Here is a 53311-nt window from a genome sequence, read left to right as displayed (position 1 = left end):
TCGTGATGCCGCGCTCCTGCTCCTGCTCCATCCAGTCCATCGTCGCGGTGCCCTCATGGACCTCGCCGATCTTGTAGGACTTGCCGGTGTAATAGAGGATGCGCTCGGTTGTCGTCGTCTTGCCGGCGTCGATATGCGCCATGATGCCGATGTTGCGGTAGAGCTCGAGCGGGTGGCTGCGGGCCATGATCGTGGTCCTTCGTGTGAAGCTGGTTGCGGAGGAGGCCGAAGCCCCGCTCAGGGGAAGAAGAGCTTGGCGATCGCCGCGCCCGCGCCGAGCAGCGCGGCGGTCGCCAGCATGGCCTGAAAAACAGCGGCAAGCGGCAGGATCTTGGTCTCGGCCTGGGCCTTGATCATGTCGGCGACGATCTTCCGCGTTTCCGCGGCGAACTTGTCGACCTCCTCCTGCGTTTTGCGAATTCGCGCAATTTGCTCTTGAAGATCGAGTTCGCCCGGTGGAATCTGCGTCGCCATGCCGGTGCCTCCTGAACCGCTATATAGCGACTACCAGCGGTAATGCGAGAAGGCGCGGTTGGCTTCGGCCATGCGGTGCGTGTCCTCGCGCTTCTTCACCGCGTTGCCGCGGTTGTTCGAAGCGTCGAGCAGCTCGCCCGACAGGCGCGCCGACATGGTGTTCTCCGAACGCGACCGCGCCGCGGAGATCAACCAACGGATCGCCAGCGCCTGCGCACGCTCCGGACGAACCTCGACCGGAACCTGGTAGGTCGCACCGCCAACGCGGCGGCTGCGGACCTCGATGCCCGGCTTGATGTTGTTCAGCGCGTCGTGGAACACGCCGATCGGGTCCTTCTTGGCCCGAGTCTCAACGGTCTCCATCGCGGAATAGACGATGCCCTCGGCGACGGACTTCTTGCCGTCCAGCATCACCGAATTCATGAACTTGGAGAGAACGATATCACCGAACTTCGGGTCCGGCAGGATTTCCCGCTTCTCGGGACGACGACGACGCGCCATGTGGAATACCTTTCAATCAGCTGATGGGTACGGGGATGCGGCTTACTTGGGCCGCTTCGCGCCGTACTTGGACCGCGACTGCTTGCGGTTCTTGACACCCTGGGTGTCGAGCACGCCGCGCAGCACGTGATAGCGCACACCCGGAAGGTCACGCACGCGGCCGCCGCGGATGAGGACCACCGAGTGCTCCTGCAGGTTGTGCCCTTCGCCCGGGATGTAGCTGATGACCTCGCGCTGGTTGGTCAGGCGGACCTTGGCCACCTTGCGCAGCGCCGAGTTCGGCTTCTTCGGGGTCGTGGTGTAGACACGGGTGCAGACGCCGCGCTTCTGCGGGTTCTGCTCCATCGCAGGGACCTTCGACTTGGCCTTCTGCGGTTCGCGGCCCTTGCGGACCAGCTGGTTGATCGTCGGCATGAAGCCCTTCACCTTCCTAGGTTACTTTGCTGGTGCCATGAACTTGGAATACGAAAAGGACCTTGGGCGGCCTTTCGACCTCCCGGGCCCTCATGCAATCCAGCAATGTTCAAGCTGTTCGCCGGGACATCCGGCAGAACGGGCGCGCCTATACGCCCGCACCGTTCGCGGGTCAATGCCGGGCGCTAGCGGCGCTCGCCCTGCCCCGCCAGCGCCTGGAGCAGCACCGGCTCGAACCGATCAGGTGCCTCGACGTGCGGCGAGTGGCCCAGTCCTTCCAGCCGGACGAGGTTGGCGTTGGGCATGCGCCGGACCGCCTCGGGCGCCAGGCTGGGCACCGCCTGGAGGAAGGCACGCAGGTTGGCCGGCGCCTGCTGCCGCCCGAAGGCGGTCTTGTCGAGCGTACCGACGATCATCGTCGTCGGGACCTTGACCCGGTCGAACTCGCGCGCGACCGGCTGCGTGCGGATCATCTCGCTGGTCTTGGCTTGGGCCAGCGCCACCTGCTCACGGCCCTTGCCGGCATACATCCCCGCCAGCATCCACACCCAGCGATCATAGGCAGGACGCCAGGTGCCGTGATAGTAGTTCTCTTGCTGATACGCTTTGATGGAAGCGTAGCTGGTCTTCTTCTCCCCTGCCCATAGGGCCTCGACATCGATATAGGGCACCCCGTCCTCGGACCGGTCGCGCAGCCCGATCGGGTTCACCAGCACCAGCCGGTCGACCACGTCGGGGAACATGATCGCGTACCGGATCGCGAGCATGCCGCCCATCGAATGGCCGACGACGGAGGCCCGGGGAATGCCGCGCGCCGCCAGTAGCTTGCGGGTGCTGGAGGCGAGCAGTTGCAGGCTATATTGCGCGCCTTCCGGTTTGGAGGACTTGCAGAAGCCGAGTTGGTCCGGAACGATCACGCGATATCCCGCCTTGAGCAGCGCCCGTGCGCTGCTTTCCCAAGTGGCCCCGCAGAAGTTCTTGCCGTGCAGCAGGACAACGGTGCGACCGTTGGGTCGCTCGGCTGCAAGATCCATGTACGCCATCTCCGCCGGCTTGCCGACGATCGTGAGCGGCATCGTCTCCACCTTCCACGGGTAGGTGAAGCCTTCCAGTCGCGGGCCGAAGCGCGGCGTGGGATCGTCGGCGGCGACCAGGAACGCGGCAAGCGGCACCGCCGCGAGGGGGGAAAAACGCATCGACACCTCCATCGGCGACGACCCGTTAACCACCCTCCCCGTCCCTGTCCACGCGCCGCCCGGCCGCTCGCAACGCCTCGCTACGCAGCCAGCCTGTCGTCGAACAGGGCAGTCAGCTCGCGCTTCAGGATCTTGCCGTTGGCGTTGCGCGGCAGCGGCTCAGCAAGGAACCGAACCGCCACCGGTACCTTGAATGCGGCAAGGTGCTGGCGGACCCAGGACTGGAGCTCCGCCTCGTTGGCGCTCGACGCCGGCGCGAGATGGACCACCGCGGCCGGCTCCTCGCCGAGGATGCGGTGCGGGAGTCCGATCAGCGCGCAATCCGTGACCGCAGGATGCGCGTAGAGTACGTTCTCCACCTCGGTCGAGTAGATGTTCTCGCCACCGCGGATGATCATGTCCTTGGCGCGATCGACGATGTAGCAGAAGCCTTCCTCGTCCAGCCGCGCGAGATCGCCGGTGCGCACCCAGCCGTCTATGAAGGTGGCGGCGGTCGCCTCCGGCTTGTTCCAATACCCCTTCACGATCATCGGGCCGCGTGCCCAAAGCTCGCCCACATCCCCCACCGGCAGCTCGTGCGTGCCATCCGCAGACATGATGCGCAGGTCAGCCACGGCGACCGGGGGGCCGCAGCTATCCGGTCGGTTGAGATAGTCTTCGCCGCCGTGCGTGGTGACGGTCGCCGTGGTCTCGGTCATGCCCCAGCCGTTCGTCGGTATCGCCTTAAGGTCGCCCGCCACCTTGCGAACAAGTTCAGGCGCGGATGGAGCGCCGCCATAGCCCACCGATTCCAAGCTGGAGAGATCGTATTTGTGACGGTCGGGGTGCTCGAGCATCTGCCAGGCGATCGTCGGCACCCCGCCGGTGGAGTTGACCTTCTCACGCTCGATGATCTCGAACGCGCGGATCGCGTCGAACTTGCGCATGTAGATGCTGGTGTGACCCGCCGCCATAGCGCCCATCAGCCCCGCCGAGAGCGCGGTGGCGTGGAACAGCGGGATCACGGTCAGGCTCACCTTCTGCACCGGTTCGGGCACCGGCTGGCCGGCGCGCAGGAACATGCGAGCCGCGGAATAGCCGCTCGACAGGATGTTGCTCATGAAGTTGCGATGGGTGCCGAGTGCGCCCTTTGGGCGGCCGGTGGTACCGCTGGTATAAAGGATAGTGGCCTCATCGTCAGGCTCGATATCCGCAACGGGCAGCACACGCTCCGGCAACCCTGGCCAGTCATGAGGCGTGCCGATCAGGGTCTCCAACCGCTCGACCTCGGCGGGCAGCGGACGAACGGCGCGCGACACGATCACGCGGGCAAGACCGGGCAGATCGGCACGCCGGGACTCCACCCGCTCCCAGCGCTCGTCATCGCAGATCAGCACCTTGGCTCCCGAATCGGCGAGGCCATAAGCGAGCTCCTCGCCCGTCCACCACGCATTGAGCGGAACCGCGATCGCGCCGATCACCGTCGCGGCGAAGAAGGCGACCGGCCAGTCGGGCAGGTTGCGCATCGCGATGGCGACCCGGTCACCTTTTGCCACGCCGCGGTCGCGCAACGCCTGGGCCAAGGCTGCGATCGCCTTGAACTGGGCAGCGTAACTGACCCGCTCGTCCTCGTGGATGGTTGCCAGGCGGGCACCATGGGCATGGGACAGCATCACCAGGGCCGCCATGTGCCGAGGTGCATTCTTCCATACCCGCGTAGGCACGCCCCGGATTGTGATCGTCTCCATCTCGAATCGCTGGCCCGGCGCGGTCAAAAGCGCCTCCGCTTGCCGTAGCGTCATCGCCGGCCATGCCGTCGCACTCTCTCCCGACACGCGCACCCTCCACCTCAATCGGTATGTCGGCACGGAGGTTAGTGTTGATTTGCGCAGCGCTCAAGGCAATAGACAGGAGGCGTTTCGAAACGAGGGTATGGAGGGGAGATGAAGATCGCAGCGCCCGGCAAGCACGGGTTCGCGCCCGAGCGACTCGCCGCGATCGACGCGTTGCTGAAGGCGCGCTATCTCGACACCGGCGGTTTCGCCAACGCGCAGCTGCTCGTGGCGCGCGCGGGTGAGATCGTGCATTTCTCCTCGCAGGGCCCAGCCCGCGAGGGTGGGATTGCGATCGACGAGGGCTCGCTGTTCCGTATCGCCAGCATGACCAAGCCGGTCACCTCGGTCGCGTTCATGATGCTGGTGGAGGAGGCGAAGGTCGCGCTCGACACGCCGGTCCACCACGTCCTGCCCGAATTCAAGCGCACCGGCGTCTATGCCGGCGGGGGCGCGGGCGTGCCGTTCCAGACGCGCCATACCGATCAGCCGATGCGCATGGTGGACCTGCTGCGCCACACCGCCGGCCTCACTTACGGCTTCCAGAACCGCAGCAACATCGACGCGGCGCATCGCGAGCTGAAGCTGGAGAATTGGCACGGCGGCCATGACTTGGACAGTTTCATCGCCGCTCTGGCTGAGCTGCCGCTGGAATATTCACCGGGAACGAGCTGGAATTATTCCGTCGCCACCGACGTGCTCGGGGCCGTCGTCCAGCGCGTTTCGGGGATGAGGCTGGAGGACTTCTTCCGCGCCCGCATCTTCGAGCCACTGAAGATGCACGACACCTTCTTCACCGTGCCCGCCGACAAGTTGGACCGGCTGACCGACTGCTACACCCTGCCCGATCCGGTCCGTGCACCGACCCACAAGGTGATGTTCGATCGCGGCGCCGAATCGATGTGGTCGGTACCGTTCAAGTTGGTATCGGGTGGCGGCGGGCTCGTTTCCACCGCGCTCGACTATCACCGGTTCTGCTGCATGCTGCTGAACGGGGGCGAGCTGGACGGCGCGCGCATCCTCGGCCGCAAGACGATCGACTTGATGACGCAGAACCACCTGCCCGGCGGTGCCGACCTGACCTCCATGTCCAAGTCGCTGTTCAGCGAGGCGCAGAATGCCGGCACCGGCTTCGGCTTGGGCTTCGCGGTGACGATTGACGTCGCGCGTTCGATGATGCCGGGCAGCGTGGGCGAGTTCTACTGGGGCGGCATGTTCAATACCGCCTTCTTCGTCGACCCGGTCGAGCGCGTGCACATGGTGTTCATGACCCAGCTCTCGCCCAGCATGATCTATCCCATCCGTCGCGAGCTCAAGACCATGATCTACGCGGCGCTCAACTGACCTTGGAGAGAAACATGACTTCCCCCGTCCGCACCGAACGTCACGGCGACATCCTCGTCATCATCTCCGATTCGCCACCGGTGAACGCGCTGGGCGCCGCCGTCCGCGACGGACTGGAGGCGGGCGTCAAGCAAGGCGTCGCCGATGCCGCGATCACCGCCATGGTGATCCGCTGCGACGGCAAGACCTTCTTCGCAGGTGCCGACATCACCGAGTTCGGCAAGCCGCCCAAAGGCGCATCCCTGCACGAAGTCATCAACATGATGGATGCCAGCGACAAGCCGATCGTCGCCGCGATCCACGGCACCGCGCTGGGCGGCGGCTGCGAGGTCGCGCTCGCCTGCCATTATCGCGTAGCGGTGCCATCGGCCGTGATGGGGCTGCCGGAGGTCAAGCTCGGGCTGCTGCCGGGCGCGGGCGGCACGCAGCGGTTGCCGCGCATCGTCGGCGTCAAGGCGGCGCTGGAGATGGTCGCCCATGGCGATCCGATCCCGGCGAAGAAGGCGGCCGAGATCGGGCTGGTCGACAAGGTGGTTGGGGAGGATACGCTTGAGGCCGACGCGATCGCCTTCGCGCGTGAGATCGCCGGCAAGCGCCCGATCCCGCGTGTCCGCGACAAGAGCGTGGCGCCCGATCCCGAGGCGGTGGAGGCGTTCAAGAAGGCCAACGCCAAGAAGTTCCGCGGCTTCGATGCGCCCGCCGCCAATATCGCCTGCGTCGTCGCTGCCAGCGAGAAGTCGTTCGACGAAGGCATGAAGTTCGAGCGCGAGCAGTTCATGAAGCTGATGACCGGCACGCAGTCCGCCGCGCAGCGCCACATCTTCTTCGCCGAGCGCCAGGCCGCCAAGATCGACGACGTCGATCCGAAGACCCCGCTGCGCCCGATCAACCGGGTCGGCGTGATCGGCGCCGGCACGATGGGCGGCGGGATCAGCATGAACTTTCTGTCCGCCGGCGTGCCGGTGACGATCGTCGAGATGCAGCAGGAGGCGCTCGACCGCGGCACCGGCGTGATGCGGAAGAATTACGAGGCGAGCGCCGCCAAGGGCCGGATCAAGCCCGACGCGCCGGACAAGGCGATGGGCCTGCTCACCCCCACCCTCAGCCTCGACGATCTCGCCGATTGTGACCTGATCATCGAGGCGGTGTACGAGAATATGGAGGTGAAGAAGGAGATCTTCACCAAGCTCGACGCCATCGCGAAGCCCGGCGCGATCCTCGCCACCAACACCTCCTACCTCAATGTCGACGAGATCGCCGCGGTGACCAAGCGGCCCGAGGACGTGGTGGGCATGCACTTCTTCTCCCCCGCCAACGTGATGAAACTGCTGGAGGTGGTCCGCGGCGAGAAAACCGCCGGCGACGTGCTTGCGACCGTGATGGCGCTCGCCAAGAAGATCCGCAAGGTCGCGGTGGTCGCGGGCGTGTGCCACGGCTTCATCGGCAACCGCATGCTCGCGCCGCGCCAGATCGAGGCGAACAAGCTGCTGATGGAAGGCGCCACCCCGCAGCAGATCGACAAGGTGCACGTCGATTTCGGCATGCCGATGGGGCCGTTCCAGATGGCCGATCTCGCCGGCGTCGACATCGGCTGGCACCGCGATCCCAGCCGTATCGAGAGCATTCGCGACGCGCTCGCCGCCGAGGGCCGCTGGGGCCAGAAAAAGGGCGCGGGCTATTACGACTATGACGAGAAGCGGAATCCGACACCCTCCCCGCGCGCCGCGGAGATCATCGAGGACTTCCGCTCCAAGTCCAACCTGCCCAAGCGCGAGATCAGCGACCAGGAGATCATCGAGCGCACGCTCTACACCATGGTCAATGAAGGGGCGCTGATCCTGGAGGAAGGCAAGGCGCAGCGCGCGTCCGACGTGGATGTGGTGTGGATCTACGGCTACGGCTGGCCGGTCTATCGCGGCGGCCCGATGTTCTGGGCGCAGACCGAGGGGCTGCCCAAGGTTGTCGAGGGACTGGAGAAGCACGGCTTCAAGGTCGCCGAGAGCCTGAAGAGCGCCGCCGAGAGCGGTGGGCGGTTCAAGTGAGCATCTTCACCCTCTCCCCTCTGGGGAGAGGGCAAGCGAGCGGAGCGAAGCGAGGGAGAGGGGCAGTGCGACTCACCAACGGCATGGCCCTTCGCCTCTCCCTCGGCGCGGCGCGCCTCTCCAGCATCGGGTCGGCCATGCCCCCGGCATGGCCTAAACAGTGCGGGGCACTGTTTACCCGATGCTCCCCGGAGGGGCGAGGGTGACGACCGCCCTCGCCACCGCCGCTTCGGTCCGCGCCGGCGCCACCAGCGCGCTGGCGGAGACCGAAGCCGCGATCGCCCGCATCGAGGCACGGGATGGTGTGCTCAACGCGGTGGTGGTGCGGGACTTCGATCGCGCCCGCGCCGCTGCCCGCGAGCTCGACTCTCGCATCGCCGCCGGCTTCGACGCGCCTCTTCTCGGCGTACCGATGACGGTGAAGGAAAGTTTCGATGTCGCCGGCCTCCCCACCACCTGGGGGTTCGAGGAACACCGCGACTTCATCGCCGAGACCGACGCAGTCGCGGTCACTCGTCTCAAGGCGGCGGGCGCGATCATCCTCGGCAAGACCAACGTGCCGCCGGGGCTGGCGGACCTTCAGTCGACGAACCCGGTTTATGGTCGCACCAACAACCCGCACGATCCCGCCCGCGTCAGCGGCGGCTCGTCGGGCGGCGCGGCGGTAGCGCTGGCGAGCGGCATGGTGCCGCTGGAAATTGGTTCGGACATCGGCGGCTCGATCCGCGTTCCCTCGCACTTCTGCGGCACCTGGGGCCTGAAGCCGACCTATGGCGCGCTCAGCCGCGATGGGCATTACTGGCCGCGCACCCACTGGCACCCCGGCCCGCTCTCCGTCATCGGTCCGATGGCACGCGCACCCGAGGACCTGGCGGCATCGCTGGACGTTCTCGCCGACATTCCACTGCCCCGCTCTAGCGGGTCCGGGGCGAAGCACCTGCGCATACTGCTCGTCACCCAGCACCCGATCTCGCCCGTCGAGCCCGCCGTCGTCGCGGCAGTTGAGGCAGTCGGCGCCGCGCTCGCCCGCGATGGCGCAGAGGTGGAGACGCGAAGCAATCTGCTCCCCGACCAAGCCAAGCAATTCGCTGACTATATGCGGCTGCTCTCGGTCACCCTCGCCCGCGGCGCGCGCTCGCCGGACGGGATCGAGGCCTCCCTCCCCGACTGGTTCGCGATGCTCGACACACAGGCGCAGACCACGCGTGCCTGGGAACGGCTGTTCGAGCGATTCGACGCAGTGATCGCGCCGACACTCGGGGTGCCGGCCTTCGAGCACAGCGACGTCGATATCCGCGAGCGTGAGTTGGCGGTCGCCGACACCAAGGCGCCGTTCGGACTCCAGTTCGGCTGGCCGGGGCTCGCCACCTATCCGAACCTGCCCGCCACCGCGATGCCGGTCACTACGCACGACGGCCTCCCGATCGGCGTCCAGGTGATCGGCGCCCGCTACCGCGACCATGACACGATCGCGATCGCCAAGATCGCGACCGCCGCCCTTCCCTCCATCCAGGAGCCGACATGACCGACCTCGAAACCTTCCGCGCCGAAGCCCGCGCCTGGCTCGACGCCAATTGCCCTCCCGAGATGCGCGAGCCGGTCCGCACCGAGAAGGATGCGGTGTGGGGCGGCCGTGACCAGAGCGCGATGAGCCCTGCCCAGAAGCAATGGATGGACGCCATGGCCTCGCGCGGCTGGACCGTGCCCGATTGGCCCAAGGAATATGGCGGCGGCGGCCTTTCCGCCGCGGAGACCAAGGTGCTGCGCGAGGAACTGGCGCGGATCAAGGGCCGCAACCCGCTCAACAGCTTCGGCATCTCGATGCTCGGGCCGGCGCTGCTCAAATATGGCAACGAGGCGCAGAAGCAGGAGCATCTGCCGAAGATCGCGCGCGGTGAAATCCGCTGGTGCCAGGGCTATTCGGAGCCCAATGCGGGGTCCGACCTCGCCAGCCTTGCCACGTCCGCGGAAGACAAGGGCGATCACTTCCTGGTCAACGGCCAGAAGGTCTGGACCAGCTATGCCGACAAGGCGGACTGGATCTTCTGTTTGGTCCGCACCGACAAGACCAGCAAGCACAAGGGCATCAGCTTCGTATTGTTCGACATGCGCACGCCGGGCGTGTCGACCAAGCCGATCCTGCTGATCAGCGGCTATTCGCCCTTCTGCGAAACCTTCTTCGACAATGTGAAGGTGCCCAAGGAGAACCTCGTCGGCGAGCTCAACCGCGGCTGGGACGTTGCGAAATATTTGCTTGGGCATGAGCGCGAGATGATCTCGGGCATGGGCCTGGGCGGCACCGGCGCCAAGAACCCGCTGGTCGAGGGCGCACTGGCGACGATCGGCGTGGATCACGACGGCCGCCTCGCCGATCCGCTGCTCCGCGCGCAGATCGCGCTGTTCGAGGTGCGTGCCAAGGCGTTCGCGGCGCAGAGCGAGCGGTTCATCGACGAGCTCAAGGCCGGGCGCGCCCACCCCGCCCAGCCTTCGATGATGAAATATTACGGCACCGAGCTCAACAAGGCCCGTCACGAGCTGATGATGGCGGCCGGTGGTTCGGACGAGCTCGAATGGGAGAGCGACCGCTCGAATGGCGGCCGCGAGGCACGCGCCTGGCTGCGCACCAAGGCCAATTCGATCGAGGGCGGCACCAGCGAGGTGCAGCTCAACATCATCGCCAAGCGCATCCTGGAACTTCCGGGGGCGTAGGCCGACGCCACGCATGTGCCCCCGCGCAAGCGGGGGCACAGAGTCACATACACTGCGCTCGGGGCTCTGGGCCCCCGCCTGCGCGGGGACACTAAGGAAAGCACATGCCTCTCTACCTCAACGAAGACCAAACCATGCTCCGCGAGAGCGCGCGCGAGTTCGTCGCCGAGCAGATGCCCGTCTCCCACATGCGCGCGTTGCGCGACGCCGATGATGCGACCGGCTTCGACCCAAAGCTGTGGAAGCAGTTCGCCGAAATGGGCTTCACCGGTATCCTGATCGGCGAAGACCAGGGTGGGCTGGGCCTCGGCCATGTCGAGGCGGGCGTGGTGCTGGAAGAGATCGGCCGCAACCTGTCGCCCTCGCCCTTCCTGTCCACCGCCATCTCCGCGGTCGAAGCGCTCAAGGGCAGCGCGCAGGCCGAGCACTGGTTCCCCGGCATCCTCGCCGGCGAGACCGTCGCCGCGCTGGCGATCGACGAGGGTGCGAAGCATCGCGCCAGCGTCGGCCTCAAGGCCGAACGCTCCGGCAACGGCTTCAAACTAACGGGCAAGAAGCAGTTCGTGGCGCATGGCCATGTCGCCGACCTGCTGATCGTCGCTGCCCGAACGGCCGGGTCGGCGGACGATGAGGAGGGCGTCACCCTGTTCGCCGTGCCGAAGGACGCAGCCGGCCTCTCCGCCACGCCCGAGCGGCTGACCGATGCCAGTCTCGCCGCGCGCATGGAGTTCGACGGCGTCGAGGTCGATGCCGACGCGGTGATCGGCGAGGTGGATGCAGGCCGCGATCCGCTGAACCGCCTGCTCCGCGCCGGCCGCACCGGCGCCGCGGCCGAGATGCTGGGCGTCGGCGGCGGCGCGATGGACATGACGGTGAACTACCTCAAGGAACGCAAGCAGTTCGGCGAGCTGATCGGCAGCTTCCAGGCGCTCCAGCATCGCGCCGCCCACCTCTATTCCGAGATGGAGGTCGCCCGCGCCGCCGTGCTCAAGGCGCAGCAACTGCTCGACGCCGGCGATGAGCGCGCCGATGGCGCGGTCTCGGTCGCCAAGGCGATGACGGGTATGGCGACGATGCTGGCGGTGCAGGAGGGCGTGCAGATGCACGGCGGCATCGGCATGACCGACGAATATGACATCGGCTTCTACATGAAGCGCCAGCGCGTCCTGGCGGAGCTGTTCGGCGATGCGAACTTCCATGCCGACCGGCTGGCAAGGGCGGAGGGGTATTGACCCCCTTACCCTCTCCCCTACGGGGAGTTGCGGGTTGGTTGTGCCCCCGGCACAACCTCAACATCGCGGGGCGATGTTGACCCGCAACTGGAGAGCCGCGAAGCGGCGAGGGAGAGGGGCAGGACGAAACACATCGGTCTCGAACTTCCCCTTCCCCTGCCCTCTCCCCGAAGGGGAGAGGGAGAAGAGGACCGCATGACCGACACCACCCCCGCCGCCCTCACCGCCGACCTCGTCGACCTCCTCGACGTCGAGGAGATCGATACCGACCTGTATCGCGGTCGCCGCTCCCGCGACGGTGTAGGCCGCGTATTTGGCGGGCAGGTGATCGCCCAGGCGCTCCAGGCGGCACAGCGCTCCACCGAGGCGCCCAAGACCACGCACTCGCTGCACGCCTATTTCATGCGGCCGGGCAACGAGAACTTCCCGATCATCTACCGCGTGGTGCGTGACTTCGATGGCAAGAGTTTCTCGACCCGACGCGTCATCGCGATGCAGCGCGGTCAGCCGATCCTCAACATGGCCTGCTCGCTTCAGCTGCCCGAGGAGGGCATGCACCATCAGGACACCATGCCCGAGGTGCCTGCGCCCGAGACGCTACCGACCGAATCGGAGCTCCGCGCGCGCGACGCGGTGAAACTGCCCGAGGCGCTGCGCGCCGTTGTCACCCGTCCGCGCCCCATCGAGATCCGGCCCGTGTTCCCACGCAGGTGGTTTGAGCCGGTCGCCACCGATCCCGTCCAGCACAGCTGGTTCCGCGCCGTCGCCACGCTGCCCGACGATCCGGCGATGCACCGCGCGGTGCTGGCCTATGCGAGCGACATGATGCTGCTCGGCACCTCGATGCTGCCGCACGGCGTCAACTGGACCACGCCGGGGATGCAGACCGCCAGCCTCGACCACGCGCTCTGGCTGCACGAGCCGTTCCGCGCCGACGAATGGCTGCTCTACTCTACCGATAGTCCGTGGACCGGCCATGCGCGCGGCATGAACCGCGGGCAGATCTTCACGCAGGACGGACGCCTCGTCGCCAGCGTCGCCCAGGAAGGCCTCGTCCGGAAGCGCCGGAAGTGATCGACCGTCGTTCCCTGCTCGCCGGCGCCGCCGCCTCTGGTCTGCTCGCCGCCCTTCCCGCCCGCGCCGCTGCGCCCGGCGATGCCGCCGCGCTCAAGTTGCTGGCGGACACCGCCGAGGCACTGCTCGCCGTCTATCCGGAATACAGCGCCTATCTCGGGCTAGACACCGGCGCCCGCGCTGGCCTCAAGACGCGGCTGACCGACCGCTCCGCGGAGGCGGAGCGCCGCCGCGCTGCCGATGCGTCCGTTCGCCTCGCGGCGCTACGCGCGATCGATGCGGACGCGCTGTCGCCGCCCGTGCAGATCCACCTCGCGGTCGCCACCGAGGCGTTCCGGCTCGGCGTCGACGGCTGGCATCGCCTGCACGCGGGCGACATGGCGCTCCTGTCGAGCAACAACTACCGCAGCACGCCCTATGTCGTGTCGCAGGGCAATGGCGCGTTCGTCGACACGCCCGACCTGCTCGAAACCAAGCATGCGGTCGATACCCGTGCCGATGCCGAGGCCTATCTGGCGCGGATTGAGGCTTATGCGGGCCAGCTTGCCGCCGAGACGCAGCGGATCGAGGCGGACGCCGCCGCGGGCACGATGCTGCCCGCCTTCCTCAACGACCTCACCGTCCGCCAGCTCGCCGCCGGTGCCGACACGCCGGAAGGCTGGGGCCTGGTCACCAGTCTGGGCGAGAAGGTGAAGGCGGCGGGCATCGCCGGCGACTGGCAGGCGCAGGCGGCCAAGCTCTGCGTCGAGCGGGTCGCCCCGGCCTTGCGCGCGCAGGCGGCGGCGATCGCCGCGCTGCGCCCGCGTGCGCCCGAGGGCCCCGGCATGTGGGCGCTGCCCGATGCCGCGAACCGCTACGCCTGGCTGGTCGAGGCGGCCACCACCACCAAGGACACGCCCGAGGAGATCCACACCTCCGGCCTGGAGCAATGCCGCGCGCTTTCCGCGCAGATGGACGCGCTGCTCAAGGCGCAGGGCCTGACGCAGGGGGCGGTCGGCGCGCGCATGACCGAGCTCGGCAAGCGACCCGACCTGCTGTTCGCCAACGACGATGCCGGTCGCGCCAGGCTGCTCGCCTATCTCAACGAAGTCGTGGCGGAGCTGCGCCCCCGCCTGCCCCGCGCCTTCGGCAAATTGGTCCGCGGCAACCTCGTCATCAAGCGCGTGCCCCCGGCGATCGAGAATGGCGCGCCCAACGGCTATGCCGGCCCCGGCTCGCTCGACGGCAAGACGCCGGGAATGTACTATATCAACCTCAAGGATACCGGCATCTGGCCGCGCTACGCGCTGCCGACGTTGACCTTCCACGAGGGCATTCCCGGCCACATCTGGCAAGGCGAATACACATTCGACCTCCCCCTGATCCGCACCCTCCTCGCGTTCAACGCCTATAGCGAAGGCTGGGGGCTGTACGCCGAGCAGATCGGCGACGAACTCGGCTTCTACGAGCGCGATCCGCTCGGCCGGCTCGGCTATCTCCAGTCGATGCTGTTCCGCGCGACGCGACTGGTGGTCGACACCGGGCTGCACCACGAACGCTGGACGCTGGAGCAGGCGCGCCGGTTCTTCACCGATACGACCGGGCAGACCGAGTCGCAGGCGCGATCGGAGACCAGCCGCTATTGCGCCTGGCCGGGACAGGCGCTGGGCTACAAGACCGGCCACAATGAGATCAATCGCCTGCGCGATGTCGCCAAGGCGCGCATGGGCGCGCGCTTTGACGTGCGCGCGTTCAACGACACCGTGGTGCAGGCCGGCGGCATGCCGCTCGCCGTGCTGGCGCAGGTGGTGGAGCGCTGGGCCGCCGCCTAGACGGCCGTGCGCCCATATTCCTGCTTAGTGACTGGGTGGCTGGAGGAGAGCCCGCCATCCACCGCAATCGCCTGGCCGTTGACATAGCTGGCATCGTCGCTGGCGAGGAACAGCGCCACTTTGGCGAGTTCCTCGGCCTGGGCGCCGCGGCGGAGCGGGTTCAGCCGGCCGACGCGGTCCATCTTGCCGGCCTCACGCGCATAGTCGAACGTGGGCTTGGTCATCCCGGTCTCGGTCAGGCCGGGGCAGATCGCGTTGACGCGGACGTTCGAGCCCGACAGCTGCTGCGCCGACACCATGGCGAGGTTGATCACCCCCGCCTTGCTTGCCGAATAGGCCGGCGACCCCGCGCCCGAGCGGATGCCCGCGACGCTGGCGGTCATCACGATCGCGCCGCCGCCGCGCTCGGCGATCTTCGGCGCGGCGTGCTTCACCATCAGATAGGGGCCGATCAGGTTCACGCGCAGCACTTCGGTGATCAGCGCCACATCGGTATCGAAGATGTTGGCCATGCCGCCCGAGATGCCGGCATTGGCGAAGGCAATGTCGAGCCCGCCGAAGCGGTCGCAGGCGAGCGCGACTGCCCGTTCGACATCGGGCTCGGTGCCCGCGTCCATGCGCAGCGCAACCGCGGTGCCGCCCGCATCCGTAACCATCCGCGCGGTTTCATTGGCGCCTTCGGTCACGTCGGCGACGACGACTTTCCCGCCCTCAACCGCGAACAGCAGCGCCGCGGCACGGCCGATGCCGGAGCCTGCGCCGGTGACGATGATGGACTTGTTCGTGAAGCGTGCCATCGCTTTTCTCCCGTCATCCCCGCGCAGGCGGGGACCCATCTCCCAAGGTCAGCCCCGAACCGCGCCTCTCGTTCGCCGAACCGGCACGAGATAGGTCACCGTTTGCGCGGGGATGACGCACGAGGCGTCAGATCGTCACGCCGCCGTCGATCACCAGCACCTGGCCGGTCATGAACGCACTCGCAGGGCTGGCGAGATAGACCACCGCACCCGCGATCTCCTCGGGCTCGCCGATCCGGCGCAGCGGCGTTGTGCGGTTGCGCTCGGCGACGGCGGCCTCGTCCTCCCACAGCGCCTTGGCAAAATCCGTGCGAATCAGCCCTGGCGCGATGCAGTTCACGCGGATGCCGTGCCGGCCATATTCGTGCGCCAGGTTGCGGGCGAGCTGCATGTCGGCCGCCTTGCTGATATTGTAGGCGCCGATCACCGTCGAGCCGCGCAAGCCACCGATCGAGGAGACGATCACCACGCTCCCCTCCCCACGCGCCTTCATCTCCGGCGCGACCATGGTGATCAGCCAGTGGTTGGAGAGGATGTTGTTGTCCAGGATCTTGCGGAACTGCTCGTCCGCGATGCCTTCTTGCGGGCCGTAATAGGGGTTGGAGGCCGCGTTGCAGACCAGGCAGTCGATGCGGCCGAACGCTGCGCGCGTTGCATCGACCAGCGCCTGAAGCCCGCGCTTGTCGGAAATGTTGGCGGCGACCGCGATCGCGGTGCCCTCCCCAAAGCGCGTGTTGATCTCCGCCGCGACTGCGTCGCACGCGTCCTGCTTGCGACTGGAGATCACCACCTTGGCGCCCTGCTCGGCACAGGCGAAGGCACTGGCCTTACCGATCCCGCGCGACGAGCCGGTGATGAGCACGACCTTCCCGGTCAGATCGAATAGCGATGCCACAGGTTTCCTCCCCACCATTTTCTTCATCCCCGCGAAAGCGGGGACCCATCTCTTGCCGTTGCCCCGACTCCGTGCGCCGGAGATGGCCCCCCGCCTTCGCCGGGGTGACGGAGTATGTTACGCCCCCGCCTTCTGCGCGAAGCCCCAGGCCGCATCCGCCAGCATCGGCACCCGCGCGCTGGTCTCCTCCGCCTTGGCGTTGCTCGCCGTGCCGATCAGGAAGCGCTTTTTGATACCCTGTACGATCGACGCGAGGCGGAAGAGGTTGAAGGCGAAGTACCAGTCTAGCTCGGGCAACCCGTCGCGCCCGGTGCGCGCGCAGTAGCGTGCCACCATCTCCTCCAGCGGCGGGATTCCCGTCTCCGGGCCGGTCAGCCCCATCACCCCCGAACGGCCCTCGGGCACCGTCACCCAGCTCATCAGGTAATAAGTGAGGTCGGCGGTGGGGTCGCCGAGCGTGCACAGCTCCCAGTCCAGCACCGCCGCGACGCGCGGCTCGGTGCCGGGTGCGAACTTCATGTTGTCGACGCGATAGTCGCCGTGGACGATGGAGGTACGCGTCTGCTCGGGCACGGTGCGACCCAGCCAATCGATCAGCGACTCCATCGCGGGCATGTGCTCGGTCTCGGCGCCGCGATACTGTTTGGCCCAGCGCGACACCTGCCGCTCGAAATAATTTCCCGGCCGCCCAAAATCCCCCAGTCCGATCGCCTCGTGATCGGTGTTGTGCAGATCGGCCAGCGTGTCGATCATCGCATGATAATGGTCGCGGCGCTGGTCAGGGGTCAGGTCGGGCATGCCGCCGTCCCAGATCGTCCGCCCGTCCACCATCTCCATCACGTAGAAGGCGCTGCCGATCACCGAATCGTCCTCGCACAGGCCATATTGCCGCGGCACCGGGAAGCCGGTGGGGTGCAGCGCCGCCATCACCCGATGCTCGCGATCGACCTGGTGCGCACTGGGCAGCAGCTCGCCCATCGGCTTGCGGCGCAGCACGTAGCTCCGCGCCGGGGTGATCAGCTTATAGGTGGGATTGGACTGGCCGCCCGCGAACTTCGCATAGGTCAGCGGGCCCGCGAACCCTTCGACATGGTCGCGCATCCACGCGGAGAGCCGGTCGGTATCGAGCCGGTCGCGCTCGGCGATCTCGGCCTGGAGGCTGGTGTCGGTGGCCGTGTCGGTCATCGCGGGTCCGTCAGTCGAAGGTGATGACGCTGCGGGTGGCGTCACCCTTGCGCAACTCGTCGAACGCATGGTTGATGTTTTCGAGCGGCATGCGCTCGGCGATGATCGTGTCGAGATCGAGCAGGCCGCGCTGGTAAAAATCCACCAGCCGCGGGATGTCGACCGGAAAGCGGTTCGATCCCATCAGCCCGCCCTGGAGGCGCTTGCCCGAGAGCAGGTCGATCGCGGACAGGCTCGCCACCTGATCGGTCGGCAGCATGCCCAGGATGGTGGCGGTGCCGCCGCGGCGGAGCACCTTCACCGTGGTCGCGGCGGATTGCGGCCGCCCCACCGCCTCGATGGCATGGTGCACGCCGCCCTTGGAAATGTCGACCACCTCGGCCACCGCGGTCTCGCTGTTCGAATCCACCGTGTGGGTGGCGCCCAGCTTGGTGGCGATCGCGCGCTTCTCCGCCACTGGATCGACCGCGATGATCTTGCCCGCGCCCGCGATCTTGGCAGCATTCACCGCAGCCAGGCCGATGCCGCCGCAGCCGACCACGCACACCGTCTCACCCGGGGTGACATCGGTGGAGTTGAACACCGCGCCCGCGCCCGTCGTGACCGCGCAGCCGATCAGCGCCGCCCGGTCCAGCGGCATGTCCCGGTCGATCGCGACGCAGGCATGCTCATGGATAAGCATCATCTCGGCATAAGCGGAGAGATTGAGCATCTGGTTGACCGGCTTTCCGGGGCGCCAGCGCGATCCTTTGAACGACAGACGCGGCGGCGCGCTCTTCGCGCGCTTGGTCGACTGGTCGATGCACAGGAACATGCGCCCGGTGACGCAGAATTCGCAATGACCGCAGAACGCAGACAGGCAGGTGACGACATGATCGCCCACCTTCACCGTGCGCACCTCCGAGCCGACCGCCTCGACGACTCCGGCCGCTTCGTGACCCGGAATCGCCGGCAGCGGCGTGGAATAGGTGCCATCGACGAAATGGAGGTCCGACCGGCACACCCCCACAGCCTGGGTGCGGATCAGCACCTCGTGCGCGGCGGGTTTGGCGACGACGACCTCCTCGATCTGGAGCGGCGTCTTCGTTTCGTGGAGTACGGCGGCTTTCACTTCATTCCCTCACGCTTGTCCCGATAGGCGCTCGCGACGTCCGTTCGCTTCGAGCAAAGTCGAGAAGCGCCCGCTGGCGCGTGCCTCGACGCCGCTCAATACGAACGAAGAGGCGGCTACCTGCTCACCCCGATCTCGCCGCTCGACACCTCGGGCCCCCGCCGGTCGTTGGACGCGATCTCCGCCTTCCAGTCGCCGTACTTGCCAAATTCATTGCGCGCGATCGAACGCGCGTGGACCTCGTCCGGCCCGTCGGCCAGGCGCAGGGTGCGCATCGATGCCCAGGCATGCGCCAGCCCGTAATCCTCCGCCACTCCGCCGCCGCCATGCGCCTGAACCGCATCGTCCAGGATGCGCAGCGCCATGTTGGGTGCGAACACCTTGATCATCGCGATTTCCAGCTGCGCGGACTTGTTGCCGGCCTTGTCCATCATGTCGGCGGTTTTGAGGCAGAGCAGGCGCGTCATCTCAATCTCGATCCTCGCCTGGGCGATCCTTTGCTCCCATACCGAGTGATCGGAGATGCGCTTGCCGAAGGCGACACGGCTCAGCAGGCGCTTGGCCATCTTCTCGATCGCCACCTCGGCAACGCCGATGGTGCGCATGCAGTGGTGGATGCGACCCGGTCCGAGGCGGCCCTGCGCGATCTCGAAGCCGCGGCCTTCGCCAAGCAGCAGGTTCTCGACCGGCACGCGGACGTTCTCAAACACCACTTCGCCATGGCCGTGCGGCGCATGGTCATAGCCATAGACCGAGAGCATCCGCTCGATCCGGATCCCCGGCGTGTCCATCGGCACCAGGATCTGGCTTTGCTGCTGGTGGCGCGAACCCTCGAAGCTCGTCTTGCCCATCAGGATACCGATCTTACAGCGTGGATCACCCACGCCAGACGACCACCATTTGCGGCCGTTGATCACATAATGATCGCCGTCGCGCTCGATCCGCGTCTCGATATTGGTCGCGTCGGAGGAGGCGACCGCCGGTTCGGTCATATAGAAGACCGAACGGATCTCGCCGTTCATCAGCGGGCGAAGCCACTGGTCCTTTTGCTCACGCGTGCCATAGCGATGCAGGACTTCCATGTTGCCCGTGTCGGGCGCCGAGCAGTTGAACACCTCACTCGCCCAGCCGATCTTGCCCATCTCCTCCGCGCACAGCGCATATTCGAGATTGGTCAGCTGTGTACCTTCGAACTCGAACGTCTCGTCGACATGATGCTGGCCCGAATGCGGCGGCATGAAGAAGTTCCACAGCCCGGCCGCCCTCGCCTTGGCCTTCACCTCCTCGACGACGGGGATGACCTTCCAGCGCTCGCCCTCATGCGCCTGAGCGTGGTATTCGGCCTCGCGCGGCCGCACCTCCGCATCGATGAACGCGCGTACGCGATCCCGAAAATACGTCTCCCGCTCGCTCAGCGTGAAGTCCATGACGCCCTCTCCCGATCCTTTTCGCCGACCCGCTTAGACCGTACCGACTTTTCGGTAAAGGCAACGAATCGGCCGGCAACCCCATAGCGAGCGAATGACTCGCCCAACTAAAAAAAGGGACTGTCTCTTCAAATGGTAACTGGTACACTCCCCGACATGGGGGATGCTGCGGAAGCCGAGAACGGCACCGAAACGGGCACCAGGCGCTTTCGCGAGAAGCGCGAGGCGATCCTTGCCGCCGCCGCTGCGGCAATCAACGAGCAGAGCGCGAAGGGCATGACCTTCGCGGATGTGGCGCGGCGAGTGGGGCTTAACACCACCAGCGTCACCTACTATTTCAAGCGGAAGGAGGATCTCGCCGCAGCGGCGTTCGAGCACACGCTCGACTATCTCCTGTCCATGCTGGAGGACGCGCATGGCCAACCCACGCCCGATGCCAGGGTTCAGCGCTACCTGTCGCTCAACATGGCACGGCTCGCACGCATCGAACGCGGCGAGGAACGCCCGTTTGCGGTGCTTTCCGACCTGCGCGCCACGGAGGAGCCGGTACGGAGCCGCTTGATGGCGCGCTGGCGCGAGGTCTTCCGGCGCACACGCGCCCTGTGGGGTGAAGGGCTCAATAAGGCCGCGACCGATCTCGCGGGTGCGCGGGCACACGTGCTGCTGGAGAACACGTTCTGGCTGCCGGTCTGGCTGCCCCGCTACGAACCCGATCAGTACCCGCGCGTCGAGACGCGGCTGTTCGACATCTTCGCGCGCGGCATCGCGGTTCCTGGCGCCCAATGGCATCCCGAGCCGGTGGACCTGCCGCACGACGACGCCGTGCCCGGGCGCGAGGCCTTTCTGCTAGCGGCCACGCGGCTGATCAACGAGCTCGGCTATCGCGGCGCGTCCGTCCAGCGGATCGCCTCGGAGCTCAACGTCACCAAGGGCAGCTTTTACCACCATCTCGATGCCAAGGACGAGTTGGTGATCTCCTGCTACAAGCGCAGCTTCGACACGATCGCAGATGCGCAGCGCCTTGCCGACACGCGTGGCGGCAGCCAGTGGGATCGGCTGGCGGCGATGATTGCTACCCTGCTCGACGTACAGTTTTCCGAGCAAGGTCCGCTGCTGCGCACCACCGCGCTCAGCGGCCTGCCGGCCGGCGCGCGGCAGGCCATGGTCGAGCGGTCCAACCGTATCGCCCGACGCTTCGCGGGAACGATGTCGGATGGGATCGCCGAGGGCACGGTGCGCCCGGTGGACACGCTGATCGCCGCACAGGCGCTGATGGCATTCCTCAACGCCGCCTTCGACATGCGCAAATGGGCCTGGTCGATGCCGCGCGACCGGGCACTGGCACTCTATGGCTCGACCTTGCTCTACGGGATGTTCGACGATCGGATGGTCGAACGATAGCCGTACACCTGCAGCGCGCGGCTATTCCCCGGCGAATGCTTCCTTGAGCTTGGCGAAGAAGCCCTTCGATTCGGGGCACTCTTCGCCGGTCTCCGTCTCGCGGAACAGCTCCAGCAGTTCGCGCTGACGGGTGGAGAGTCTGGTCGGTGTCTCCACCTCGACCTGGATGACGAGGTCGCCGAAGCCGCGGCCCTGGAGCACGGGCATGCCGGCGCCGCGCTGGCGCAGTTGCTTGCCCGACTGGATGCCGGCCGGAATGCGGATTTCGTGCGCGCGCCCGTCAAGGCCGGGGATGGAGAGCGTGCCGCCCAGCGCGGCGGTGGTGAAGCTGACCGGCGCGCGCGCGAACAGGGTCGTGCCCTCGCGCTCGAAAATCGGGTGCCGCTTCAGATGGAGGAAGATGTACAGGTCGCCCGCAGGGGCGCCGCGCGGCCCTGCCTCACCCTCACCGGTCATGCGCACGCGGGTGCCCTCGTCGACGCCTGCAGGAATGTCGACCTTGAGGGTTTTGGTCTTCTCAACCCGCCCGTCGCCGCGGCAATCGCGGCAAGGATCGTCGATCACCTGGCCGGAGCCGTTGCACACCGGGCAGGCGCGCTCGACCACGAAGAAGCCCTGCTGCGCGCGCACCTTGCCGTGGCCGCCGCAGGTGTTGCACGCATGTGGGCGGCTGCCCGGCTTGGCGCCCGAGCCGTGGCAGGTCTCGCACGCCGCGGTGACGTCGATGGTGATCTCGGTCGCCTTGCCGTGGAACGCTTCTTCGAGGCTGATCTCCATGTCGTAGCGCAGGTCAGCGCCGCGGCGCGGCTGGCGCTGGCCGGGGCGGCCGCCCATGAACTCGCCGAACACGCTTTCGAAAATGTCGGAAAAGCCGGAGAAATCTGCTTGGCCGGCTTGCCCGCTGCCACCCCCGCCGTTGCGGAAGGCGGCATGGCCGAACCGGTCATAGGCGGCTCGCTTCTGCGGGTCCTTGAGGCAGTCATACGCCTCATTGACCGCCTTGAACTTCGCCTCGGAATCCTTGCACCCGGCGTTCTTGTCCGGATGAAACTTCATCGCGAGCTTGCGATACGACGATTTGATCGTCGCCGCGTCGGCGGTCCGCTCGCATTCGAGCAGCTCGTAATAATCGACTTCAGTCATACTGGGCCCCCGCCCAACGCAGGCACAACAAGGCCGTCACCTCGCGCAGGCGGGGGCCCATCTCCTGTCCGTCCCACCAAGCGGCACGGGTGGAAGATGGGTCCCCGCTTGCGCGGAGATGACGGCCAAGCATCTGCGTTACGCCTTCTGGTTGTCGTCCACTTCCGAGAATTCGGCATCGACGACATCCTCAGCGCCGGCCTGCTGACCACCCGCCTCCGCCTGCGGCGACGCCTCGGCCTGCTGCTGCTTCTCGTAGATCGCCTGGCCGAGCTTCATCGCCACGGTGGCGAGCGCCTGCGCCTTCTCGTTCATCCGGTCGGAGTCGCCGGACTCGACCGCGGCCTTGGCCTCGTCGATCGCGCCCTGGATCTCGCCCTTGAGCGCCTCGTCCACCTTGTCGCCATTGTCGGCAAGCTGACGCTCGGTGGTGTGGATCAGGCTTTCGGCGTTGTTCTTCGCCTCGGCCGCAGCACGGCGCTTCTTGTCCTCCTCGGCGAAGCTCTCGGCGTCGCGGACCATCTGCTCGATGTCGCTATCCGAAAGACCGCCGGAGGCCTGAATACGGATCTGCTGCTCCTTGCCGGTGCCCTTGTCCTTCGCGGAGACGTTGACGATGCCGTTGGCGTCGATGTCGAAGGTGACCTCGATCTGTGGCACGCCGCGCGGCGCCGGCGGAATGCCGACCAGGTCGAACTGGCCGAGCAGCTTGTTGTCCGCCGCCATCTCGCGCTCGCCCTGGAAAACGCGGATCGTCACCGCGCCTTGGTTATCGTCCGCGGTCGAGTAGGTCTGCGACTTCTTGGTCGGGATGGTCGTGTTGCGGTCGATCATTCGAGTGAACACGCCGCCCAGCGTCTCGATGCCCAGCGACAGCGGGGTCACGTCGAGCAGCAGCACATCCTTCACGTCGCCCTGGAGCACGCCCGCCTGGATCGCGGCGCCCATCGCCACGACCTCGTCGGGATTGACACCGGTGTGCGGGTCCTTGCCGAAGAAGCCCTTCACCACCTCACGGACGCGCGGCATGCGGGTCATGCCGCCCACCAGCACCACCTCGCTGATCTCGTCCGCCTTGACGCTGGCATCGGCCAGCGCCTTGCGGCACGGCTCCAGCGTGCGCTTGATCAGGTCCTCGACCAGACGCTCCAGATCGGCGCGGCTGATCGTCTTGACCAGGTGCTTCGGCCCGTTCTGGTCGGCGGTGATGAAGGGCAGGTTGACCTCGGTCGACTGCGCAGACGACAGCTCGATCTTCGCCTTTTCGGCGGCTTCCTTGAGCCGCTGGAGCGCAAGCTTGTCCTTGGTGAGGTCGATCCCCTCATCCTTCTTGAAGCCCTCCGCAAGGAAATCGACGATCTTGTTGTCGAAGTCCTCGCCGCCCAGGAAGGTGTCGCCGTTGGTGGCCTTCACCTCGAACACGCCGTCGCCGATCTCCAGGATCGAGACGTCGAAGGTGCCGCCGCCCAGGTCATAAACGGCGATGGTCTTGCCGTCGTTCTTCTCCAGGCCATAGGCGAGCGCCGCCGCGGTCGGCTCGTTGATGATGCGCAGCACTTCAAGGCCCGCGATCTGGCCGGCGTCCTTGGTCGCCTGCCGCTGCGCGTCGTTGAAGTAGGCCGGTACGGTGATCACCGCCTGCGTGACCGTCTCACCGAGATACGACTCAGCGGTTTCCTTCATCTTCTGCAGCGTGAAGGCGCTGATCTGCGAGGGAGAATAGTCCTTGCCGCCCGCCGACACCCAGGCGTCGCCGTTCGGCCCGCGCGTGATCTTATACGGCACCAATTCGGTGTCCTTCTTGGTCACCGGATCGTCGAAGCGGCGGCCGATCAGGCGCTTCACCGCGAAGATAGTGTTGTCACCGTTGGTGACGGCCTGGCGCTTCGCCGGCTGGCCGACCAGCCGCTCGCCGTCCTTGGCGAAGGCCACGATCGACGGCGTGGTCCGCGCGCCCTCCGCATTCTCGATCACCTTGGGCTTGCCGCCCTCCATCACGGAAACGCAGCTGTTGGTAGTACCAAGATCGATGCCGATAACTTTTGCCATGAGTGCCTGTAGCCCCTGCGTGTCGTAAATCCTTGCAGTCACGCCCCGTTACGGCAGCGAAACCGCATGTTCCGAGCGCGATATAGGGGGGCTTCGCCTTGCCGCAAGGCGGGTCGGGGACTAGTCGGAAGGCTGCTTTTCCCGAAAATGGAGCCTGTCATGCGCCCGTCCCTCGCCATTCTCGCCGCGACGGTCGCGCTCGCCGGCTGCGGGCAGGAGAAGCAGCTGTACGTCAGCGACGCCTGGGTGCGGCTGCCGGCGGTGGCGGGGCGGCCGGCGGCGGGCTATTTCACCCTGCATGGCGGGCCGACCCCGGCGACGCTGATCGCCGTTTCCGCCGACACCGCGATCCGCACCGAACTGCACGAGACAAAGCGCACCGCCAATGGCGCGATGACGATGGCGAAGATCGCCTCGGTGCCGGTGCCCGCGCTCGGCAAGGTACGGTTCGAGCCGGGAGGGCGCCACCTGATGCTGTTCGGGATCAACCCGGTGGTGAAACCCGGCAGCGCGATGACGCTGACTTTCACCTTCGCCGATTCCACGCGCATCCTGCTGGACGCGACGGTGATCGCGGCGGGCGATCCGGAACCCAAGTGAGCGCCGCGCCGGATCGGCCGCTGACCGCGGGCGAGATCGCCCTCGCCCGTTCGATCTATGGCGACGCGATCGACTACACGCCGGTACGGCTGTGCAACCGCAAATGGGCGTTCTTCCAACCGCGTGGCGTGGTGATGGCCCCGCGCGGCAACATCCACTTCCACCCGCACGGCGCCCTGTGGCGGGACGACTTCTCCGATGCGTCGCTCGGCGATCAAGGCCTCTTCATCCACGAGATGTGCCACGTCTGGCAGCACCAGCGCGGCATCTTCCTGCCGCTCAAGCGGCACCCCTTCTGCCGCTATTCCTACAGCTTTGTGCCCGGCCAACCGCTGCTGCGCTACGGTATCGAGCAGCAGGCGGAAATCGTCCGCCACGCCTTCCTGCTACGGCGGGGTGCAGCGGTGGCGGGGGCACCGGCACTGGCGCGGTACGAAAGCGTGCTGCCGTTCGGCAGCGGGTGATGGGGCTCAGGACTTCACCGCAGAGATCGTCAGCCGGAGGTCGATAGGATCGCCCAGCACGATCCCGGCCTTGCGACGCACCGCAACCTTGAGCGGCACAAGATAGCCGCCATCACGCGGGAACAGCGAGGTGGTGAACGCGACCCCCCCGGCATCGCCAGCGACCGGCACGCAGCCCCAACCGTAGCTCGCCTGACGCGCAGCATAGCGGATCTCGCCCACCATTGTCTCCGGCACCGCGACGAAGAAGAACGGCGCCGGTCCTCGCCATTCGATCACCACGCCGGTGAACGACAGCTCGGCAAGGACCTCGCCGGCGCTCACTTCAGCAGCACCAACTCCTCCGCCATCGTCGGGTGCAGCGCCACCGTGGCGTCGAACTGCGTCTTGGTCAGTCCCGCCTTGACCGCCACCGCCGCGGCTTGGATGATCTCGGGCACGTCGGGCCCGATCATGTGAATGCCCAGCACCCGGTCGGTTTCGCCGTCGCACACCATCTTGTAGAGCGCGCGCTCGTCCCGCCCCGCCAACACGTTCTTCATTGGCCGGAAATCCGATGAATAGACGCGTACCGAGCCGAACTTCTGCCGCGCCTGGCTTTCGGTGAGGCCGACGCCGGCGAGCGGCGGATGGCTGAATACCGCGCTCGGGATGCAGGCATAGTCGACCTTGCCACCGCCCTTGCCAAACAGGTTGTCCGCGAACGCCTGCCCCTCGCGGATCGCGATCGGGGTCAGCTGGATGCGATCGGTGACATCACCCACGGCATATATCGACGGGCAGGTCGAGCGGTTGTCGTCGTCCACCTTGATGGCGCCGCGCTCGGTCATTTCAACGCCGGCACTCTCCAGCCCCAGGCCCTTGGTGTTGGGAATGCGGCCGGTGGCGAACATCACCAGATCGACGACCGCCGGATCGTGGCCGCTCATGTGGACCTCCAGGCAGCCATCGTCCAGCTTGACGATCTTCTCAAAGGTCGCGTCGAAACGGAACTCCAGGCCCTTCATCATGCTGATCTGGAGCAGGCGGTCGCGGATCGCGAGATCGTAGCCGCGCAGGATGTCCTTGGTCCGGTTCATCAGGATGACGTGCGCGCCGAATTGGTGGAAGATGCCGGCGAATTCGTTGGCGATATAGCCCGCCCCCGCGATCAGGATGCGCTTGGGGATGCCGTCGAGATTGAACGCCTCGTTGGAGGTGATGCCGTGTTCGTGTCCTTCGCAATGCGGGATCTGCGGGTGCGCGCCGACTGCCACCAAGATCGTCTTCGCCGTCTTCTTCGTGCCATCGGCCAGCGTCACCTCATTCGGACCGCTGACGGTGGTGCGCTGCTCGATGATCTCGGCGCCGTTGGTCTTGAGTGTGTTGGTATAGGCCTGATTGATCCGATCCACCTCGGCCATCACGTTCTCGCGCAGGCACTGCCAGTCGAACTGGAGGTCTTCCGGCACCATCCAGCCGAAGCGGCGCGCATCCTTCAAATCCTCGGCGAAATGCGCACCATAGACGAGCAGCTTCTTGGGCACGCAGCCGCGAATCACGCAGGTGCCGCCGACGCGATACTCCTCCGCCACCGCCACCTTAGCCCCATGCGCCGCGGCGACGCGGGCGGCACGGGTGCCGCCCGAACCGGCACCGATGACGAAGAGGTCGTAGTCGAAGTCAGGCATGATGGTCTCCGGGGTTGTCCAGCGCCGACCGCAGGCCTAGGTGCTGGACGAAGGGGTCAAAGTCACGGTCGCTGTAGAGCAGCGGGATATTGTCGAGGATGCAGCGGGTAGCGATCAGCGTATCGATGGTCTTGCGGACGGTTATGCCAAGTTCGCGAAGATGCTGGTAGTTGCGAGCGGCCTGGGTCGCGACCTTCCCGTCGACGATCGTGAGCGGATCGAACAGCTTCAATCGCGTGAGCTTCCGCTCGAAGTCTTGGCGGTCTCGTGTGCCCTGCAGGACTTCGGTCAGCACGAGATCGCCGACAACGATGCGCTCTGACTGGGTGATCAATCGCCTGCCGACCTCCGTCTGGATCGTGGGACGGTCGGCAAACAGATCGATCCAAACGCTGCTATCGAGCAGGACGGTCACTCGGCTGGAACGTACTTGCTTGTCCGCATGTCGTCGAGATCACCCTCCCAGCCGCTGCCGCGAAGCTCATCCCAAGCGCGAAGCTGCCGCTTCATTCTTACAACCTCTTCCAGCGCCTTCGTCACCGCCTCACGCTTTGTCTTGACGCCAAGCTCTTCCATCGCTTCGGCGATCAAGTTGGGGTCGATCTCGATATTGGTCCGCATGTGTATGGCTCCGCAGAACCATACACATAGCGGCTCCGGTCCCCTCATTCCAGCCCGGCGCGGCGGATCAGGTCGGTGGTGGAGGGGTCGAAATCGCCGCCGCCCTTGGCCGCCGCCTTGGCCATCTCCTTGCCCAGCTCCACCCCGAACTGGTCGAACGAATTGATGCCCAGCAGTACACCGTTCACGAAAGTGCGGTGCTCGTAGAAGGCGATCAGCGCACCCAGGGTGCGGGCGTCCAGCGTGTCGAGCAGGATGGTCGAGGAAGGCCGGTCGCCCGGATAGGCGCGCGCCGGATCGTCGATGTTGGCGCGGCCCTTCATCAGCGCCGCCCCTTGCGCGAAGGCGTTGAGCAGCAGCTGACGATGATGCTCCTCCGGCAGGGTGTCGCCCGGCTCGATCACCGCCAGGAACTCGACCGGGATCAGGTGCGTGCCCTGGTGGAGCAGCTGGAACACCGCATGCTGCGCGTCGGTCCCCACCCCGCCCCAGGTAATCGGCGCGGTGGGGCGGCCGACCGGCTGGCCGTCGACGGTGACGCTCTTGCCGTTCGATTCCATCTCCAGCTGCTGGAGGTAGCTCGGCAGCAGCCGCAGCCGCTCGTCATAAGCGAAAGGCGCCCGCGTCTCGGCATGGCGGACCTGGGTGTAGTAAAGGTCGGCGAAGGCGGCGAGCACGGGAGCGTTCTCGTGCAGCGCCGAGAGGCGGAAGTGGCGATCCATCTCCGCGGCGCCCTCCAGCAGCTCCTCGAACTGGTCCCAGCCTAGCTTGACCGCAGCCGGGAAGCCGATCGACGACCAGAGCGAATAGCGTCCGCCGACCCCCTCGCTGAAGCCGAGGATGCGGGTTTCATCGACGCCCCACTCCACCGCCTTTTCGGGCGCGGCGGTCAGCGCGATGACGCGGCCGTACGGGTCCTCGACGCCATTCTCGGTCATCCAGCCGATCACGCTCTCGGCGTTCATCATCGTCTCGGTGGTGGTGAAGGTCTTGGAGGCCACCACCAGCAGGGTCGCATCGGGATCGAAGGCGGCGAACACGTCATCCAGCGCCATCCCGTCGACATTGGAGACGATCGCCACGTCGTACCGCTCGAAATCGCGGCCGAGCGCATCGACCAGCAGGTCCGGCCCCAGCGCTGAGCCGCCGATGCCGACATGCAGGATGTGCTGGATCGGGCCGAATGCATCCGCCTCAATCGCGTCGATCACCGCGCGCATGCGGGCGTGATAGTCGGCCGCCCGGGCGACGCTTTCCGGCTTGCCCTCCCCGCGCTCGGCCGTGTGCTCGACGGGGCGATCCTCGGTGACGTTGACGTGCGCGCCCGAGAACATCTGCTCGCGCTTGCCGGCAAGGTCCTGTGCCTTGGCAAGCTTTTCGAAGGCCGTGACCGCCTCGCGCGTCAGGTGCGTCTTCGACCAATCGAAGTGGATGCCGGCTACGTCCAGCGACAGCCGCCCGAGCCGCTCCGCATCGTCCGCGAACAGCTGCTCAAGCTTTACCTGAGGCAGCGCCTCGATCTCAGACCAATCCGCCATGATTCCCGCTCCGATCCGTGTCCCGCCCGCCTAGAGAAGCGACCCTCTTCACGGCAAGCGCTGTTGCGAACGGTCGAGGCGGGCTAACGCTCCGCTTGACGTGCGGCATCGCGTGCGCGACGCGCGGGGCATGGCCAAACGCAAGCCCGCCAAACAGTCCGAATTGGTCGAGACGATCCGCTTCCTGCTGAAGCTGGCACTGATCGTGTTCGTGTTTCGCAGCTTCGTGCTGGCGCCCTTCTCCATCCCCTCGGAATCGATGCTGCCGCGCCTGCTGATCGGCGACTATCTGTTCGTGTCGAAGTGGAACTATGGCTATTCGCGTTGGTCGTTGCCGTTCGGCTTCCCACCGATCGACTGGCACCTGGGCTGGGGCACGCCCGCTCGCGGCGACACGGTGGTGTTCCGCGGGCCACCGGGCGAGGACCATGACGTGATCAAGCGGGTGATCGGCCTGCCGGGCGATACGATACAGGTGCGCGCCGGCCAGGTGATCCTCAACGGCCGCGCCATTCCCAAGCAGCGGATCGCCGATTTCGTGGTGCCGATCTCCCCCAATTTCCCCACCGACAAGTGCGCCGCGCCGTTCCAGGCGGTCGCCGATGGCGAGGCGATCTGCCGCTATCCGCGGTTCCGCGAGACGCTGCCCGGCGGCCGCGCCTATGAGGTGCTCGATCAGGCGATGCTGCCCGGCGTCGACGATACGGGCGTCTATCAGGTCCCCGCCGGCCACCTCTTCCTGATGGGCGACAATCGTGACGGCTCGCTGGACAGCCGCTTCCCCGCCCCTGCGGACGCGCTGCCCGGCCAGATGAGCGGGATGGGTTTCGTGCCGCTCGACCATGTCGAGGGGAAGGCGCTGGTCACCTTCTGGTCCACCGACGGTTCGGCGCAGTGGCTGCTGCCCTGGACCTGGTTCACCGCCGCCCGCTTCGACCGGCTGGGACGCGGCTTCGAATGAGCGACCTCGCCGGCTGGATCGAGCGCACCTTCGGCGCGACGCCGAACGACATCAGCTTGTACGAACGCGCACTGAGCCATTCGAGCCTGGCGGGCGAAAGCTACGAGCGGCTCGAATTCCTCGGCGATCGCGTGCTCGGCGTCAGCATTGCCGACTGGCTGTACGAGACCTTTCCGAACGATCCCGAAGGCGCGCTGTCGAAGCGGTTCAACGCGCTGGTCACCGGCCCGGTCTGCGCTAAGATCGCGCGCGAGATCGGCGCGCCCGAGCACCTGCGCCTCGGCAAGCAAGCCCGCGACGATGGTGCCGGCGACAGCGACAACGTGCTGGGCGACATCATCGAGTCGCTGCTTGGCGCCTTGTATCTCGACCATGGGCTGGAGCCGGCGCGCGTCGCGGTGCGCCGCCTGTGGGCGGACCGGATCCACGCCGGCGAGAAGGCCCCGCAGCATCCCAAGTCCGCGCTTCAGGAATGGGCCGCGGCCAACAACCGCAAGACGCCCGCCTATGAAATCGTCGATCGCTCCGGCCCCGGCCACGCCCCGCGTTTCACGGTGAAAGCGGCGATCCCCAAGCTGGCGGAAGCGACCGCCGAGGGCGGCAGCAAGCAGGAGGCGGAGACCGCCGCGGCCAAGGCGCTGCTGGCGGAGGTGACCGCGCTGGTCCCGGCCAAGCGCAAGCGGGGGAAGGCTGCATGACCCATTGCGGCCTGGTCGCCGTGCTCGGCGCACCCAATGCGGGCAAGTCCACCCTCGTGAATGCGCTGGTCGGGCAGAAAGTGGCGATCGTCAGCCCCAAGGCGCAGACCACGCGCGCGCGGCTGCTCGGAGTCGCGATCGAGGGCGAGACGCAGCTGCTGCTGGTCGACACGCCCGGCATCTTCGAACCCAAGCGCCGGCTCGACCGGGCGATGGTCGCTGCGGCCTGGGGCGGCACCGAGGGGGCGGACATCCTCGCTTTGGTGGTGGACGGCAAAGGCGGCGTCGGCCCCAAGGTGACCGAGATCGCCGAAGCGCTCGCCGGGCGACCCGAGCCCAAATTGCTGGTGCTCAACAAGGTCGATGTCGCCGACAAGCCGAAATTGCTCACCCATGCCGAGCGGCTCAATGCCATCGTGCCCTTCGCCGACACCTATTTCGTCAGCGCGCAGACCGGGGACGGCCTGCCCGAGCTCAAGCGCGCGCTCGCCGCGGCGATGCCGGCGGGCCCATGGCATTATCCCGAGGACCAGGTCTCCGACGCGTCCGAGCGCGCGCTGGCGGCGGAGGTGACGCGCGAACAGCTCTATCTCCAGCTTCACGCAGAGCTGCCCTATGCCGCCGCGGTGGAGACCGAGAAGTTCACCGACCGCCCCGACGGTTCGGCGGAGATCCACCAGCAGATCCTGGTCGAGCGCCCTACCCAGCGCGCGATCGTGCTGGGCAAAAGCGGCGTGCGCATCCGGGAGATCGGCGCGCGGGCAAGGGCGGAACTGGCGACGCTGCTGGATCGCCCCGTCCACCTCTACCTCCACGTCAAGGTAAAGCCGGGCTGGGACGAGGACCGCGACGTTTATCGCGACATCGGGCTGGATTGGGTGGAATAATCCCCCCATCACGTGGGGGAGAACTTCGCCTAGCGGAAGTTGTCCGCGTAGGCTTGGAGCTTCAACTTCTTCTCCGGCGCCGGGATCACACTGTACGCAATCCCCTCGCGCTCGGCATAGGCGATCGCCGCCTCGCAGGTCGGGAAGCGCAGATTCACCTGCGCGCGCGTGTCGCCGCTGCCCGCCCAACCGGTGAGCGGGTCGGGGCGTTGCGCTTCCTCGGCAACGAACTCGAGCTGCCACAGGTCGGTGGCGAACTTGCCCGATTGCATGGCGTTCTTCGGGCGCTGAAAGATGCGGGCGGTCTGCATGTGGTGACCTCTACCGCGAACCGGCGCGCCTTGCATCGGCATTTTTCGTGCGCAGCGTCGCGCTGGAAGCGGCGGGATCGTCCGGCCAGGGATGGCGCGGGTAGCGGCCGCGCATCTCCTTGGCCACCGCGGACCAACTGCCCGCCCAGAAGCCGGGCAGGTCACGCGTCGTCTGGATCGGGCGCCCCGCCGGCGAAGTGAGCGACAGGACGAGAGGCGTGGTGCCGACGCGCGGATGCTCGTTCAACCCGAACAGCATCTGCGGGCGCAGCTCGACGGTAGGTCCGGCCTCGGCGGTATAGTCGATCGCGTGGGTGCTGCCCGCCGGGCTGGTGAAGTGTGACGGCGCGACGCGCTCGATCCGCTGGAGCGCGTCCCAGCCGATCAGGCTGCGCAGCGCCTCGGTGAGCGCGCCCGGCGCAATCTGGTCGAGGCGGCGGATGCCGTCGAGCAGCGGCGGCAGCCAATCGTCGAGGCTGGCGAGCAGCGCCGCGTCGTCGAGCGGGACTCCGGCGTAAGCCGCCCGGGTCCGCAAAACCTGCGCGCCGTCACTCCAGGGCAACAGCGCGACACCGTGGCTGCGCACGCCCTCCAGCAGCGCGGTGGCGATCGCGTCCGGATCGGCGTCGCTGTCCGGGCCGCTCGACAGGCGCAGCGCCCCAAGGCGGCGTTCGCGCAGCGCCTTTACGCCGCCGGTCGCCGGATCGAAAGCGACGGTGCGGCGCGCTTCGATACGGTCGGCGAACAGCGCCTCCACCGTCTCGCGATCGATCGCCACCGCAGAGAGGATGCGAGCGCCGGCCGCCGCCCCCTGCGTCTCGGCAACCGCAAGCCATTCCTCGCGCGCGAGGCTGGAGGCGGGATCGAGCCGGAACCCGCGCCCGCCGACCGAGGCCCAGGCCTCGCCGCTGGGGTCACGGCGGCGGGCGATGCGGTCGGGATAGGCGAGGGCGATAGGAACGGAAACTCCCCTCCCTTCGAGGGAGGGGTCGGGGGTGGGTGGCGTGCTCGTGAGACTAGGCCGTCCGGCGATATGCCCGCCGTAGTCTGACGCACCACCCACCCCCAGCCCCTCCCTTCCAGGGAGGGGAGCCATTGCAGCCCACCGTCTCGCCAATCCCCTCGCCGCCTCCGCCTTGCGGCCCCGGTCGCCCCTCCAGCGGCGCAGGCGCAGATCGAGGTCGACATCGCTGCCGCCCAAGCCGCGCTCGCCGAGCAGCACCGCCACCTCCGCCGCCTCGCGCGCCAGGCCCATCTCCCCCGCCCGCACCAGCATGTGCGCGAGCCGCGGCGGCAGCGGCAGCGCCGCGATAGCGCGGCCGTGCGCGGTTGGGCGGCCGTCACCATCGAGCGCTTCCAGCGCAGCAAGCCGCGCCCGCGCCTCCGCGACCGCGGCCTCGGGCGGCGCGTCTAGCCAGCGCAGGTCGCACGGATCGGCGACGCCCCAGATCGCACTCGCCAGCACCAGGGCGGAGAGGTCCGCTTCCAGGATCTCAGGCGGATCGAATCGCGGCAGGCCGGCGGTCGCCGCCTCCTCCCACAGGCGATAGGCGACGCCCGGCGCCTGCCGCCCCGCGCGGCCGGCGCGCTGGGTCACCGCCGCCTGGCTGGCGCGCTCGGTAACCAGCCGGGTCATGCCCGCACCGCGATCGTAGCGCGGCCGACGCGCCAGCCCCGAATCGACCACCACGCGCACGCCGTCGATGGTCAGGCTGGTCTCGGCGATGCTGGTCGCCAGCACCACCTTGCGGGTCGGCTCGGGCGCGATGGCGGCACGCTGGGCGGCAGGATCGAGGCTGCCGTGGAGATTGTGCAGCGCGACGCCGGGCAGGTCGCTCAGCCGCTCGGCGGTGCGCTCGATCTCGGCGACTCCGGGCAGGAAGGCGAGCACCCCGCCCGCCTCCTCCGCCAGCGCGCGGCGGATCGCGCGCGCCATGTCGTCCTCGACTCGATCGGCGGAACGGCCAATGTGGCGCAGCTCGAGCGGATGGCTGCGCCCGGCGCTCTCGACCACAGGGGCGCCGCCCATCAGGCCGGAGAAGCGCGCGCCGTCCAGCGTCGCGGACATCGCCACCAGCCGCAGGTCCTCGCGCAGCCCTCCTTGCGCATCGAGCGCGAGCGCCAGGCCGAAGTCCCCGTCCAGGCTGCGCTCGTGCACCTCGTCGAACAGCACCGCGGAGACGCCGGCGAGCTCAGGGTCCGCCTGGATGCGGTTCACGAAAATGCCCTCGGTCACCACCGTCACGCGGGTCTGCGCCGAGCGCCTTGTGTCGAGCCGCGTCGCGTAGCCGAAGGTGCGGCCCACGGCCTCGCCCGCCAACGCCGCCATCCGCTCCGCCGCCGCGCGCGCCGCGATGCGGCGCGGCGAGAGCAGCAGCACCTCGCCCGTGCACCACGGCTCGGCGAGCAGCGCCGGCGCCACCGCGGTGGTCTTGCCCGCGCCCGGCGGCGCCACCAACACGGCATTGGTCCCGCCGCGCAAGGCAGCGAGCAGATCGGGGAGGACGGAGAGGACGGGCAGCGCGGTCATCGGTGGCAAGCCGCTAGCATCACATGCCCGGCCGGTGATAGCGGCGCGACACATGGGCGGGCACCACCACCATCACCACGGCCACGATCATGGCCATCACGGTCACGCGCACGCGCCCGCGAGCTTCGACCGCGCCTTTGGGATCGGCATCGCGCTTAACACCGGCTTCGTGGTGCTGGAGGCGGGGTTCGGCTTGTGGACCGGATCGGTCGCTCTGCTCGCCGATGCCGGGCACAATCTGTCGGACGTGCTCGGCCTCGCCATCGCCTGGGGCGGGGCGGCGCTGGCGAAGTCGGCGCCGTCGAAGCGCTTCACCTATGGGCTCAAAGGCTCCACCATTCTTGCGGCACTTGCCAACGCGCTGCTGCTGTTGGTCGCGATCGGCGCGATCGCGATGGAAGCTGTGAACCGCTTCTCCACGCCCACGACCATCGCCGGCGGTACGGTGGCGGCGGTTGCGGCGGCGGGAATCTTTATCAACGGCATCACCGCCTGGCTGTTCGCGCGCGGCCGGCATGGCGACGTCAACGTGCGCGGCGCCTATCTCCACATGCTCTCGGACGCCCTGGTCTCCGCCGGCGTGGTGGTCGCCGGGCTCGCCATCGCCGCCACCGGCCTCGGCTGGATCGACCCCGCGGTCAGCCTCGTCATCGCGGCGCTGATCCTGTGGCAGACCTGGGGCCTGCTGCGCGAGACCGTGGAAATGAGCTTGGCCGCTGTCCCGCGCGGCATCGACTATGACGCGGTCGCCGCCGCGCTGGCCCAACTGCCCGGGGTGGAGCGGGTGCACGACCTCCACATCTGGCCGATGTCCACCACCGAACCGGTACTCACCGCCCATCTTGTGATGCCAGAAGGTTCGCCAGGGGACGCGTTCCTGGCCCAGGCTCAGGATATGCTGCACGACCGCTTCGGTATCGGCCACGCCACCCTCCAGGTGGAATGCGGCGCCGGGTGCGATCTTGCCAGCCCGCGCGTCGTCTAGGTCAATAGGCGCGCGCCACCGCGAACTCCACGGCCTCTACCATCGCGTCCTTCGCCTTGCCGCCCGCGAACGGCCCGATCGCGTCTATCGCGCGCTGGCCGTAGTGGCGGGCGCGGGCGAGCGTGTCGTCGACCGAGCGGGTGCGGCCGACCAGGTCGATGGCATGGGCGAAATCCGCATCGCTGGTACGCCGCCCTTCGATCGCGTCCTTCCAGAACCGGCGGTCCTCCTCTGAGCCGCGGGCGTAGGCGAGTATCACGGGCAGCGTCACCTTGCCCTCGCGGAAGTCGTCGCCGGCATCCTTGCCCATTGTGCCCGCATCGGACGTATAGTCGATTGCGTCATCGACCAGCTGAAAGGCAATGCCGAGGTTGCGGCCATAGGCATCGAGCGCCGATTCCTCCGCTTCGGGCCGCTCCGCCACCACCGCCGCGATCCGGCAGGCGGCGGCGAACAGCGCCGCGGTCTTGGCGTTGATGATGTCGAGGTAGCGGTCCTCGCCCGTCTCGATCCGCCGCGCCGCGGTGAGCTGGTTCACCTCGCCTTCCGCGATCACCGCGGAGGCATTGCTGAGGATCTTGAGCACCTTGAGGCTGCCATCCTCCACCATCAGCTCGAAGCTGCGGCTGAACAGGAAGTCGCCCACCAGCACGCTGGCCGGATTGCCCCAGATCAGGTTGGCGGTGCGCTTGCCGCGCCGGAGGTCGCTGCCGTCGACCACGTCGTCGTGCAGCAACGTCGCGGTGTGAATGAACTCCACCGCCGCGGCGAGCCGATGGTGGCGCGCGCCGGTATAGCCGATCAGCCGCGCGCTCGCGAGCGTCAGCATTGGGCGCATCCGCTTGCCGCCGCCGGCGATCAGGTGGCCGGCGAGCTCGGGGATCAAGGGGATGCGACTCTGCATCCGGTCGAGGATCGCGGCGTTGACGAGGTTCATGTCGTCGGCGACCAGCTCGATCATCGGATCGAGCGAAGGGTCGCGGCCGGCCAGTCGGTGAAGGGTCGCGCTCATCTGCGCGTCCCTCTGGCCCCGCCCTCCCCCGAGCGCAAGAGCGAGGGTTGCCGCAGCGGCCGGCCGCCCGCAAAAGGCGCCCGCACGCGAAAGGAAGCGCAATGGACGAAACGCTGCGGGGCTATCGCAAGAGCATCGACAATATCGACGCGGCGCTGGTCTGCCTGCTTGCCGAGCGGTTCAAGGTGACCCAGGCGGTCGGCCGTCACAAGGCAACCTCCGGGCTGCCGCCCGCCGATCCGGGCCGCGAGGAGGCGCAGATCGCCCGCTTGCGCAAACTGGCCGAGGAGGCGGAGCTGGACCCGGAATTCTCGGAGAAATTCCTCCGCTTCATCATCGACGAGGTGATCCGTCACCACGAACAGCTGCGTGGCTAGACGGGCTCACTTCGCCAACGGGCGGACCTGGACCCCCGGCTTGCCACTGCCAGTGGTGACGCTCAGCCCGAAGCTGCCGCACCCTACCAGGAAGGCGGACTTTTCCTTGCAGTTATCGGTGCGCGCCAGGTAGCGCTGGCGCTCCTTGGCGACTGGCTCGTGCAGCGGGTTGCCGGGATCAGGGGCGAGGAATGGCACGCGGAAGCGGTCGGCAGTCCGCAAGCCGCAGACAGTCACATCCGTTGCGTTCCGCACCACCGGGCAAGCCTGTTCGGCGCGGGTCTTCTCCTGATAGGCCGCAAGCGCCGCCTCCGCCTCGAGTGCCATGGCCAGCAGCAGCATCAAGCACCCTCCTCGCAGCTTTGCGGGGCCAGCCTACTACGGGCCGTTCGTGCCGAGTAGAAGCTATTGTGGATCGAGGTTCGTCCTGATCCAGGTGCGCGGCTTCTTCGTACAAACCTTGCCGCCGATCAGCGAACAGCGCGAACCGTCTTCCGATAGCGCTCGATCCTTGGTGGACGGCGCGGAAGGTCCCTCATCCTGGTCGATACGGAACTCGCTTTCGCGGGCCGCGGGATCGACCACGGACAGCCGACTCGATGCCTGGGTCACCAACGTCGTGGGATCGGTCGCAGCCGCGAGCAGCAACAGGAACATGGCGGCGAGCTCCTTCCCCCCGATTCGTCGAGGGCGCGCCGAGAGACTAGGCGCTCCGCGGCACGCGCGCGACCCCAAGATTGGGGATGTCGATCGCAGGGCAGCGGTCCATCACCACCTTCAGCCCCGCGGCTTCGGCACGGGCCGCCGCATCCTCATCCACGACCCCGAGCTGCATCCACACCGACTTCGCACCCGCGGCGATTGCCGCGTCCACCACCTCGCCCGCAGCCTCTGAGCGGCGAAAGATATCCACCATGTCGATCGGCTCACCGATCTGCTCCAGGTCGCGGAACACGAACTCGCCATGCACATGCTCACCGGTGATCTGCGGATTGACGGGGATCACGCGATAGCCGTGCGCCTGCAGCCGGTGCATCACGCCATAGCTGGCGCGGCTCGGCCGGTCGGACGCGCCGACCAAAGCGATCACGCGCGTGTCCTCCAACAAGTCCTTGATCTCGGGTCCGGTAGTCAGCGGCATGGGTCTCTCCTGCCTCTCCAACCGCCGGGCCACCCTCAGGGTTTCATCGCGGCCAGCACACCCGTCGCAATCCCGGCGAAGACCGTGTCGTCCGCGCGTGCGGCCGGCGGCTCCCCGGCATCGGAGGCGACACGAATATTCCGCGCTAGCGGCACCCGCCCGAGCAGCGGCACGCCGAGTGCCGCGGCCTCGACCTCCACCCCCCCCGCCCCGAACGGATCGGACAGCTCGCCGCAATGCGGGCAGGCATAGCCGGCCATGTTCTCCACCAGCCCTAGAATCGGCACGCCGGCCTTGCCGAACAGGTCGATCGCGCGGCGCGCGTCAATCAGCGCCAGGTCCTGCGGCGTCGAAACGATCACCGCGCCCGCGGGGCGATGCTTCTGCACCATCGTCAGCTGGACGTCGCCGGTGCCGGGCGGCATGTCGACCACCAGCAGCTCGGTCGCCCCCCAATCGGCATCGACCAGCTGGGTCAGCGCCCCCGCCGCCATCGGCCCGCGCCAGGCCATCGCCTTGCCGGGCTCGACCAGCATGCCCATCGACAGCATCGGCACGCCGAACGGGGTGGAGACGGGCAGCAGCACCTTGTCGCGCGCCTGCGGCCGCACGCCCTCCGTCGCCATCAGCCGCGGCTGGGAGGGGCCGTAGATGTCCGCATCGACCAGCCCGACGCGGCGGCCGGCGCGCGCCAGCGCGATCGCCAGGTTGGCGGCGAGCGTGGACTTTCCAACTCCGCCCTTGCCGCTCGCCACCGCGATGATCCGGCGCTGCACGCGCTCCGCGGTGACCACCACGCGCACCTCTGCCACGCCCGCGATCCCCGCCGCCGCCTGCCGCACCGCCTGTTCGAGCGCGTCACGCGCGTCGGCCTCCAGCCCGGTCGCGTCCAGCACGATGCCCGCGCGGGCGCCCTCCACGCGGGCGGTCGCGCGCGTCCCCGCAACCTCGGCGATCGCCTGCGTGAGCTTTTCGATATCGATCATGCGCGCCAGTTAGGTCGCCCGCGCGGGCTTGCCACTGTTTTTCGCGGACGCGCTGCCTATAAAGGCCGGCATGAACCTTTTTCCGGGCCGGTCTCAGCGCCCCATTCTTGCCGCCGAAACACCCAAGGGCCCGTGGAGCGGGCAGGATGACGAGCAGCCGCGCAATCCATGGTCGGTGCCACCATCCTCCCGCAAGACGACCGCCAAGCCGACCGCGCTAGACGAGTTCCTGAAGCGCACGCGCGGCGGCGGTGGCGGCCCCGGCCTGCCCGGCGGCGCCAATCCGCGCGCGCTTTGGCTCATCGGCATCGTGCTGCTGGTGGCGATCTGGGTGGTGTGGACCTCCTTCCATCAGATCGGTCCGCAGCAACGCGGCATTGTCACCTATTTCGGCCGTTATTCGGAGACGCTCAGTTCGGGCATCCGGATGACCCTGCCCGCGCCCTTCGCCTCGGTCACCAAGGTTGACGTAGAGAAAGTGCGCGTCGACGATTTCCCGCGAGACGGCTCGGGCGAGAACCTGACCCTTACCGGCGACCAGAACATCATCGATCTCGCTTACACCGTCCGCTGGAACATCGAGAACCCGCGTGACTTCGTGTTCCAGCTGGAGGAGCCGACCGCGACCGTGCGAGACATCGCCGAGAGCGCGATGCGCGCGGTGCTCGCCACCACCACGCTCCAGGATGCGATCGGCGCCGGCCGCACCACCATCGAGGCGCGGGTGCAGCAGGCGATGCAGCAGATCCTGGACGACTATAAGTCCGGCGTGCGCGTCCAAGGCGTATCGATCAAGCAGGCCTCCGCGCCGGCTGCGCTGATCGACGACTTCAACGCCGTCACCGCCGCGCAGCAGAAGGCGGTGGGCAACCTCAACAACGCGCGCTCCTATGCGCAGCAGGTGATCGCCCGGGCGCAGGGCGAGGCCGCGGCCTTCAACAAGCAATATGAGCAGTACCGGCTCGCCCCCGAGGTGACCCGTCGCCGCATGTATTACGAGACCATGGAGGCGGTGCTGGCCCGTTCCGACAAGACCGTGATCGAGCCGAATGGCGTGGCGCCCTATCTCGCGCTTCCGCCGGGCCGCCGGCTGACCGATCCGGAAACGCCCGCTCCCCAGAGCCAGGCTCAGCCCCAGCCGCAGCAGGGAGGCCAGCAGTGAACTCCGCGCTTCTCCGCAACCCGGTGGCGCTGGCCTTCGCCGCGCTGCTGCTGGCGATCCTGGCGGCGATGACCTTTGCGATCGTACCCGAGACGCGGCAGGCGGTGGTGCTCCGCTTCGAAAAGCCGATCTACACGGTAAACCGTTGGCGGCCTGGCGAGATTCCAGGACAGACCGGTGCCGGGCTAATCGCGCGCGTGCCACTGTTCGACAAGATCGTCTGGGTCGACAAGCGCGTGCTGGACGTGGACCTCGACAACACGCTGGTGCTGTCCACCGACCAGCTGCGCCTCAATGTCGATGCCTTTGCGCGCTTCCGCATCGTCAACCCGCTGCGCGCGGTCACCTCGACAGGCTCGACCTCGAACACCGAGGAGCAGGTCGCCAATCAACTGCGTCCACTGCTCGGCACCGCGCTGCGCAACGAGCTCGGCAAGGTGCAGTTCGCCGCCCTGCTCAGCCCCGAGCGTGGCCGGGTGATGGACGCGATCCAGGCCTCGCTGGACCGCAACGCCCGCCGCTACGGTGCCGAGGTGGTGGACGTGCGCATCAAACACGCCGACCTGCCCGATGGCAGCCCGCTCGAAAGCGCGCTCCAGCGGATGCGGACCGCGCGCCAGCAGGAAGCGAACACGATCGAGGCCAAGGGCCAGCGCGACGCCCAGATCGTCCGCGCCGAGGCCGATGGTACCGCCGCGCGGATCTATGCCGATGCGTTCAGCAAGGATGCCGACTTCTACGACTTCTACCGCGCCATGCAGAGCTATCGCCACACCTTCGGCGCCGACGGCGGGCCCGACCCCAAGGGTTCGACCAACCTTATCCTCAGCCCGAACAATTCCTATCTTCGCGAGTTCGAGGGTCGAAGCCGTTAGGCTTTCGCCCTGTTCATATTCAATCCCCGTTCAGGCACGACTGACTACAGGCGTAACCGACAACGGACCCTACGAGTACGAGAGGACATGACCATCGTGCGCTATGCCTACGCTTTGACCGGCGCGCTGCTTCTCGGCGGCACCGCCGCGTCGCTGACGCTCCAGAACCCGGCGAACGCCCAGTCGGCGCAGAACGAACCCGGCATGATCAACGCCGCCGCCCCGCGTGCCGGCGCGCCCATGAGCTTCGCCGACATGGTGCAGAAGCTCCAGCCGGCGGTGGTGAACATCTCCACCAAGCAGACCATTACCGTCCAGCAGAACGCCAATCCGTTTGCCGGCACGCCCTTCGGCGACCTGTTCGGCCAGTTCGGCTTCGGTGGTGGCCAGGGTGGCCAGGGCGGCGCACCGGTGAAGCGCGAGGGCGCCTCGCTCGGCTCGGGCTTCATCATCTCGCCCGACGGCTATATCGTCACCAACAGCCATGTGATCTCGGCGGGCGCTCGCGGCGCCACCGTCGACTCGATCACGGTGACGCTGCAGGACAAGAAGGAATATGTCGCCAAGCTGATCGGCCGCGACCCGACTTCGGATCTTGCCGTCCTCAAGATCACCGCGCCTTCCGCTTTGCCTTACGTCAAGTTCGGCGACTCGACCCGCGCCCGCGTCGGCGACTGGGTGGTGGCGATCGGCCAGCCGTTCGGCCTGGGCGGCACCGTTACCGCCGGCATCGTCTCGGCGGTGCACCGCTCCACGGGCGGCGGCCCGTTCGACACGTTCATCCAGACCGATGCAGCGATCAACCAGGGCAACTCCGGCGGCCCGATGTTCAACCTGAACGGCGACGTGATCGGCATCAATAGCCAGATTTACTCGCAATCGGGCGGCAACATCGGCATTGGCTTCGCCATCCCCGCCACCGAAGCCAAGCCGATCATCGACACGCTGATGAAGGGCGGCTCAATCAAGCGTGGCTATCTGGGCGTTGGCATCCAGCCGGTGTCGGACGACATCGCCGCGGCGCTTGGCCTGCCCAAGGACCAGGGCGAAATTGTCGGCCGGGTCGAGCCGGCCGGCCCCGGTGCACGCGCCGGCCTGCGCCCGGGTGACGTGGTCACCCGCGTCAATGGCACCGCGGTCACTCCGGACAAGACCCTGTCCTATCTGATCGCCAACACCGCTCCGGGCTCCACCGCCAAGCTGGACGTGATCCGCGATGGCCGTCCACTGTCGGTGAACGCCACCGTCGGTACACGTCCGTCGGAGGATCAACTCGCCACCACCGGCGGCGAAGACGGCCCGGACGGCATCCCGGATGAAGATGGCAGCAGCAGCGCGCAGGGCCCAAGCGCGATCGGCCTGTCGGTGCTGCCGCTCACCCCGCAGATCCGCCAGTCGGTGGGCGTCGATTCGACCGTGCAGGGCGTGGTGATTGCGCAGGTCGATCCCACCAGCGACGCAGCCCAGAAAGTGAAGCGCGGCGACGTGATCACTGCCGTCAACGCGGCGCCGGTGCGCTCTGCGGCGGATGTCGCGCGTGCGGTCGGCGCGGCCAAGGCGGCGGGGCGTCCGCAGGTGCTGCTCAACGTCACCCGCGGTCGCCAGGGCGGCGGCTATGTGCCGGTGAAGATCCGCTGATCTTCCCCCAGTGCTGACGAAGGGGCCGGTGCCGCGATGCGCCGGCCCTTTTCATATCGGGTGCGCTCGGCCTACCAAAGACGCATGAGCGACAGCATCCTCATCGGCGCGGGCGCCGACGGCGCCGATCCGCAACGGCTCGACCTCCGGCGGGTCAACCGCCACGGCCTGATCGCCGGCGCCACCGGCACCGGCAAGACGGTGACTCTCCAGGGGCTGATCGAGGGCCTGTCCGCCGCCGGCGTCCCCTGCTTCGTCGCCGACGTGAAGGGGGACCTTGCCGGCCTCGGCATGCCCGGCTCGCCCACCGCGAAGACGCATGAAGTCTTCGCGCAGCGTGCCGCTGAGATCGGCCAGGAGGGTTGGCGCTACGCCGACACCCCCGTCCAGCTCTGGGACCTGTTCGGCGAGGCCGGTCACCCGGTCCGCACCACGATCAGCGAGATGGGGCCGCTTTTGCTCGCCCGGCTCATGGGGCTCACCGCGGTGCAGGAGGGCGTGCTCACCATCGCCTTCCACCTCGCCGACAGCGAAGGCCTGCTGCTGCTCGACCTCGACGATCTCCAGGCGATGCTCGCCGAATGTGCGGAGCGGGCACAGGAACTGACGGTAACCTACGGGAATGTCTCGAAGCAGAGCGTCGGCGCCATCCAGCGCGCCTTGCTCCAGTTACGCGCGCAGGGCGCCGAACACTTCTTCGGCGAGCCCGCGCTCGACATCGACGACCTGCTGCGTCACGATGATCTCGGCCGCGGCGTCGTCAACATCCTGGCCGCCGACCGGCTGATGGCCAGCCCCAAGCTCTACGCCAGCTTCCTGCTCTGGCTGCTGAGCGAGCTGTTCGAGCACCTGCCCGAGATCGGCGATCCCGAGAAGCCGAAGCTGTGCTTCTTCTTCGACGAGGCGCACCTGCTGTTCGACGACGCGCCCAAGGCGCTGCTGGAGAAGATCGAGCAGGTGGTGCGGCTGATCCGCTCCAAGGGCGTTGGCGTGTGGTTCATCACCCAGAACCCGATTGACATTCCCGACAGCGTCGCCGCGCAGCTCAACAGCCGCATTCAGCACAAGCTCAACGCGTTCAGCCCGCGTGACCAGCAGGCAGTGCGCGCCGCAGCTAGTACCTTCCGCGCCAGGCCCGGCCTGAATGTAGAGACCGCGATTACCGAGCTGCGGATCGGCGAGGCGCTCGTCTCGCTGCTCCAGCCCGATGGCGCCCCGTCCCCCGTCGCACGCACGCTGATCCGCGCGCCCGGCTCGCGCGTCGGCTCGCTCACGCCCGAAGAGCGGAGAGTGCTGATCCGCACCGATGCGGTCGGCGACACTTACGACGAGCCGATCGACCGTGAGTCGGCCGAGGAGATCCTCGCCGCCCGCGCCCATGAGGCCGCTGCCGACGAGGCGGCCCGACGCGCGCAGACCGACGCAGAGCGCGAAGCGGCACTGGTCAAAAAGGCACGCGCCCGCGAGGAGCGCGAGGCGGCGCGCAGCCGGGCCAAATCACCATGGGACGGCATGGCCACCTCCGCGGCCCGCGCCGCCTCCTCGTCTCTCGGCCGCCAGGTCGCCAACGAAATCGGCAAGCAGGTCTTCGGCACCCGTCGCCGCGGCGCCTCGGCGGGCGGGTTCCTCGGCGGCGTATTGCGCGGCGTGCTCGGCGGGCTGATGCGCGGCCGCTAAGGCTGGCCGCCCCCACCGGCGGCGCCATAGACCTGCCCCGTCGCGTAGCTGGCGTCCCGCGCCGCCAACTGGACGTAGATCGACGCGAGTTCGGCGGGTTGGCCGGGGCGGCCGAGTGGGGTCTTTCCGCCGAACTGCTCCAGCTTCTCCATCGTCGCCCCGCCCGACACCTGGAGCGGCGTCCAGATCGGCCCGGGTGCGACGCCGTTGACGCGGATGCCCTTGGAGCCGAGCTGCTTGGCCATCGACTTGACGAAGTTCATCCCCGCCGCCTTGGTCATCGCATAGTCGACCAGGTCCTCGGACGGATCATAGGCCTGTTCGGACGTGGTGACGATGATCGCGTCCCCGGCGTCGAGGTGCTTCAGCGCTTCCTGGGTCAACCAGAACATCGCGTAAATGTTCGTCTTGATCGTCGCATCGAAACTGTCGCTGCTGATGTCGCCCAGGTCGGCGATCGCCTGCTGCCGCGCCGCATTGGATACGAGGATATCGAGGCCGCCCAGCCCCGCCGCCGCGTCGCCCACCAGCCGGCGGCAGAAGGCCTCGTCCTTGAGGTCGCCGGGGATCGCCACCGCCCTGCGGCCCGCCTGCTCGATCAGCGCGACCACCTCGTCGGCATCGGCCTGTTCGTTGGGAAAGTAGTTGATCGCCACGTCGGCACCTTCGCGCGCGAAGGCGATCGCGGCGGCGCGGCCCATGCCGGAGTCCCCGCCAGTGATCAGGGCGCGGCGACCGGCCAGGCGGCCGGAGCCAACATAGCTCTCCTCGCCATGGTCAGGCTTGGGCGTCATTTCGCGGGCGAGACCCGGCCATTCCTGGGTCTGCCGCTCGAAAGGCGGCTTGGGATATTTCGCGGTGGGATCGCGGGTCTCGGTCATCGGCGTTCTCCTTCGGGCAGGCAAACGAGACGGACCGGTGGAGGTTCATCGCGGATTGGCCTAACCTGCCCGCAAGCTCAGGAGATCCCGATGAACGCCTCCCGCCACGACTGGACCGCCGCCGGGCTTGCCGAGCTGGACGAGACGATCGCGCTGCGCCGCGCCATCCATGCCGATCCGGAGATCGGCCTGCGCTGCGACCGGACCACCGCCAAGATCAAGGCGGCGCTCGCCGGGCTGCCGCTCGAGTATCGCGAGGGGCCCTCCACCAGCGGACTGATCGCGATCCTGCGCGGGCAGCGCGGCGACAACGGCCGCACCGTGCTGCTGCGCGGCGACATGGACGCGCTGCCGATGCAGGAGGAGACCGGCCTGCCCTTCGCCAGCACGGTGTCCGGCGCGATGCACGCCTGCGGGCACGATTCGCATACGGCAATGCTGGTCGGCGCGGCCAAGGCGCTGAGCGCGCGACGCGATGCGCTGCCCGGCACGGTCGTCTTCATGTTCCAGCCCGGCGAGGAAGGGCATCACGGCGCGCGCGAGATGATCCGCGACGGACTGCTGACCGATCCCGCTCCGGACGCGGCGTTCGCGCTGCACATCTATCCCAATGCCCCCGCGGGCGTGTTCGTCGGCCGGCCGGGGCCGCTGCTCGCGTCCACGGACACCGTGCACGCCACCATCCGCGGCAAGGGCGGGCATGCCGCCATGCCGCACGACTGCCGCGATCCGATCCCGGTGGCGTGCGAGATCGTCGGCGCGCTCCAGGTGATGATCGCGCGGCAGGTGCCCGTCGCCGATCCGGCCGTGCTGACGATCACCCAGGTCCATGCCGGTTCGTCGCACAACATCATCCCGGAGGAGGCGCGGATCATGGGCACGCTGCGCACGCTCTCGCCCGCCACGCGCGAGGCGACCCGCGCCGCCTTCCGCCGCACGGTGGAGGGCATCGCCGCCGCGCACGGCATGACCGCGGAGGTGGAGATTGACGAGGGTTATCCGGTCACGCTCTGCGACCCGCGCGCTACCGCGATGATGCAGGGCGTTGCCGCGGACCTGGGCGCCGCCTGGGTGCCGATGCCCGCGCCGATGATGGGCGGCGAGGACTTCAGCTACGTGCTCCAGGAGGTGCCCGGCGCGATGGCGTTCATGGGCGTGGCGCCGGAGGGCTCCGATCCAGCGTCCAACCCGCCGCTCCACAATACCCGCATGACCATCGACGAGGCGACGATGGCGCGCGGCATCGCGATGCATTGCACGCTGGCCGAGCGGTATCTGGAGAGCGGGTTCGGGAGCTGACGTCCCGCCCATGACCCTGTATTCCGCTCAGCCTGAGCGAAGTCGAAGGCCAAGCCCCACCGTTGCGGCAGGTGCTTCGACTTCGCTCAGCACGAACGGCGTTGTTACTTCGTCCTCAGCGCCGCTTGCGCCGCCGCCAGCCGGGCGATCGGCACGCGATAGGGCGAGGCGCTGACGTAATCCAGGCCGACGCTCTCGCAGAAGGCGATGCTCGCCGGGTCGCCGCCATGCTCGCCGCAGATGCCCAGCTTGATGTCGGGCCGGGTCGTCCGGCCGCGCTCGGCCGCCAGCGTCACCAGCTCGCCGACGCCCTCGACATCGAGGCTGACAAACGGGTCCTTGGCGTAGATGCCCTGCTCCACATAGGCACCCAGGAAACGGCTCGCGTCGTCGCGGCTTACGCCCAAGGTAGTCTGGGTCAGGTCGTTGGTGCCGAAGGAGAAGAACTCGCCCGCCTCCGCGATCTCGCCCGCGCGGAGCGCCGCTCGGGGCAGCTCGATCATCGTGCCGACCAGATAATCGACAGTCTTGCCGCGCTCCTCGAATACCGCCTTGGCGGCGCGGTCCACCACCGCCTTCATCAGGTCGAGCTCGCGCCGCGTGGCGACCAGCGGGATCATCACCTCGGGGATCGGCGCGTCCCCGCTCTTCTCCGCGACATCGAGCGCCGCCTCGAAGATCGCCCGCGCCTGCATCTCGTAGATCTCGGGATAGGTGACGCCGAGACGGCAGCCGCGATGGCCGAGCATCGGGTTGAACTCGTGCAATTCGGCGGCGCGGCGCTTGAGCGTGTCGACATCGACACCAGCCGCGCTCGCCACTTCGGCGAATTCCGCCTCCTCATGCGGCAGGAACTCGTGGAGTGGCGGATCGAGCAGGCGGATCGTGACGGGCAGGCCCGCCATCACCTCGAAGATCGCCTGGAAGTCGGCGCGCTGCTCGGGCAGCAGTTTCTCCAACGCGGCGCGGCGGCCCGCCTCGTCGCTGGCCAGGATCATCTGGCGGACCGCGGTGATGCGCGCCGCGTCGAAGAACATATGCTCGGTGCGGCACAGACCGACGCCTTCGGCGCCGAAGTCGCGCGCGGTCTTGCAGTCGAGCGGGGTCTCGGCGTTGGCGCGGACCTTGAGGCGGCGGACGCCGTCGGCCCATTCCATTAGCGTGCCGAAGTCACCCGCCAGCTCGGGCTGGATGGTCGCGACTTCGCCCGCCATCACCTCGCCGGTGGCGCCGTCGATGGTCAGCGTGTCGCCCTCGCGCACCTCGCGACCGGCGACGCGCAGCACCTTGTCCTTCGCCGAGATCGACAGCGAGCCCGCGCCCGACACGCAGGGCCGGCCCATGCCGCGTGCCACCACCGCCGCGTGGCTGGTCATGCCGCCGCGCGCGGTGAGGATGCCCTTGGCGGCGTGCATGCCATGGATGTCCTCCGGGCTGGTCTCCGTGCGGACCAGGATCACCGACTTGCCGTCCGCCGCCCAGCGCTCGGCGGTATCGGCGTCGAATACCGCCGCGCCGCTCGCCGCGCCGGGGCTGGCGGGCAGGCCCTTGGTCAGCACGTCGCGCTTGGCTTCAGGGTCGAGGGTCGGGTGAAGCAGCTGGTCGAGCGCCTGCGGATCGACGCGGGCGATCGCCTCCTCGCGGGTGATCAGTTCTTCGCTGGCCATCTCGACGGCGATCTTGAGCGCGGCCTTGGCAGTGCGCTTGCCCGAGCGGGTCTGGAGCATCCAGAGCTTGCCCTGCTCCACCGTGAACTCGATGTCCTGCATGTCGCGGTAATGCGTCTCGAGCCGGTCGAACACCGCCGCCAGCTCGGCATAAACCGCCGGCATCGCCTCTTCCATCGAGGCGGCCTTGGCGCCGGCGTCCTCGCGCGCGGCCTTCGTGAGATACTGGGGCGTGCGGATGCCGGCGACGACATCCTCGCCCTGCGCGTTGATCAGGAACTCGCCGTAATAAGCGCGGTCTCCCTTGGCGGGATCGCGGGTGAAGGCGACGCCGGTGGCGCTCGTCTCGCCCATGTTGCCGAACACCATCGCCTGCACGTTGACCGCGGTGCCCCAGCTGGCGGGGATGTCGTTCAGCCGGCGGTAGACCTTGGCGCGCTCCGACTGCCAGCTGCCGAACACCGCGCCGATCGCGCCCCAGAGCTGGTCGTGGACGTCCTGCGGAAAGGGCTTGTTCCACTCGCGCTGAACGATCTGCTTGTACTCGGCGACCAGCGCGCGGAGGTGGTCGGCGGTCAGCTCGGTATCGAGGGTGAAGCCGTTGTCTTCCTTGGCGATCTCCAGCGCTTCCTCGAAGGCGCCGTGATCCAGCTCGAGCACCACATCGGCATACATCTGGATGAAGCGGCGATAGCTGTCCCAGGCGAAGCGATCGTCGCCGCTGCCCTTGGCCAGCCCCTCGACGGTCTGGTCGTTGAGGCCGAGATTGAGGACCGTATCCATCATGCCCGGCATCGACACGCGCGCGCCCGAACGGACCGAGACGAGCTGCGGATCGGTCGCATCGCCGAAGCTTTTGCCGGTCACCTTCTCGATGTGCGCGATCCCCTCGGCCACCTCGTCGCGGAGCGACTGCGGGAAGGTCTCGCCTTCCTCATAATAGCGCGTGCACATCTCGGTGCTGATCGTGAAGCCGGGCGGCACGGGCAGGCCGATCGACGCCATCTCGGCGAGGTTCGCGCCCTTGCCGCCGAGCAGGTTCTTGTCGCCCGCCTTGCCTTCGGACACGCCGCCACCGAAACGGAAGACGTAGCGGGGCTCCTCCTGATGGGATGCCGCAGTCGCCATGGTCGTCCTCCGTGATGCTTTGTTGTTGCGCCGCAACACACCGGACGGCGCACGATTGCAAGCCCCTACGACAGGCTTGTGTCCCGGGGTATCGCTAACAGCGCCCGCCGTTGCGGGGACAACGGGCCGGCGGAAGTTGACACGAACTTGACACCCTCGACACGGTTTCGCGCCTCAGCCTTCGATGCGCGAGAAGTCCGCCACGGTGTGGACTGCGGCGCGGACGCGGGCGAGCAGCGCCAGCCGCGCGGCGCGCTTTTCCGCGTCGGGATCGTTGACGGTCACCGTGTCAAAGAACGCGTCGATCGGCGCGCGCAGGGTGGCGAGCGCCGCCATCGCCGCCTCGAACTCCTCCGCCGCCACCGCCCGGGCAGCAGCGGGCTCGGCCGAATCGAGCGCGGCGGTGAGGGCAGCCTCTGCCTTTTCGGGCGTGTAGGAAAGCGGAATTCCTTCTCCCCCTGTGGGAGAAGGAGGGAGCGCCGAAGGCGCGGAGGGATGAGCGGGAGTGAGGCTCGCGGTTTCTGTCGCCCCCTCTCCCTCCCACTCGGCTGACGCCGAGCGGGCCCCTCCCTCTCCCACAAGGGGAGAGGGGTTGTACCCCTCCTTCTTCAGGATGTTCGCCGCGCGCTTGTAGCCGGCGAGGAGGTTGGCGCCGTCCTCCGTGCCGACGAACGCCTGGAGCGCGCGGACGCGGGCGAGCAGGCGGACGAGATCGTCCTCGCCGCCGAGCGCGAAGACGGCGTCGATCAGGTCGTGGCGGACGCCGGCCTCGCGCTGCTGGACCTTGAGGCGGTCTACCATGAAGACGTACGCTTTGTATCTACCCTGAAGCGACATGCGGATGATGTCGGCTGCGTTATCAAGCAAGGGACTAGCTTGAATAGCAGCATCCATGCGCGCACTAATCGCATCTGCAATCTCGCGCTCCGAGGCGCCAGACAGCTCAAATGCGCTTCGTACAACCGATTGAAGCTCCTTACCTTGCCTCACGATTTGAGTAGCCGCGATTCGACTTGCTGGCATGCCTGTCGCAAGCTTAAGGTTCAACCGAAGCCCATTGACCTGTATTAATCGGATGATGGACAGAGCGGTTCGTCTTAGCGCGAACGGATCTTTCGAACCTGTAGGCACCTCATCGACGGCGAAATAGGCGAGAAGCGTATCCAGCTTGTCCGCGAGGCTCACCGCCACCGTTACCGGTGCGGTCGGGACCTCGTCGCCCTGCCCGACCGGCTTGTAGTGATCGCGGATCGCCGCGGCGACCTCGAGCGGCTCGCCCTGCGCGGCGGCGTAATAGCCGCCCATCAGGCCCTGGAGTTCGGGGAACTCGCCGACCATGCCGGTGACGAGGTCCGCCTTGCAGAGGCGCGCGGCGCGTTCCGCGAGGGCGGCCAGCCGCTCCCGATCCTCCCCGTTTGCGGGGAGGGGGACCGCGCCGGAGGCGTGGTGGAGGGGGCTGTCCGCGGGCGAGGCGCTCGTGGCAGCCGCCCCTCCACCATGCTGCGCATGGTCCCCCTCCCCGCGCAGCGGGGAGGATTTGATGATCCCCTCTTCCACCAGCCAGCGGGCGAGCTTGGCGACGCGATCGACCTTGTCCGCCACCGTGCCGAGCTTCTCGTGGAAGACGATCTTGCCCAGCTTCTCGGCCTGGACCTCCAGCGGCACCTTGAGGTCGGTGTCGTAGAAGAAGCGCGCGTCCGAGAGGCGGGCGGCGAGAACCTTGCGGTTGCCCTCGACGATCTTGGCGCCGCCGTCGGTCGCCTCGATATTGGCGGTGCAGACGAAGGCGTTGGCGAGCTTGCCGGCGCGATCCCGGCAGACGAAATACTTCTGGTTCACCCGGGCGGTGAGCTGGATCACCTCGGGCGGCACGTCGAGGAACGCCGCGTCGAAGCGGCCGAGCAAGGGCACCGGCCATTCGGTGAGACCGGCATTCTCGGCCACCAGCCCCTCGTCCTCGACCAGCACCAGCCCGGCCTCGGCGGCGAGCGCAGCGGCACGCTCGCGAATGATCGCGGCGCGCGCGTCCTGGTCGACGATGACATGGCAGGCGCGCAATTTCTCGACGTAATCGTCCGCCGAGCCGATCGTGATCGCGCCGGGATGGTGGAAGCGGTGCCCCACCGTCGCCGCGCCGCTCGTCACGCCGGCGATCTCCACCGGCACGACATCCTCGCCGAACAGCGCGACGATGCCCTGGAGCGGGCGGACCCAGCGCAAGGTCTCGGTGGAGAGCGAGGCTTCGCCCCAGCGCATCGACTTGGGCCAGGGGAAGGCGCGGATCACCGCCGGGATCGCCTCGGCCAGCACTTCCGCGGTGGCGCGGCCGGGCCGCTCGGTGACCGCGAAGAGCACGCCGCCGCGCTCCTCCAGCTGCTCGCGCGCGAGGCCGGTCTTGCGCAGGAAGCCTTCCAGTGCCTGCGGCGGGGCGGAGGCCTTGGGGCCCTTCACCTCCTCGCGCACCGCCTCCGTCGCTTGCGGAAGCCCGCGCGCGATCAACGCCAGGCGGCGGGGGGTGGCGTACGTGACGGTCTCGCCCGCGGCGAGGCCGGCCTTGGCCAGCTCGGCGGCGAACAGCCGCGCAAGGTCCTCGCGTGCCCTGGCCTGCATGCGCGCGGGGATCTCTTCGGAACGGAGTTCGAGAAGGAAGTCGGTCATCAGAAATCCTCCCCGGCACGGGGAGGGGGACCGTCGGCCGCAGGCCGATGGTGGAGGGGGCGGGCGGCAAGTGCAACGATCGAGGCAGCCGCCGTGTCGGCGCTGCGCAGGACCTCGCCGGCGGGAGTGCGGATCACACGATATCCTTGTGCTTCGAGCGCCGTCGTCCTTGCCTCATCACGGGCCGGCCGATCCCCCATGTCGTGGGCAGCGCCATCGACTTCGATCACGAGCTTGGCCGCAGCGCAGTAGAAATCAGCGCGATAAGGACCGATCGGATGCTGCTTCCGGAAAGCGATGCCGCTAGGCGAGCCCTTGAGGCGCTGCCAGAGCAGGACTTCGGGGAGGCTCATGGTCCGCCGTGCCTTGCGCGCTTCGTACACCTCAGGCCGGCGGAACGACTTCGAGCCCCCTCCGTCAGCCCTGCGGGCTGCCACCTCCCCGTCCCGGGGAGGATTTCCGCGGCTCACGCCGCCCACCCGTTCTTTTCCATATACGCCGCGCAGGCACCCTTCGCGAGGTCGCGGACGCGGCCGATATAGGCCTGGCGCTCGGCGACCGAGATGACGCCGCGGGCCTGGAGGAGGTTGAAGACGTGGCTCGCCTCGATCGCCTGCTCATAGGCCGGGATCGGCAGGCCCCGCGCAAGGCTGTTCTCGCATTCCGCCGCCGCCTTGCGGAACAGGTCGAACAACGCGTCGGTGTCCGCCACCTCGAAGTTCCACGCGGACATCTGGCGCTCGTTGTCGAGGAAGACGTCGCCGTAGCTCACGCCGTCATCGTTGAAGGCGAGGTCGTACACATTGTCGACGTTCTGGATGTACATGGCGAGGCGTTCCAGCCCGTAGGTCAGCTCGCCCGACACGGGCTTGCAGTCGAAGCCGCCCATCTGCTGGAAATAGGTGAACTGCGTCACCTCCATGCCGTCG

Annotated in this window: 50 protein-coding genes; 20 read left to right on the top strand and 30 right to left on the bottom strand. The window is 67.7% G+C overall.

Translation table 11 applies throughout. From position 1 onward, the window contains the following. The 6 genes from ACFDTH_RS04755 to ACFDTH_RS04730 form a co-directional block, all read right to left on the bottom strand. A partial coding sequence (locus ACFDTH_RS04755) for a GTP-binding protein (protein ID WP_375286359.1) occupies positions 1-187 on the bottom strand: 187 nt, incomplete at its 3' end. A 50-nt stretch (positions 188-237) separates the two neighbouring features. After that, on the bottom strand, positions 238-474 hold the full coding sequence (locus ACFDTH_RS04750) for a hypothetical protein (RefSeq protein WP_375286358.1): 237 nt from the start codon (positions 472-474) through the stop codon (positions 238-240). Between the two features lie 30 nt (positions 475-504). Further along, on the bottom strand, positions 505-975 hold the full coding sequence (rpsG, locus tag ACFDTH_RS04745; protein WP_375286356.1) for a 30S ribosomal protein S7: 471 nt from the start codon (positions 973-975) through the stop codon (positions 505-507). A gap of 42 nt (positions 976-1017) precedes the next feature. Further along, positions 1018-1389 carry a 30S ribosomal protein S12 gene (gene rpsL, locus ACFDTH_RS04740; RefSeq protein ID WP_093665944.1) on the bottom strand — a complete coding sequence of 124 codons (372 nt, stop codon included), beginning with the start codon at positions 1387-1389 and terminating at the stop codon, positions 1018-1020. Positions 1390-1574: 185 nt separating this feature from the next. Beyond that, positions 1575-2585, bottom strand: coding sequence for an alpha/beta fold hydrolase (locus ACFDTH_RS04735; protein WP_375286355.1), 1011 nt, complete (start codon positions 2583-2585; stop codon positions 1575-1577). 80 nt (positions 2586-2665) lie between these two features. Further along, positions 2666-4366 carry a class I adenylate-forming enzyme family protein gene (locus ACFDTH_RS04730; protein WP_375286361.1) on the bottom strand — a complete coding sequence of 567 codons (1701 nt, stop codon included), beginning with the start codon at positions 4364-4366 and terminating at the stop codon, positions 2666-2668. A gap of 141 nt (positions 4367-4507) precedes the next feature. Between ACFDTH_RS04730 and ACFDTH_RS04725 the strand changes: the two genes are divergently transcribed. The 7 genes from ACFDTH_RS04725 to ACFDTH_RS04695 all read left to right on the top strand — a co-directional run bounded on the left by ACFDTH_RS04725 (position 4508) and on the right by ACFDTH_RS04695 (position 14608). Beyond that, complete coding sequence (locus ACFDTH_RS04725) at positions 4508-5740, top strand: serine hydrolase domain-containing protein (RefSeq protein ID WP_375286354.1); 1233 nt, start codon at positions 4508-4510, stop codon at positions 5738-5740. A gap of 14 nt (positions 5741-5754) precedes the next feature. Next, positions 5755-7782 carry a 3-hydroxyacyl-CoA dehydrogenase NAD-binding domain-containing protein gene (locus tag ACFDTH_RS04720; protein WP_375286353.1) on the top strand — a complete coding sequence of 676 codons (2028 nt, stop codon included), beginning with the start codon at positions 5755-5757 and terminating at the stop codon, positions 7780-7782. A gap of 202 nt (positions 7783-7984) precedes the next feature. After that, positions 7985-9307 (top strand): amidase family protein, encoded by a 1323-nt coding sequence (locus ACFDTH_RS04715; protein WP_375286352.1) that lies wholly within the window; start codon positions 7985-7987, stop codon positions 9305-9307. Then, positions 9304-10491, top strand: a complete 1188-nt coding sequence (locus tag ACFDTH_RS04710) for an acyl-CoA dehydrogenase family protein (protein ID WP_375286351.1) — start codon at positions 9304-9306, stop codon at positions 10489-10491. Before ACFDTH_RS04715 ends, ACFDTH_RS04710 begins: the two co-directional genes overlap by 4 nt. 104 nt (positions 10492-10595) lie before the next feature. Continuing rightward, entirely contained in the window at positions 10596-11723 is a 1128-nt protein-coding gene (locus tag ACFDTH_RS04705; protein ID WP_375286350.1) for an acyl-CoA dehydrogenase family protein, read from the top strand. A gap of 195 nt (positions 11724-11918) precedes the next feature. Beyond that, on the top strand, positions 11919-12797 hold the full coding sequence (locus ACFDTH_RS04700; RefSeq protein WP_375286349.1) for an acyl-CoA thioesterase: 879 nt from the start codon (positions 11919-11921) through the stop codon (positions 12795-12797). Next, entirely contained in the window at positions 12794-14608 is a 1815-nt protein-coding gene (locus tag ACFDTH_RS04695) for a DUF885 family protein (protein WP_375286348.1), read from the top strand. Before ACFDTH_RS04700 ends, ACFDTH_RS04695 begins: the two co-directional genes overlap by 4 nt. On the opposite strand, the gene ACFDTH_RS04690 is transcribed toward ACFDTH_RS04695, so the two are convergent. From ACFDTH_RS04690 to ACFDTH_RS04670, 5 genes are all read right to left on the bottom strand, one after another. Further along, on the bottom strand, positions 14605-15405 hold the full coding sequence (locus ACFDTH_RS04690; protein ID WP_375286347.1) for an SDR family NAD(P)-dependent oxidoreductase: 801 nt from the start codon (positions 15403-15405) through the stop codon (positions 14605-14607). The two genes, ACFDTH_RS04695 and ACFDTH_RS04690, sit on opposite strands and share 4 nt — an antisense overlap. A 127-nt stretch (positions 15406-15532) precedes the next feature. Further along, positions 15533-16300, bottom strand: a complete 768-nt coding sequence (locus tag ACFDTH_RS04685; protein ID WP_375286346.1) for an SDR family NAD(P)-dependent oxidoreductase — start codon at positions 16298-16300, stop codon at positions 15533-15535. Between the two features lie 117 nt (positions 16301-16417). Beyond that, the gene (locus ACFDTH_RS04680) at positions 16418-17485 is read right to left on the bottom strand and encodes a phosphotransferase family protein (protein WP_375286345.1); all 1068 of its coding nucleotides are present in this window, start codon (positions 17483-17485) and stop codon (positions 16418-16420) included. 10 nt (positions 17486-17495) lie between these two features. Further along, positions 17496-18596 carry a Zn-dependent alcohol dehydrogenase gene (locus ACFDTH_RS04675; protein WP_375286344.1) on the bottom strand — a complete coding sequence of 367 codons (1101 nt, stop codon included), beginning with the start codon at positions 18594-18596 and terminating at the stop codon, positions 17496-17498. A 116-nt stretch (positions 18597-18712) separates the two neighbouring features. After that, the gene (locus tag ACFDTH_RS04670) at positions 18713-20023 is read right to left on the bottom strand and encodes an acyl-CoA dehydrogenase family protein (RefSeq protein WP_375286343.1); all 1311 of its coding nucleotides are present in this window, start codon (positions 20021-20023) and stop codon (positions 18713-18715) included. Positions 20024-20155: 132 nt separating this feature from the next. Here ACFDTH_RS04670 and ACFDTH_RS04665 point away from each other — a divergent pair, with 132 nt between their 5' ends. Continuing rightward, on the top strand, positions 20156-21424 hold the full coding sequence (locus tag ACFDTH_RS04665) for a TetR/AcrR family transcriptional regulator (RefSeq protein WP_375286342.1): 1269 nt from the start codon (positions 20156-20158) through the stop codon (positions 21422-21424). 21 nt (positions 21425-21445) lie between these two features. On the opposite strand, the gene dnaJ is transcribed toward ACFDTH_RS04665, so the two are convergent. Both dnaJ and dnaK read right to left on the bottom strand, forming a co-directional pair. Further along, entirely contained in the window at positions 21446-22567 is a 1122-nt protein-coding gene (gene dnaJ / locus ACFDTH_RS04660) for a molecular chaperone DnaJ (protein ID WP_375286341.1), read from the bottom strand. Positions 22568-22705: 138 nt separating this feature from the next. Then, the gene (gene dnaK / locus ACFDTH_RS04655) at positions 22706-24616 is read right to left on the bottom strand and encodes a molecular chaperone DnaK (protein ID WP_375286340.1); all 1911 of its coding nucleotides are present in this window, start codon (positions 24614-24616) and stop codon (positions 22706-22708) included. Between the two features lie 159 nt (positions 24617-24775). Between dnaK and ACFDTH_RS04650 the strand changes: the two genes are divergently transcribed. Together ACFDTH_RS04650 and ACFDTH_RS04645 are read left to right on the top strand one after the other, a co-directional pair. After that, the gene (locus ACFDTH_RS04650) at positions 24776-25216 is read left to right on the top strand and encodes a copper chaperone PCu(A)C (protein ID WP_375286339.1); all 441 of its coding nucleotides are present in this window, start codon (positions 24776-24778) and stop codon (positions 25214-25216) included. Next, the gene (locus ACFDTH_RS04645) at positions 25213-25680 is read left to right on the top strand and encodes a vgr related protein (RefSeq protein WP_375286338.1); all 468 of its coding nucleotides are present in this window, start codon (positions 25213-25215) and stop codon (positions 25678-25680) included. The genes ACFDTH_RS04650 and ACFDTH_RS04645 overlap by 4 nt, the downstream gene beginning before the upstream one ends. A gap of 6 nt (positions 25681-25686) precedes the next feature. Here ACFDTH_RS04645 and ACFDTH_RS04640 read toward each other — a convergent pair whose 3' ends face one another. Genes ACFDTH_RS04640 through pgi form a run of 5 tightly spaced genes read right to left on the bottom strand, consistent with a single transcriptional unit; the run spans position 25687 to position 29509 of the window. Further along, complete coding sequence (locus ACFDTH_RS04640) at positions 25687-26004, bottom strand: DUF1905 domain-containing protein (RefSeq protein ID WP_375286337.1); 318 nt, start codon at positions 26002-26004, stop codon at positions 25687-25689. After that, on the bottom strand, positions 26001-27350 hold the full coding sequence (gorA, locus tag ACFDTH_RS04635; RefSeq protein WP_375286336.1) for a glutathione-disulfide reductase: 1350 nt from the start codon (positions 27348-27350) through the stop codon (positions 26001-26003). The genes ACFDTH_RS04640 and gorA overlap by 4 nt, the downstream gene beginning before the upstream one ends. Beyond that, complete coding sequence (locus ACFDTH_RS04630; RefSeq protein ID WP_375286335.1) at positions 27343-27765, bottom strand: PIN domain nuclease; 423 nt, start codon at positions 27763-27765, stop codon at positions 27343-27345. Before ACFDTH_RS04630 ends, gorA begins: the two co-directional genes overlap by 8 nt. Further along, complete coding sequence (locus tag ACFDTH_RS04625) at positions 27762-27971, bottom strand: type II toxin-antitoxin system VapB family antitoxin (RefSeq protein ID WP_375286334.1); 210 nt, start codon at positions 27969-27971, stop codon at positions 27762-27764. The genes ACFDTH_RS04630 and ACFDTH_RS04625 overlap by 4 nt, the downstream gene beginning before the upstream one ends. Positions 27972-28015: 44 nt before the next feature. After that, positions 28016-29509, bottom strand: coding sequence for a glucose-6-phosphate isomerase (gene pgi / locus ACFDTH_RS04620; protein WP_375286333.1), 1494 nt, complete (start codon positions 29507-29509; stop codon positions 28016-28018). A gap of 130 nt (positions 29510-29639) precedes the next feature. Here pgi and lepB point away from each other — a divergent pair, with 130 nt between their 5' ends. From lepB to era, 3 genes are read left to right on the top strand one after another with little or no spacing between them, the layout of a single operon-like run. Then, positions 29640-30470, top strand: a complete 831-nt coding sequence (gene lepB, locus ACFDTH_RS04615) for a signal peptidase I (protein ID WP_375286332.1) — start codon at positions 29640-29642, stop codon at positions 30468-30470. Next, positions 30467-31168: a ribonuclease III gene (gene rnc, locus ACFDTH_RS04610; RefSeq protein ID WP_375286331.1), complete on the top strand. Its 702-nt coding sequence runs from the start codon at positions 30467-30469 to the stop codon at positions 31166-31168. The genes lepB and rnc overlap by 4 nt, the downstream gene beginning before the upstream one ends. Then, the gene (era, locus tag ACFDTH_RS04605; RefSeq protein ID WP_375286330.1) at positions 31165-32055 is read left to right on the top strand and encodes a GTPase Era; all 891 of its coding nucleotides are present in this window, start codon (positions 31165-31167) and stop codon (positions 32053-32055) included. Before rnc ends, era begins: the two co-directional genes overlap by 4 nt. 29 nt (positions 32056-32084) lie before the next feature. On the opposite strand, the gene ACFDTH_RS04600 is transcribed toward era, so the two are convergent. Next, positions 32085-32366 (bottom strand): ETC complex I subunit, encoded by a 282-nt coding sequence (locus tag ACFDTH_RS04600; protein ID WP_375286329.1) that lies wholly within the window; start codon positions 32364-32366, stop codon positions 32085-32087. Positions 32367-32376: 10 nt separating this feature from the next. Further along, positions 32377-34896 carry an ATP-dependent helicase HrpB gene (gene hrpB, locus ACFDTH_RS04595; RefSeq protein WP_375286328.1) on the bottom strand — a complete coding sequence of 840 codons (2520 nt, stop codon included), beginning with the start codon at positions 34894-34896 and terminating at the stop codon, positions 32377-32379. 52 nt (positions 34897-34948) lie between these two features. Between hrpB and ACFDTH_RS04590 the strand changes: the two genes are divergently transcribed. Continuing rightward, positions 34949-35881 carry a cation diffusion facilitator family transporter gene (locus ACFDTH_RS04590; protein WP_375286327.1) on the top strand — a complete coding sequence of 311 codons (933 nt, stop codon included), beginning with the start codon at positions 34949-34951 and terminating at the stop codon, positions 35879-35881. Position 35882: 1 nt separating this feature from the next. On the opposite strand, the gene ACFDTH_RS04585 is transcribed toward ACFDTH_RS04590, so the two are convergent. Beyond that, positions 35883-36893 (bottom strand): polyprenyl synthetase family protein, encoded by a 1011-nt coding sequence (locus tag ACFDTH_RS04585; RefSeq protein WP_375286326.1) that lies wholly within the window; start codon positions 36891-36893, stop codon positions 35883-35885. A 101-nt stretch (positions 36894-36994) separates the two neighbouring features. Here ACFDTH_RS04585 and ACFDTH_RS04580 point away from each other — a divergent pair, with 101 nt between their 5' ends. Then, positions 36995-37270: a chorismate mutase gene (locus tag ACFDTH_RS04580; protein WP_375286325.1), complete on the top strand. Its 276-nt coding sequence runs from the start codon at positions 36995-36997 to the stop codon at positions 37268-37270. 6 nt (positions 37271-37276) lie between these two features. Here ACFDTH_RS04580 and ACFDTH_RS04575 read toward each other — a convergent pair whose 3' ends face one another. From ACFDTH_RS04575 to ACFDTH_RS04560, 4 genes are all read right to left on the bottom strand, one after another. Continuing rightward, on the bottom strand, positions 37277-37612 hold the full coding sequence (locus tag ACFDTH_RS04575; protein ID WP_375286324.1) for a hypothetical protein: 336 nt from the start codon (positions 37610-37612) through the stop codon (positions 37277-37279). A gap of 63 nt (positions 37613-37675) precedes the next feature. Then, entirely contained in the window at positions 37676-37927 is a 252-nt protein-coding gene (locus ACFDTH_RS04570; RefSeq protein ID WP_375286323.1) for a hypothetical protein, read from the bottom strand. Positions 37928-37973: 46 nt separating this feature from the next. After that, complete coding sequence (locus tag ACFDTH_RS04565) at positions 37974-38411, bottom strand: CoA-binding protein (RefSeq protein ID WP_375286322.1); 438 nt, start codon at positions 38409-38411, stop codon at positions 37974-37976. A 35-nt stretch (positions 38412-38446) separates the two neighbouring features. Then, complete coding sequence (locus ACFDTH_RS04560; RefSeq protein WP_375286321.1) at positions 38447-39397, bottom strand: Mrp/NBP35 family ATP-binding protein; 951 nt, start codon at positions 39395-39397, stop codon at positions 38447-38449. Positions 39398-39467: 70 nt separating this feature from the next. On the opposite strand from ACFDTH_RS04560, the gene hflK reads away from it, so the two are divergent. The 4 genes from hflK to ACFDTH_RS04540 all read left to right on the top strand — a co-directional run bounded on the left by hflK (position 39468) and on the right by ACFDTH_RS04540 (position 44749). Continuing rightward, positions 39468-40559 carry a protease modulator HflK gene (gene hflK / locus ACFDTH_RS04555; protein WP_375286320.1) on the top strand — a complete coding sequence of 364 codons (1092 nt, stop codon included), beginning with the start codon at positions 39468-39470 and terminating at the stop codon, positions 40557-40559. After that, positions 40556-41434, top strand: coding sequence for a protease modulator HflC (gene hflC / locus ACFDTH_RS04550; protein WP_375286319.1), 879 nt, complete (start codon positions 40556-40558; stop codon positions 41432-41434). Before hflK ends, hflC begins: the two co-directional genes overlap by 4 nt. A 96-nt stretch (positions 41435-41530) precedes the next feature. Further along, positions 41531-43072, top strand: coding sequence for a Do family serine endopeptidase (locus tag ACFDTH_RS04545; protein WP_375286360.1), 1542 nt, complete (start codon positions 41531-41533; stop codon positions 43070-43072). Positions 43073-43108: 36 nt separating this feature from the next. Further along, positions 43109-44749, top strand: coding sequence for a helicase HerA-like domain-containing protein (locus ACFDTH_RS04540; protein WP_375286318.1), 1641 nt, complete (start codon positions 43109-43111; stop codon positions 44747-44749). Here ACFDTH_RS04540 and ACFDTH_RS04535 read toward each other — a convergent pair. Then, positions 44746-45630, bottom strand: coding sequence for an SDR family oxidoreductase (locus tag ACFDTH_RS04535; RefSeq protein ID WP_375286317.1), 885 nt, complete (start codon positions 45628-45630; stop codon positions 44746-44748). The genes ACFDTH_RS04540 and ACFDTH_RS04535 overlap by 4 nt on opposite strands. 90 nt (positions 45631-45720) lie before the next feature. On the opposite strand from ACFDTH_RS04535, the gene ACFDTH_RS04530 reads away from it, so the two are divergent. Continuing rightward, positions 45721-46929 carry a M20 family metallopeptidase gene (locus ACFDTH_RS04530; protein WP_375286315.1) on the top strand — a complete coding sequence of 403 codons (1209 nt, stop codon included), beginning with the start codon at positions 45721-45723 and terminating at the stop codon, positions 46927-46929. 104 nt (positions 46930-47033) lie between these two features. Here ACFDTH_RS04530 and ppdK read toward each other — a convergent pair whose 3' ends face one another. The 4 genes from ppdK to ACFDTH_RS04510 all read right to left on the bottom strand — a co-directional run. Further along, complete coding sequence (ppdK, locus tag ACFDTH_RS04525) at positions 47034-49724, bottom strand: pyruvate, phosphate dikinase (RefSeq protein WP_375286314.1); 2691 nt, start codon at positions 49722-49724, stop codon at positions 47034-47036. Positions 49725-49898: 174 nt separating this feature from the next. Further along, positions 49899-52382, bottom strand: a complete 2484-nt coding sequence (glyS, locus tag ACFDTH_RS04520; RefSeq protein WP_375286313.1) for a glycine--tRNA ligase subunit beta — start codon at positions 52380-52382, stop codon at positions 49899-49901. Beyond that, a complete protein-coding gene (locus ACFDTH_RS04515) occupies positions 52382-52765 on the bottom strand; it encodes an endonuclease domain-containing protein (RefSeq protein ID WP_375286312.1) in 384 nt (127 codons plus the stop codon). The genes glyS and ACFDTH_RS04515 overlap by 1 nt, the downstream gene beginning before the upstream one ends. A gap of 83 nt (positions 52766-52848) precedes the next feature. After that, on the bottom strand, positions 52849-53311 hold a 463-nt coding region (locus ACFDTH_RS04510; protein ID WP_375286311.1), incomplete at its 5' end, for a glycine--tRNA ligase subunit alpha.

This window comes from Sphingomonas sp. (genome assembly GCF_042096255.1).
In the GTDB taxonomy this organism is placed as follows: Bacteria; Pseudomonadota; Alphaproteobacteria; order Sphingomonadales; family Sphingomonadaceae; genus Sphingomonas.
Note: the sequence above shows the minus strand (reverse complement) of the source record. Positions and strands in the feature narration are given on the sequence as shown.

What these genes read in the sequence shown, in the direction of transcription:
- ppdK (WP_375286314.1), bottom strand. Translation starts at nt 49,724, where the DNA reads ATGGCGACTGCGGCATCCCATCAGGAGGAGCCCCGCTACGTCTTCCGT.
- ACFDTH_RS04705 (WP_375286350.1), top strand. Translation starts at nt 10,596, where the DNA reads ATGCCTCTCTACCTCAACGAAGACCAAACCATGCTCCGCGAGAGCGCG.
- ACFDTH_RS04725 (WP_375286354.1), top strand. Translation starts at nt 4,508, where the DNA reads ATGAAGATCGCAGCGCCCGGCAAGCACGGGTTCGCGCCCGAGCGACTC.
- ACFDTH_RS04730 (WP_375286361.1), bottom strand. Translation starts at nt 4,366, where the DNA reads ATGACGCTACGGCAAGCGGAGGCGCTTTTGACCGCGCCGGGCCAGCGA.
- ACFDTH_RS04700 (WP_375286349.1), top strand. Translation starts at nt 11,919, where the DNA reads ATGACCGACACCACCCCCGCCGCCCTCACCGCCGACCTCGTCGACCTC.
- ACFDTH_RS04690 (WP_375286347.1), bottom strand. Translation starts at nt 15,405, where the DNA reads ATGGCACGCTTCACGAACAAGTCCATCATCGTCACCGGCGCAGGCTCC.
- ACFDTH_RS04535 (WP_375286317.1), bottom strand. Translation starts at nt 45,630, where the DNA reads ATGACCGAGACCCGCGATCCCACCGCGAAATATCCCAAGCCGCCTTTC.
- glyS (WP_375286313.1), bottom strand. Translation starts at nt 52,382, where the DNA reads ATGACCGACTTCCTTCTCGAACTCCGTTCCGAAGAGATCCCCGCGCGC.
- ACFDTH_RS04560 (WP_375286321.1), bottom strand. Translation starts at nt 39,397, where the DNA reads ATGATCGATATCGAAAAGCTCACGCAGGCGATCGCCGAGGTTGCGGGG.
- ACFDTH_RS04735 (WP_375286355.1), bottom strand. Translation starts at nt 2,585, where the DNA reads ATGCGTTTTTCCCCCCTCGCGGCGGTGCCGCTTGCCGCGTTCCTGGTC.
- ACFDTH_RS04680 (WP_375286345.1), bottom strand. Translation starts at nt 17,485, where the DNA reads ATGACCGACACGGCCACCGACACCAGCCTCCAGGCCGAGATCGCCGAG.
- gorA (WP_375286336.1), bottom strand. Translation starts at nt 27,350, where the DNA reads ATGCCTGACTTCGACTACGACCTCTTCGTCATCGGTGCCGGTTCGGGC.
- ACFDTH_RS04670 (WP_375286343.1), bottom strand. Translation starts at nt 20,023, where the DNA reads ATGGACTTCACGCTGAGCGAGCGGGAGACGTATTTTCGGGATCGCGTA.
- ACFDTH_RS04585 (WP_375286326.1), bottom strand. Translation starts at nt 36,893, where the DNA reads ATGAGCGCGACCCTTCACCGACTGGCCGGCCGCGACCCTTCGCTCGAT.
- pgi (WP_375286333.1), bottom strand. Translation starts at nt 29,509, where the DNA reads ATGGCGGATTGGTCTGAGATCGAGGCGCTGCCTCAGGTAAAGCTTGAG.
- rpsL (WP_093665944.1), bottom strand. Translation starts at nt 1,389, where the DNA reads ATGCCGACGATCAACCAGCTGGTCCGCAAGGGCCGCGAACCGCAGAAG.
- ACFDTH_RS04580 (WP_375286325.1), top strand. Translation starts at nt 36,995, where the DNA reads ATGGACGAAACGCTGCGGGGCTATCGCAAGAGCATCGACAATATCGAC.
- hflK (WP_375286320.1), top strand. Translation starts at nt 39,468, where the DNA reads ATGAACCTTTTTCCGGGCCGGTCTCAGCGCCCCATTCTTGCCGCCGAA.
- ACFDTH_RS04570 (WP_375286323.1), bottom strand. Translation starts at nt 37,927, where the DNA reads ATGTTCCTGTTGCTGCTCGCGGCTGCGACCGATCCCACGACGTTGGTG.
- ACFDTH_RS04710 (WP_375286351.1), top strand. Translation starts at nt 9,304, where the DNA reads ATGACCGACCTCGAAACCTTCCGCGCCGAAGCCCGCGCCTGGCTCGAC.
- ACFDTH_RS04650 (WP_375286339.1), top strand. Translation starts at nt 24,776, where the DNA reads ATGCGCCCGTCCCTCGCCATTCTCGCCGCGACGGTCGCGCTCGCCGGC.
- ACFDTH_RS04590 (WP_375286327.1), top strand. Translation starts at nt 34,949, where the DNA reads ATGGGCGGGCACCACCACCATCACCACGGCCACGATCATGGCCATCAC.
- ACFDTH_RS04575 (WP_375286324.1), bottom strand. Translation starts at nt 37,612, where the DNA reads ATGCTGCTGCTGGCCATGGCACTCGAGGCGGAGGCGGCGCTTGCGGCC.
- ACFDTH_RS04530 (WP_375286315.1), top strand. Translation starts at nt 45,721, where the DNA reads ATGAACGCCTCCCGCCACGACTGGACCGCCGCCGGGCTTGCCGAGCTG.
- ACFDTH_RS04540 (WP_375286318.1), top strand. Translation starts at nt 43,109, where the DNA reads ATGCGCCGGCCCTTTTCATATCGGGTGCGCTCGGCCTACCAAAGACGC.
- era (WP_375286330.1), top strand. Translation starts at nt 31,165, where the DNA reads ATGACCCATTGCGGCCTGGTCGCCGTGCTCGGCGCACCCAATGCGGGC.
- lepB (WP_375286332.1), top strand. Translation starts at nt 29,640, where the DNA reads ATGGCCAAACGCAAGCCCGCCAAACAGTCCGAATTGGTCGAGACGATC.
- ACFDTH_RS04720 (WP_375286353.1), top strand. Translation starts at nt 5,755, where the DNA reads ATGACTTCCCCCGTCCGCACCGAACGTCACGGCGACATCCTCGTCATC.
- dnaJ (WP_375286341.1), bottom strand. Translation starts at nt 22,567, where the DNA reads ATGACTGAAGTCGATTATTACGAGCTGCTCGAATGCGAGCGGACCGCC.
- ACFDTH_RS04750 (WP_375286358.1), bottom strand. Translation starts at nt 474, where the DNA reads ATGGCGACGCAGATTCCACCGGGCGAACTCGATCTTCAAGAGCAAATT.
- ACFDTH_RS04565 (WP_375286322.1), bottom strand. Translation starts at nt 38,411, where the DNA reads ATGCCGCTGACTACCGGACCCGAGATCAAGGACTTGTTGGAGGACACG.
- rpsG (WP_375286356.1), bottom strand. Translation starts at nt 975, where the DNA reads ATGGCGCGTCGTCGTCGTCCCGAGAAGCGGGAAATCCTGCCGGACCCG.
- dnaK (WP_375286340.1), bottom strand. Translation starts at nt 24,616, where the DNA reads ATGGCAAAAGTTATCGGCATCGATCTTGGTACTACCAACAGCTGCGTT.
- ACFDTH_RS04625 (WP_375286334.1), bottom strand. Translation starts at nt 27,971, where the DNA reads ATGCGGACCAATATCGAGATCGACCCCAACTTGATCGCCGAAGCGATG.
- ACFDTH_RS04600 (WP_375286329.1), bottom strand. Translation starts at nt 32,366, where the DNA reads ATGCAGACCGCCCGCATCTTTCAGCGCCCGAAGAACGCCATGCAATCG.
- hrpB (WP_375286328.1), bottom strand. Translation starts at nt 34,896, where the DNA reads ATGACCGCGCTGCCCGTCCTCTCCGTCCTCCCCGATCTGCTCGCTGCC.
- rnc (WP_375286331.1), top strand. Translation starts at nt 30,467, where the DNA reads ATGAGCGACCTCGCCGGCTGGATCGAGCGCACCTTCGGCGCGACGCCG.
- ACFDTH_RS04665 (WP_375286342.1), top strand. Translation starts at nt 20,156, where the DNA reads ATGGTAACTGGTACACTCCCCGACATGGGGGATGCTGCGGAAGCCGAG.